Origin of the sequence: Paenibacillus sp. GM2FR (genome assembly GCF_002803325.1) — a bacterium.
Taxonomy (GTDB): domain Bacteria; phylum Bacillota; class Bacilli; order Paenibacillales; family Paenibacillaceae; genus Paenibacillus_AQ; species Paenibacillus_AQ lautus.
Window position 1 is genome coordinate 346,028 of sequence record NZ_MKZM01000008.1, and the last position, 56,847, is coordinate 402,874.

Annotated in this window: 58 protein-coding genes, 3 tRNA genes and 1 pseudogene (2 of these 62 only partly in view); 52 read left to right on the forward strand and 10 right to left on the reverse strand. The window is 48.7% G+C overall.

Translation table 11 applies throughout. The features are described from left to right. Positions 1-370: the 5' portion of a polysaccharide deacetylase family protein gene (locus PAEVO_RS01640; RefSeq protein WP_100535992.1), read on the reverse strand. It extends 395 nt beyond the left edge of the window; only the first 370 of its 765 coding nucleotides appear in the window; its start codon is at positions 368-370; its stop codon lies beyond the left edge, outside the window. Between the two features lie 359 nt (positions 371-729). Here PAEVO_RS01640 and PAEVO_RS01645 point away from each other — a divergent pair. The 3 genes from PAEVO_RS01645 to PAEVO_RS01655 all read left to right on the forward strand — a co-directional run bounded on the left by PAEVO_RS01645 (position 730) and on the right by PAEVO_RS01655 (position 2,124). After that, a tRNA-Leu gene (locus PAEVO_RS01645) sits at positions 730-815 on the forward strand. A gap of 207 nt (positions 816-1,022) precedes the next feature. After that, positions 1,023-1,709, forward strand: coding sequence for a uracil-DNA glycosylase (locus PAEVO_RS01650; RefSeq protein ID WP_100539287.1), 687 nt, complete (start codon positions 1,023-1,025; stop codon positions 1,707-1,709). A 19-nt stretch (positions 1,710-1,728) separates the two neighbouring features. Further along, positions 1,729-2,124, forward strand: a complete 396-nt coding sequence (locus tag PAEVO_RS01655) for a hypothetical protein (protein WP_100535993.1) — start codon at positions 1,729-1,731, stop codon at positions 2,122-2,124. Between the two features lie 101 nt (positions 2,125-2,225). On the opposite strand, the gene PAEVO_RS01660 is transcribed toward PAEVO_RS01655, so the two are convergent. Together PAEVO_RS01660 and PAEVO_RS01665 are read right to left on the reverse strand one after the other, a co-directional pair. Beyond that, a complete protein-coding gene (locus PAEVO_RS01660) occupies positions 2,226-3,302 on the reverse strand; it encodes an AI-2E family transporter (RefSeq protein ID WP_100535994.1) in 1,077 nt (358 codons plus the stop codon). Positions 3,303-3,404: 102 nt separating this feature from the next. Next, a complete protein-coding gene (locus tag PAEVO_RS01665; protein ID WP_100535995.1) occupies positions 3,405-3,743 on the reverse strand; it encodes a L,D-transpeptidase in 339 nt (112 codons plus the stop codon). Between the two features lie 181 nt (positions 3,744-3,924). Between PAEVO_RS01665 and PAEVO_RS01670 the strand changes: the two genes are divergently transcribed. From PAEVO_RS01670 to PAEVO_RS01720, 11 genes are all read left to right on the forward strand, one after another. Further along, the gene (locus PAEVO_RS01670) at positions 3,925-5,748 is read left to right on the forward strand and encodes a sensor histidine kinase (protein ID WP_100535996.1); all 1,824 of its coding nucleotides are present in this window, start codon (positions 3,925-3,927) and stop codon (positions 5,746-5,748) included. Continuing rightward, a complete protein-coding gene (locus tag PAEVO_RS01675; RefSeq protein ID WP_100535997.1) occupies positions 5,741-7,252 on the forward strand; it encodes a response regulator transcription factor in 1,512 nt (503 codons plus the stop codon). Before PAEVO_RS01670 ends, PAEVO_RS01675 begins: the two co-directional genes overlap by 8 nt. A 128-nt stretch (positions 7,253-7,380) precedes the next feature. Next, the gene (locus tag PAEVO_RS01680; RefSeq protein ID WP_100535998.1) at positions 7,381-8,856 is read left to right on the forward strand and encodes an ABC transporter substrate-binding protein; all 1,476 of its coding nucleotides are present in this window, start codon (positions 7,381-7,383) and stop codon (positions 8,854-8,856) included. Positions 8,857-8,995: 139 nt separating this feature from the next. Further along, positions 8,996-9,925 (forward strand): ABC transporter permease, encoded by a 930-nt coding sequence (locus PAEVO_RS01685; protein ID WP_165789694.1) that lies wholly within the window; start codon positions 8,996-8,998, stop codon positions 9,923-9,925. A 53-nt stretch (positions 9,926-9,978) separates the two neighbouring features. Further along, positions 9,979-10,875, forward strand: coding sequence for a carbohydrate ABC transporter permease (locus PAEVO_RS01690; RefSeq protein ID WP_164817402.1), 897 nt, complete (start codon positions 9,979-9,981; stop codon positions 10,873-10,875). A 26-nt stretch (positions 10,876-10,901) separates the two neighbouring features. Then, positions 10,902-13,199 carry a glycoside hydrolase family 3 N-terminal domain-containing protein gene (locus tag PAEVO_RS01695; protein WP_100536000.1) on the forward strand — a complete coding sequence of 766 codons (2,298 nt, stop codon included), beginning with the start codon at positions 10,902-10,904 and terminating at the stop codon, positions 13,197-13,199. Positions 13,200-13,203: 4 nt separating this feature from the next. Further along, positions 13,204-16,317 (forward strand): alpha-mannosidase, encoded by a 3,114-nt coding sequence (locus tag PAEVO_RS01700; RefSeq protein ID WP_100536001.1) that lies wholly within the window; start codon positions 13,204-13,206, stop codon positions 16,315-16,317. 20 nt (positions 16,318-16,337) lie between these two features. Beyond that, a complete protein-coding gene (locus PAEVO_RS01705; RefSeq protein ID WP_100536002.1) occupies positions 16,338-17,657 on the forward strand; it encodes a glycoside hydrolase family 125 protein in 1,320 nt (439 codons plus the stop codon). Continuing rightward, positions 17,654-20,794, forward strand: a complete 3,141-nt coding sequence (locus tag PAEVO_RS01710; RefSeq protein WP_100536003.1) for a beta-galactosidase — start codon at positions 17,654-17,656, stop codon at positions 20,792-20,794. The genes PAEVO_RS01705 and PAEVO_RS01710 overlap by 4 nt, the downstream gene beginning before the upstream one ends. Positions 20,795-20,815: 21 nt before the next feature. Continuing rightward, positions 20,816-23,551, forward strand: a complete 2,736-nt coding sequence (locus PAEVO_RS01715; protein WP_100536004.1) for an alpha-mannosidase — start codon at positions 20,816-20,818, stop codon at positions 23,549-23,551. A gap of 142 nt (positions 23,552-23,693) precedes the next feature. Next, positions 23,694-25,610 carry a beta-N-acetylhexosaminidase gene (locus PAEVO_RS01720; RefSeq protein WP_100536005.1) on the forward strand — a complete coding sequence of 639 codons (1,917 nt, stop codon included), beginning with the start codon at positions 23,694-23,696 and terminating at the stop codon, positions 25,608-25,610. 69 nt (positions 25,611-25,679) lie between these two features. Here the strand turns inward: PAEVO_RS01720 and PAEVO_RS33620 are convergent, their stop codons facing one another. After that, positions 25,680-25,841: a hypothetical protein gene (locus PAEVO_RS33620; protein WP_164817388.1), complete on the reverse strand. Its 162-nt coding sequence runs from the start codon at positions 25,839-25,841 to the stop codon at positions 25,680-25,682. 89 nt (positions 25,842-25,930) lie between these two features. Between PAEVO_RS33620 and PAEVO_RS01725 the strand changes: the two genes are divergently transcribed. Beyond that, a complete protein-coding gene (locus PAEVO_RS01725; RefSeq protein WP_100536006.1) occupies positions 25,931-26,314 on the forward strand; it encodes a VOC family protein in 384 nt (127 codons plus the stop codon). Positions 26,315-26,365: 51 nt separating this feature from the next. Here PAEVO_RS01725 and PAEVO_RS01730 read toward each other — a convergent pair whose 3' ends face one another. Further along, on the reverse strand, positions 26,366-26,719 hold the full coding sequence (locus tag PAEVO_RS01730) for a L,D-transpeptidase (RefSeq protein ID WP_253300999.1): 354 nt from the start codon (positions 26,717-26,719) through the stop codon (positions 26,366-26,368). Between PAEVO_RS01730 and PAEVO_RS34150 the strand changes: the two genes are divergently transcribed. The 8 genes from PAEVO_RS34150 to PAEVO_RS34570 all read left to right on the forward strand — a co-directional run bounded on the left by PAEVO_RS34150 (position 26,624) and on the right by PAEVO_RS34570 (position 32,910). Then, positions 26,624-26,833 carry a hypothetical protein gene (locus PAEVO_RS34150; protein ID WP_243390609.1) on the forward strand — a complete coding sequence of 70 codons (210 nt, stop codon included), beginning with the start codon at positions 26,624-26,626 and terminating at the stop codon, positions 26,831-26,833. The genes PAEVO_RS01730 and PAEVO_RS34150 overlap by 96 nt on opposite strands. A 379-nt stretch (positions 26,834-27,212) precedes the next feature. Beyond that, complete coding sequence (locus PAEVO_RS01740; protein WP_100536009.1) at positions 27,213-27,839, forward strand: TetR/AcrR family transcriptional regulator; 627 nt, start codon at positions 27,213-27,215, stop codon at positions 27,837-27,839. A 22-nt stretch (positions 27,840-27,861) separates the two neighbouring features. Beyond that, positions 27,862-28,401, forward strand: coding sequence for a GNAT family N-acetyltransferase (locus tag PAEVO_RS01745; RefSeq protein WP_100536010.1), 540 nt, complete (start codon positions 27,862-27,864; stop codon positions 28,399-28,401). A 72-nt stretch (positions 28,402-28,473) separates the two neighbouring features. After that, positions 28,474-29,259 (forward strand): ABC transporter ATP-binding protein, encoded by a 786-nt coding sequence (locus PAEVO_RS01750; RefSeq protein ID WP_100536011.1) that lies wholly within the window; start codon positions 28,474-28,476, stop codon positions 29,257-29,259. 1 nt (position 29,260) lies between these two features. After that, positions 29,261-30,892 (forward strand): hypothetical protein, encoded by a 1,632-nt coding sequence (locus tag PAEVO_RS01755; protein ID WP_100536012.1) that lies wholly within the window; start codon positions 29,261-29,263, stop codon positions 30,890-30,892. A gap of 732 nt (positions 30,893-31,624) precedes the next feature. Beyond that, positions 31,625-32,308, forward strand: a complete 684-nt coding sequence (locus PAEVO_RS01760) for a hypothetical protein (RefSeq protein ID WP_100536013.1) — start codon at positions 31,625-31,627, stop codon at positions 32,306-32,308. Continuing rightward, positions 32,244-32,792, forward strand: a complete 549-nt coding sequence (locus tag PAEVO_RS01765; RefSeq protein WP_100536014.1) for an accessory gene regulator ArgB-like protein — start codon at positions 32,244-32,246, stop codon at positions 32,790-32,792. The genes PAEVO_RS01760 and PAEVO_RS01765 overlap by 65 nt, the downstream gene beginning before the upstream one ends. Beyond that, complete coding sequence (locus tag PAEVO_RS34570; RefSeq protein ID WP_098742799.1) at positions 32,770-32,910, forward strand: cyclic lactone autoinducer peptide; 141 nt, start codon at positions 32,770-32,772, stop codon at positions 32,908-32,910. The genes PAEVO_RS01765 and PAEVO_RS34570 overlap by 23 nt, the downstream gene beginning before the upstream one ends. A 418-nt stretch (positions 32,911-33,328) precedes the next feature. Here PAEVO_RS34570 and PAEVO_RS33625 read toward each other — a convergent pair whose 3' ends face one another. Next, on the reverse strand, positions 33,329-33,502 hold the full coding sequence (locus PAEVO_RS33625; RefSeq protein WP_165789600.1) for a hypothetical protein: 174 nt from the start codon (positions 33,500-33,502) through the stop codon (positions 33,329-33,331). Positions 33,503-34,208: 706 nt separating this feature from the next. Between PAEVO_RS33625 and PAEVO_RS01775 the strand changes: the two genes are divergently transcribed. Both PAEVO_RS01775 and PAEVO_RS33630 read left to right on the forward strand, forming a co-directional pair. Continuing rightward, a complete protein-coding gene (locus PAEVO_RS01775; protein ID WP_100536015.1) occupies positions 34,209-35,261 on the forward strand; it encodes an acyltransferase family protein in 1,053 nt (350 codons plus the stop codon). 151 nt (positions 35,262-35,412) lie between these two features. Further along, positions 35,413-35,634, forward strand: coding sequence for a hypothetical protein (locus tag PAEVO_RS33630; RefSeq protein WP_165789588.1), 222 nt, complete (start codon positions 35,413-35,415; stop codon positions 35,632-35,634). Between the two features lie 297 nt (positions 35,635-35,931). On the opposite strand, the gene PAEVO_RS01780 is transcribed toward PAEVO_RS33630, so the two are convergent. The 3 genes from PAEVO_RS01780 to PAEVO_RS01790 are packed head-to-tail and all read right to left on the reverse strand — an operon-like array spanning position 35,932 to position 38,050. Then, positions 35,932-37,227 (reverse strand): tyrosine-type recombinase/integrase, encoded by a 1,296-nt coding sequence (locus PAEVO_RS01780; protein WP_100536016.1) that lies wholly within the window; start codon positions 37,225-37,227, stop codon positions 35,932-35,934. Positions 37,228-37,231: 4 nt separating this feature from the next. Beyond that, positions 37,232-37,648, reverse strand: coding sequence for an ImmA/IrrE family metallo-endopeptidase (locus PAEVO_RS01785; protein ID WP_100536017.1), 417 nt, complete (start codon positions 37,646-37,648; stop codon positions 37,232-37,234). A 21-nt stretch (positions 37,649-37,669) separates the two neighbouring features. After that, positions 37,670-38,050, reverse strand: a complete 381-nt coding sequence (locus PAEVO_RS01790) for a helix-turn-helix domain-containing protein (RefSeq protein WP_100536018.1) — start codon at positions 38,048-38,050, stop codon at positions 37,670-37,672. Positions 38,051-38,152: 102 nt separating this feature from the next. Between PAEVO_RS01790 and PAEVO_RS01795 the strand changes: the two genes are divergently transcribed. The 22 genes and pseudogenes from PAEVO_RS01795 (at position 38,153) to PAEVO_RS01890 (ending at position 52,631) form a co-directional block, all read left to right on the forward strand. Then, positions 38,153-38,374 (forward strand): helix-turn-helix transcriptional regulator, encoded by a 222-nt coding sequence (locus tag PAEVO_RS01795; RefSeq protein ID WP_100536019.1) that lies wholly within the window; start codon positions 38,153-38,155, stop codon positions 38,372-38,374. A gap of 139 nt (positions 38,375-38,513) precedes the next feature. Beyond that, complete coding sequence (locus PAEVO_RS01800; protein WP_100536020.1) at positions 38,514-38,840, forward strand: helix-turn-helix domain-containing protein; 327 nt, start codon at positions 38,514-38,516, stop codon at positions 38,838-38,840. Further along, the gene (locus PAEVO_RS01805) at positions 38,833-39,057 is read left to right on the forward strand and encodes a hypothetical protein (protein WP_100536021.1); all 225 of its coding nucleotides are present in this window, start codon (positions 38,833-38,835) and stop codon (positions 39,055-39,057) included. Before PAEVO_RS01800 ends, PAEVO_RS01805 begins: the two co-directional genes overlap by 8 nt. 190 nt (positions 39,058-39,247) lie before the next feature. Beyond that, positions 39,248-39,505 carry an AbrB/MazE/SpoVT family DNA-binding domain-containing protein gene (locus tag PAEVO_RS01810; protein WP_100536022.1) on the forward strand — a complete coding sequence of 86 codons (258 nt, stop codon included), beginning with the start codon at positions 39,248-39,250 and terminating at the stop codon, positions 39,503-39,505. Between the two features lie 38 nt (positions 39,506-39,543). Continuing rightward, a complete protein-coding gene (locus PAEVO_RS01815; RefSeq protein WP_100536023.1) occupies positions 39,544-39,942 on the forward strand; it encodes a hypothetical protein in 399 nt (132 codons plus the stop codon). Next, positions 39,939-41,144 carry a DUF2800 domain-containing protein gene (locus PAEVO_RS01820; RefSeq protein ID WP_100536024.1) on the forward strand — a complete coding sequence of 402 codons (1,206 nt, stop codon included), beginning with the start codon at positions 39,939-39,941 and terminating at the stop codon, positions 41,142-41,144. Before PAEVO_RS01815 ends, PAEVO_RS01820 begins: the two co-directional genes overlap by 4 nt. A gap of 157 nt (positions 41,145-41,301) precedes the next feature. Next, positions 41,302-41,901: a DUF2815 family protein gene (locus tag PAEVO_RS01825; protein ID WP_100536025.1), complete on the forward strand. Its 600-nt coding sequence runs from the start codon at positions 41,302-41,304 to the stop codon at positions 41,899-41,901. 80 nt (positions 41,902-41,981) lie between these two features. Beyond that, positions 41,982-43,925, forward strand: coding sequence for a DNA polymerase (locus tag PAEVO_RS01830; protein WP_100536026.1), 1,944 nt, complete (start codon positions 41,982-41,984; stop codon positions 43,923-43,925). A 252-nt stretch (positions 43,926-44,177) separates the two neighbouring features. Next, positions 44,178-44,882: a DUF3310 domain-containing protein gene (locus PAEVO_RS34080; RefSeq protein ID WP_207797437.1), complete on the forward strand. Its 705-nt coding sequence runs from the start codon at positions 44,178-44,180 to the stop codon at positions 44,880-44,882. Then, a complete protein-coding gene (locus tag PAEVO_RS33635; RefSeq protein WP_165789602.1) occupies positions 44,879-45,019 on the forward strand; it encodes a hypothetical protein in 141 nt (46 codons plus the stop codon). Before PAEVO_RS34080 ends, PAEVO_RS33635 begins: the two co-directional genes overlap by 4 nt. A 6-nt stretch (positions 45,020-45,025) precedes the next feature. Next, a complete protein-coding gene (locus tag PAEVO_RS33640; RefSeq protein ID WP_165789603.1) occupies positions 45,026-45,178 on the forward strand; it encodes a hypothetical protein in 153 nt (50 codons plus the stop codon). Between the two features lie 6 nt (positions 45,179-45,184). Next, a complete protein-coding gene (locus PAEVO_RS01840) occupies positions 45,185-45,367 on the forward strand; it encodes a DUF6877 family protein (RefSeq protein ID WP_100536027.1) in 183 nt (60 codons plus the stop codon). A 231-nt stretch (positions 45,368-45,598) separates the two neighbouring features. Next, positions 45,599-45,970, forward strand: a complete 372-nt coding sequence (locus PAEVO_RS01850) for a hypothetical protein (RefSeq protein ID WP_100536029.1) — start codon at positions 45,599-45,601, stop codon at positions 45,968-45,970. A gap of 13 nt (positions 45,971-45,983) precedes the next feature. Then, entirely contained in the window at positions 45,984-48,332 is a 2,349-nt protein-coding gene (locus PAEVO_RS01855; protein WP_100536030.1) for a virulence-associated E family protein, read from the forward strand. A 267-nt stretch (positions 48,333-48,599) separates the two neighbouring features. Beyond that, on the forward strand, positions 48,600-48,881 hold the full coding sequence (locus PAEVO_RS01860; RefSeq protein WP_100536031.1) for a VRR-NUC domain-containing protein: 282 nt from the start codon (positions 48,600-48,602) through the stop codon (positions 48,879-48,881). Positions 48,882-49,018: 137 nt separating this feature from the next. Next, positions 49,019-49,303, forward strand: a complete 285-nt coding sequence (locus tag PAEVO_RS01865) for an HNH endonuclease (protein ID WP_207797438.1) — start codon at positions 49,019-49,021, stop codon at positions 49,301-49,303. Further along, a pseudogene (locus PAEVO_RS01870) lies at positions 49,300-50,680 on the forward strand (SNF2-related protein). Before PAEVO_RS01865 ends, PAEVO_RS01870 begins: the two are co-directional and overlap by 4 nt. Continuing rightward, on the forward strand, positions 50,677-51,285 hold the full coding sequence (locus tag PAEVO_RS01875; RefSeq protein ID WP_100536033.1) for a GumC domain-containing protein: 609 nt from the start codon (positions 50,677-50,679) through the stop codon (positions 51,283-51,285). The pseudogene PAEVO_RS01870 and the gene PAEVO_RS01875 overlap by 4 nt, the downstream one beginning before the upstream one ends. A 162-nt stretch (positions 51,286-51,447) precedes the next feature. Beyond that, positions 51,448-51,536 (forward strand) — tRNA-OTHER (locus PAEVO_RS33645). Between the two features lie 4 nt (positions 51,537-51,540). Continuing rightward, positions 51,541-51,613, forward strand: a tRNA-Pro gene (locus PAEVO_RS01880). Positions 51,614-51,754: 141 nt separating this feature from the next. Further along, entirely contained in the window at positions 51,755-52,366 is a 612-nt protein-coding gene (locus PAEVO_RS01885) for an SLATT domain-containing protein (protein ID WP_100536034.1), read from the forward strand. Positions 52,367-52,427: 61 nt separating this feature from the next. After that, positions 52,428-52,631, forward strand: a complete 204-nt coding sequence (locus tag PAEVO_RS01890; protein WP_100536035.1) for an Acb2/Tad1 domain-containing protein — start codon at positions 52,428-52,430, stop codon at positions 52,629-52,631. Positions 52,632-52,656: 25 nt separating this feature from the next. On the opposite strand, the gene PAEVO_RS34850 is transcribed toward PAEVO_RS01890, so the two are convergent. Next, on the reverse strand, positions 52,657-52,791 hold the full coding sequence (locus tag PAEVO_RS34850; protein WP_100536036.1) for a zinc ribbon-containing protein: 135 nt from the start codon (positions 52,789-52,791) through the stop codon (positions 52,657-52,659). 91 nt (positions 52,792-52,882) lie between these two features. On the opposite strand from PAEVO_RS34850, the gene PAEVO_RS01900 reads away from it, so the two are divergent. The 5 genes from PAEVO_RS01900 to PAEVO_RS01920 form a co-directional block, all read left to right on the forward strand. Then, positions 52,883-53,110: a hypothetical protein gene (locus PAEVO_RS01900; RefSeq protein ID WP_100536037.1), complete on the forward strand. Its 228-nt coding sequence runs from the start codon at positions 52,883-52,885 to the stop codon at positions 53,108-53,110. 55 nt (positions 53,111-53,165) lie between these two features. Next, complete coding sequence (locus PAEVO_RS01905) at positions 53,166-53,858, forward strand: terminase small subunit (RefSeq protein WP_100536038.1); 693 nt, start codon at positions 53,166-53,168, stop codon at positions 53,856-53,858. After that, the gene (locus tag PAEVO_RS01910) at positions 53,851-55,296 is read left to right on the forward strand and encodes a terminase large subunit domain-containing protein (RefSeq protein WP_100536039.1); all 1,446 of its coding nucleotides are present in this window, start codon (positions 53,851-53,853) and stop codon (positions 55,294-55,296) included. The genes PAEVO_RS01905 and PAEVO_RS01910 overlap by 8 nt, the downstream gene beginning before the upstream one ends. Positions 55,297-55,521: 225 nt before the next feature. Next, a complete protein-coding gene (locus PAEVO_RS01915; protein WP_100536040.1) occupies positions 55,522-55,767 on the forward strand; it encodes a hypothetical protein in 246 nt (81 codons plus the stop codon). Continuing rightward, positions 55,767-56,847, forward strand: the 5' portion of a protein-coding gene (locus PAEVO_RS01920; RefSeq protein WP_100536041.1) for a portal protein. 944 nt of this gene lie beyond the right edge of the window; 1,081 of the gene's 2,025 nt are visible here — the first part of the coding sequence; the start codon lies at positions 55,767-55,769; the stop codon falls past the right edge of the window. The genes PAEVO_RS01915 and PAEVO_RS01920 overlap by 1 nt, the downstream gene beginning before the upstream one ends.

Sequence of the window (56,847 nt, forward strand, 5' to 3'; positions counted from 1 at the left end):
TGCTGACGTTAATATTGTGAAAGGGAGGATGGGAGTAAGAGTGATTGCCGATCTCATGTCCTTCATGCAGCTCTCGCGCTACGATCTCAGGGTGTTTCTCCACCCGGCTGCCAACAACGAAGAAGGTGGCCTTGGCGTTATATTGCTGTAACAGATCCAGAATTTGAACGGTATTCTGCTCGTCCGGGCCATCGTCAAAGGTAAGGGCAATTACCTTGTTGTGTGTGGGGACTTCCCATACAATCTCGCCGCGTTCTTCATAATAACCCCTGCCTTTGGAAGTGGATGGCGCACGCTCGGCGTTGACAACATTCGGGTAGCAAATGGAGGCGGAGATAGCGAACAATATGATGGTTGAGAGTTTTTTCATGGTGGGCGGTATCCTTTTCTCTGCTGTTCTAGTCTTCGCATATAACAATGCAAGCCTATTTATCATTTGGTGATAACGGTAAAATTATTCTTTATGACAAACTGAAGCATTTGAATCGATGAATTAGAGCGGCGGCTCGAAGCAATCGAGAATGAGGCCTAGATGGGGGTGATGCGAAAAATTATGAGTTTCATATATTGACATCATATGGTTGGACATGGTATTATCAATTTTGTCGCTAAGACGAAATGTGCACACCTAGATATCGGAATGAGATCGCAACCTATTGCGAATTCAACGCGTACCTTAGGCTATGGAAGTGAACGTGAACGACGCTAGGAACATGCGCGGATAAATATGCCGGGGTGGCGGAATTGGCAGACGCACAGGACTTAAAATCCTGCGGTAGGTGACTACCGTACGGGTTCGACCCCCGTCCTCGGCATTATAACAGCGTCTGGTAAGATGCAAAATAAGTCGGCCCCTGTATGGGTGCCGGCTTATTTTTTAAATCGACACAAGGTCAATTCATGATGAGTGTTGTTATTGGATTCAAAATGAACGGAAGTTGTAATGGTGTTCCGATTATAGAAATCGCATTCTTTTATGATTCCATGCTGGCCTGTGTGAGGAGGAGAGAGGAGACATGCGGATGTTTAACAATGATTGGGACCTTATTCTGCAGGGAGAAATGGATAGGCCTTATTTTCAAGATTTGATGGAACGGGTGGACGAGGAATACCGGCGAAGCACGGTGTATCCCCCCAAGGAAGATATATTTCGGGCTCTTCAGCAAACATCGTACCAATCAACCAAAGTCGTTATTTTGGGACAAGACCCGTATCACGGTCGTAGGCAGGCACAGGGACTGAGCTTTTCCGTCTCGCCCGGGGTTGCGATTCCTCCATCTTTACGAAATATACATAAGGAGCTTGCTTCGGATCTGGGAATCTCGATTCCCAATCACGGCTCCTTACAATCGTGGGCGGATCAAGGAGTACTGCTTCTCAATGCAGTGCTTACGGTTCGCGAAGGCGAGCCGAACTCACATAAAGGGATCGGGTGGGAGAAATTCACCGACACGGTCATTACGAAACTGAATGAACGTGATCAGCCAATGGTTTTTATATTATGGGGAAGTTACGCACAGAAGAAAGGTTCCTTCATAGACCGAAGCCGGCACAAGGTGCTTGAGTCCAGTCATCCGAGTCCGTTTGCAGCACATAAAGGATTCTTCGGTAGTCGTCCATTTTCAGCATCGAATGCTTTTTTAATGCAAAAGGGTATGGATCCGGTGAATTGGGACATCCCGAGCGCACCGGGCGATGGAGATGAATAATCCGCGAGAGGTGACCTTCATGAAGCATTGGATTGGTCGTCATGTAGTCATTCAGCGTTTAGACGGGGCGAAAAGCACGGTTGAAGGTGTGTTGAAAGGGTGGGATCCCGTTCAGGAAAAAGTGATTCTAGGCCCGGGTGAGCTTGTAATACCGTTTCGAGCTATTCATAGAATTATGCCGAGAAACGCATACCCGGCCTTGAACTCCATCGGTTATGTCGTGAATCATACCATTCAATTCGATAATGCCGTCTATTTTGGATCTTCTGTGATGATATGGAGGGACAATCGACTGGTGTCATCACAGGCCATCCTGACTTCTCACGACGAGGATACCGTTACCCTGTCAAACGGGATGATTTTGCGCAAGGACGAGCATGATTTTGTGGTTCGATCCCTGCGCGGCAATGCGTGATTCTTTTACATAAAGGATGTCCCCAGCAGCCATCGTGAAGTTGGCGGGGACATCCTTTTTTTTGCAAATGGAATTTGTTTGTCTCCAGTAACTCGAGTTTATTATGCGTCCTCTACTTTTTCGGCAAGGAACAGTTCGTAAATCCGTACCACGATAATTTTGACGATCATGTAGGCTGGAATGGCGAGCAGGATGCCAAGCAGCCCGAAGAAATCGCCGCCTACAAGTATGAGGACAATCGTGGTCAACGGGTGAATATCAAGCTGTTTCCCGTAGATAACCGGTGTCAGAATGTTATCTTGGATCTGCTGCGCGATGACAATAACAACAACGGACCATATCGCGATGGAAGGAGATTCGATAAATCCGATAATGACGGCAGGAATGGTCGCCAGCAGCGCACCGATATACGGAATGAAATTCAAGAAGAAGGAGATCACCGTTAAGAGCAGCGAATAGGGCAGCCCGATGATCAGAAATCCGATATAGATCATGATGCTAAGTATAAGATTCAGGATCACTTTGCCGATAATAAAATTGCTGAGTGCCGTATCGATCTCACCCAGCACTTCGCTGCCGTCACGGCGGTATCGTCTTGGCAGGACACTGAGCAGCCTGGGCGGAAGCTTGCTGCCTTCCTTCAGCATGTAGTACAGAATGATCGGAATCGTAGCAATAATAACGACAACGCTGGATACAACGGTGATCAGGTTATTGATGGAGTTGCTGATCCAGGTAATAATCCGATTCATGTACTCCGTCAGTGAGGTAGACAGCTCGGATTCCGTTGGTATATAGCGTGACCAGAATCGATTCTGCTGCAGCTGGTCGATCTGTTCCTGTACACCCTCTACCAGAAAGGGGGTATTGCTGATAAAATTTTCGATCTGTTCGCGGAGTGTCGGCCACACCACGATACCGAAGATGGCGCAGAGACCGGCAAATACGAAATACAGCATCAGGACGCCAATGGATCGTTTGATTTTCCGCCGCTCCAGGTAGTCGACGATCGGCCTGAGCAGATAATAAAAGAAGCCGGCCATCGCGACGGGAACGATCAGCATATTGAACATGGAGACGATTGGCCGGAACAAAAAGCTGATTTCGGATCCTAGATAAATGATCAAGAGCAGTGCGATTATGCCAAAGCATGTCCTGAAATATTTGCTCTGCATCATGGGCAAATCCCTCCATAACAACGAATAGGTAAAATACATAGATACCATGTAACATTTGTATTTAACCAATTTGGGGGGATTTGAAATCACCAGATTATGTTATCAGTTTCGTATGGTGACCCGGGTATGGATGGGCACGAGGGAGGCCAGCTCCATCACATCCTCGTTGTACATCCGAATGCAGCCATGGGAAACGGAGCGGCCGATGGATGAAGGGTCGTTTGTGCCATGGATGCCGTAATGGGGTTTGGACAACCCTAACCAGTAGGCTCCGAAAGGTCCTCCGGGATTCGGCTGCTTGTTGACGATGGTGTAACTGCCTGGCGGCGTCTGTGTAGCCATTTTTCCAATGGCGACCGGGAACGTACGTACCACGATGTCGCCATCCAGCAGATGCAGCTGAAAATCGGATAAATCGACAATAATGCGGTATTGGGGCATCTTAATCCATCTCCTTCATGATTCATGCTATGAATCAGGGCGAAGACCGGCCCCTAAATTGACCTAAAATAGGCAAATTACACCTTCATGACTTGGTAGAAATTTCACCCATTGATGACGGCCAACCGATGTTATATTTAGGATAAGCATTAACAATGTTTACATCAGGAAGGGGAAACCAATGTCTCCTGCTAGGTTTTATCAAAAATATATTAAAAATAATATGTTTACCAAAATGCTGCTGTTAATCTCTTTGATTGCGGTGGTTACCATTGTCTCCTTGTCGTACATCATGTATTACTTCTTGTTTCAATCGGCCGTTCGCAGCGAACTGGACATTCAGCGAAGAGCGGTAGAGCGGGTGGAGCGGCAATTGAATCAAAAATATGAGAATGCGCAGTCCTATGTAAATGACTTGTACCGCAACAGTTCTCTAGGCCTTGACACTTCCTATTTCCTCATGAACTCGTTTAATGAGTACATGGCCAAGCGAATGGATCGGATCGCGGGCGGCGGGCAGTCCAATTCGGACAGCGTGGTCGCTTATTTCAAGCAGAGGCTGGACGATGACCCGGATATTGAGAATATCATGCTGTACAGCGCGGAGAAACAGTATGTGTATGTATACAAGCAGGGCAGCATGACAAGGCTCTATCAGGCGAATGCCACACATTCATACATCCCCGACGTGATGGCGCTCGAAAGCCAGAGCGTCACATTGCCGAATCTCTGGATTCGCAAGCTGGCCGGAGAAGTGAATTTGCCGTTATTCTCGATCCGGAGCCCGATTAATGATATGACCACATACAAGAATCTGGGGCAGCTGGTTATTTTATATCGAACGGAAGCACTGGATGCCGTCCTGAACAGCGGGGACGATCCCTTGAAGGGATCCGTACTGGTCTTGTCGGGTGACGGCCGCGTGATGTTTGACTCCTCCGGTAAATATTACGGCGAGAAGTATCCTTATGCTGACCGGCTGCTGAATTCCAAAGAAACCGTGACCCTCGATGAAGAATCGTATATTACAACGGCAGCTCACAATCAGGCAGGTTATACGGTGGTTGGAATCACACCTAAGCGTGAGATTGCTGAGTCCTTCCATGGCCTGCAAAACACCATCATCATTGTTGCCCTGCTGTGCATCGTGATTGCGGTATCCATTCCTTCGCTGACGATCGTCAATTACTCCAAGCGTACCGATAACATTATCCGCTTTATGCGCAAGGTAGAGAAGGGGGAATTCGTTGCCCGGATGCAGGATACCAAGGAGGATCAGCTAGGGCAAATCGCAGGCAGCTTTAATGAAATGCTGGATGAGCTTACCCGTTATATCGACAAGGTGTATAAAGCAGAGATTAACCAGAAGAATGCGGAGCTGTCCGCACTGCAGGCAAGAATTAACCCCCATTTTCTATACAACACGCTCGAAGTGATTCGAATGAGAGCACTCTCGCAGGGGGCGCAGGATGTCGGCGATATGATCTACAGCTTGTCGATGCTGTTCAAGAATATCGTACAGCATAAGTCCCATTATACGCTGAAGGATGAGCTGGAGGCGTGCAGGCTCTATCTGGAGCTGTTTCGCATTCGCTATAAGGACAAGTATATATACAAAATGCATTGCGACGATCAAATCAAACATGTGCCGATGATCAAAATGTCGCTGCAGCCGCTGATTGAGAATTATATCGTTCACGGCCTGCGCAGCGATCAGGATGACAATTGGCTGACGATTAACGCGATCCAGCAGGATGATGATGTCGTGATCGAGATTAAGGATAACGGGAAAGGGATCGAGCCGGAGCAGCTGGAAGAGATCAAATCGCGGCTGGACATGGCCGAATCAAGTGAAGAATCGTTTGGTCTGCGGAGTGTGAATGAGCGATTAAAGCTGACGTTTGGAAGTTCGTACGGAATGGACATCCAGAGTGAGCCGGGTAACGGAACGACGGTGACAGTGAAATTTCCGGTGGCAGAAGGGAAGCTGAATAACGATGTATAAGGTATTTATCGTGGACGATGAGCCGTTCATTATCGAGGGATTGGTTGATGTCGTGGATTGGTCGAAATATGGCATTGAGGTGGTCGGTCATGCGGAGAATGGTCGTCAGGCACTTGAGAAGATGGCGGTCATTCCGGTTGACATTCTCATAACGGATATATCGATGCCTGTGATGACGGGACTTGAATTGATCGAAGGCGCACGAAAATTAAACCGTAATCTGAAGGTGATTATCCTGAGCGGATTCGACGACTTTGCCTATTTGAAGGAAGGCATGCGTCTTGGGATCGAGAATTATTTGCTCAAGCCGATCAATCTGAAGGAATTGGAAGAAACGATTGCCAGCACAACGGATAAAATGAACAAATCCAGAAGAGAAATGAGACTGGACGAGTACGACATTAACATATTGCGAAGCAATATCCTATATCGCTGGATCACGGACCGGATTGAGCCGGAGGAGCTGGAGGAGCGGGCGACCCTTCTGGGGCTGAGTCTGAATTTGCCTTACGTCATGGCGTCTATTCTGAGAGCGGATTTCACGCCGCTGGAGAGCTGTCTGTATCAATTAATGGACCAGGAGCCGGGCGTCCTGTATTTCCGGGACAACGACGGCGATCACGTGGTGATTTTTATGATGAAAGATCCGGACACGGAAAAAGCGAGAGCCATCCGGCTCCTACAGCAGGTGCGCGAGTACTGCTATGAAGAGGAGCTGTCCATCTCGCTTGGCAGCGTGGAAAGCCTCGGCGGTAATTATAAGGACAGTTATCTTCACGCCAAGGAGGCACAGGAATACTATCTCGTTCTGGAGCAGCCTTCCTACGTGGATTATGTTGATGTTCAAGCCAAGAAGGGAGAAGCGGCGGAATCCTATTCCGTACAGTGGCCCGAATATGCCAAAGGCATCGCCGGAAGGGACAAGCAGGTGCTGTTTGATTTGATCGACAGTGATTTTGACCGGCTTCGCCATACGCAGGGGATGATACCGACAACACTCAAGAGCATTGCGGTCGAGATGGTCATTCGCCTGAAACTGGAGCTGAACGATATTCAATATACTGCAGCCCCTGATTTTGTGAAAAATACGATTACCGATATTATGGATTCCGTATCGATCGACGATCTGATTACGGCCGTGAAGGACGGGGTCGGCGGGCTGGTCGATTCGCTCAACAATGACGTGAAGAGCCCTGTCATCCAGCAGATTCTGCATCATATCCAGCACCATTATAACGAGGATTTGTCGCTGAAGGTGTTAGGCGCCCAATATCATATTCATCCCGTCTATCTGGGGCATCTGTTCCATAAAGAGACCGGAGAGAACTTTACGGAGTATATTAACCGGTACCGGATTGAAAGAGCCAAGGAGCTGCTCCGAAACTCTTCAACGAAAGTACAAGATATCGCAAAAAAGGTAGGTTATTGGGAAACTGGTTATTTCTATAAACAGTTCAAAAAATTTGTCGGCGTATCGCCGAGGGATTTTCGAGGAATGCTCTGATTGATTTAATCAGAGTTTTTTTTCTTTATTTTCACCATAATACCTTTAATTTTTCGCCTATGTGAAACTGCTTTCATGGGATAACCTTAGAAGTGTAGAGACACAAGGATTCAAAAGGGAGGATAAACATGAGTAAATCGAAAAAGAAATGGCTCCTGCCGCTAACGCTTCTATTGTCCGCATCCATGCTGTTGTCGGCATGTGGGGGTAATAAAGAGAGTGCAGGAGATGGCGGGGGAACTGCCGAGAAACCGGTTGAGCTGATCTGGTACACCATCGGAACACCTCAAAAGGATGTCGACAAGGTTGAAGAAGAAATCAATAAATACACGGCTGAGAAGATTGGTGTAACCGTTGACATGAAAATGATCGACTTCGGTGATTACAACCAGAAGATGCAAGTCATGGCAGCTTCCGGCGAACCGATGGATATCCTGTTCACAAGCTCATGGGCGTTTGACTATGTGCAAAATGCACGTAAAGGCGCATTCATGGAATTGGACGGGCTGATCGAAAGCCATGGACAAGGCATTAAAGACGCGATTGACCCTGCGTTCCTGGAAGGTTCCAAGGTTGACGGTCACAATTATGCGATTCCGGCAAACAAAGAGCTTCCTGCTCAAGAAGCATGGCGCTTTAATAAAACATTGCTTGATAAATACAACCTCGATATTTCGAACGTGAAATCGATGGAAAGCTTGGAGCCACTGCTGAAAACGATCAAGGAAAAAGAACCAAACGTTGTTCCTTTGGCGATCAGCAAAGACTTCGGTCCATTGCTTCCGTTTGACTACATCATCGAAAAAATGCCAATGGCCGTATACCTGGATGACAAGGAAGAGCTGAAAGTCGTGAACTTCCTCGAAATGCCGGAAACGATGGACATGCTGAAATTGATGAACAAGTACTACAAAGCGGGATACATTTCCCCAGAAGCAGCTACAACAACTTCGACGCAAGATCTGATGACTTCCGGAAACTGGTTCACGGATCGTGCGGCAACGCAGCCGTTCGCAGACAATCTGTGGAGCCAAAGCTACGGCTATCCGGTCGTATCCACTCCGGCTGGCGACGCAACAATCTTTAACTGGTCGGTAATGGGTTCGATGCAAGCGATTTCCGCTAACTCGAAATACCCTGAGAAAGCCATGGAGTTCCTGAACCTGCTGAACACAGACGTATATCTTCGCAACCTGGTTGATTCCGGTATCGAAGGCGTGCACTACAAAAAGCTTAGCGAGAACGTAATGGAAAACTTGCCAGAATCGAAAAACTACGACATGCCTACCTTCGCGCTTGGTAATGTCATGCTGACTTACTTGAATCCTGAGGATCCTGAGAACAAATGGGAAGAGTTCAAGAAGTTTAACGAGTCCGGTCAGGCTGCTCCGCTTCTCGGTTTCAACTTCGATCCAACCAAAGTATCCACAGAGCTCGCAGCTGTCAACAACGTAAAAGAAGAGTTCTGGGCGCCGCTGATGACAGGTACCGTGAATCCTGAAGAGTTCCTGCCAAAAGCGAATGAAAAGCTGAAAGCTGCTGGTCTGGATAAGATCATCGCTGAAGCACAAAGCCAAATTGATGCTTGGAAAGCAAGCAAGTAATAACAATGCATGAAGCGGTTCTCTAGTCCCAAGGACAGCAGATACCGCTGCAGCATGAACAAGGACGGGGCGGCGGATGTTCACCGCCCTTCTTTTGTTCATTTCATGCACATCACGAGGAGGGGTAAGCGTGAGAGCGATCGGACAGTTTTTCAAAAATATTATGACGAATAAGGCCATGCTGTTCATGGTTTTGCCGGGGACCCTGTGGTTTCTCTTATTCTCATATTTGCCTATGTTCGGGACTATTATTGCATTTAAGGAATACCGCTTTAGCCGTGACGGGTTCTGGGCAAGTATCGTTAATAGTGAATGGGTAGGGTTCCAAAACTTTAAATTCCTGTTCAGTACCAACGATGCTTACATCATTACGCGCAACACCGTTCTTTATAATTTCGTGTTCATCATTTTGGGTCTCATTCTATCCGTAGCGCTGGCTATCGTATTGTCTGAAATCGTGAATAAGAAATTGGCGAAAGTCTATCAAACCGGTATGTTTCTGCCGTATTTCTTGTCTTGGGTTATCGTAGGTTATTTTGCATTCAGTTTCCTGAGCATGGATAAAGGGATGCTCAATCAGATTTTGGGCTGGTTTGGCATGGAGCCGGTTCAGTGGTATTCCGAAGCCAAGTATTGGCCGATATTCCTGACGTTAATCAGTTTGTGGAAATCCGTTGGTTATAACAGTGTCGTTTATCTGGCGGCGATTATGGGGATCGACAAATCCCTGTACGAAGCGGCCATGATTGACGGAGCGAACAAATGGCAGCAGATTAAAGCCATCACGCTTCCGATGCTGAAACCGCTGATGACCATTTTGACTCTTCTTGCGATCGGTAAAATCTTCTACGCAGACTTTGGTCTCTTCTATCAAGTGCCAAGGGATTCGGGAACCTTGTATTCCGTAACGAACGTCATTGATACCTATGTATATCGTGGTCTGAAAACAACAGGCGAGATCGGAATGAGTACTGCTGCGGGTCTGTACCAGTCGGTAGTCGGATTTATTCTGGTTATGGTATCGAACTATGTCGTTCGTAAATATGACAAGGATAACGCATTGTTCTAATCGATCAATCTACCAAGAAGGGGGTATGTGATGTGTTCAAATCTAAAAGCAAGATGAAGGATTTCCATCAGCTTTCATCCGGGTGGAATGTCGTATTCAACCTGATTGCCGGTATTTTCGCGTTCCTGTGTGTATTTCCGTTCCTATTCGTTATGATCATTTCATTTACAGATGAAGGCTCACTGGCCCGTAACGGATACCAAATCTGGCCGGAGAAATGGAGTCTTGAGGCTTACAAATATGTATTCCAGACAGGCGATACGCTTCTTCGTTCCTACGGCGTTACGATTTTTGTCACGGTAGTGGGTACGCTGATCAGTTTGTTTATTATTTCGCTGTATGCCTATGCTGTCTCCCGTAAAGGGTTCAGATACCGGAACTTCTTCTCGTTCTTTGCATTTTTCACGATGCTGTTTAACGGGGGTCTGGTACCGACTTATATCGTTGCAACGCAATTGCTCGGCCTAAAAGATTCGATCTGGGCTTTGATCCTGCCATTGGCGGTCAATGCTTTCTATATTATGATTCTTCGAACCTTCTACAGCACCAGCGTTCCGGATGCCATCATTGAATCCGGTAAAATCGACGGTGCGAGCGAGTTTAAAATTTTCTACAAGCTGGTATTGCCGCTATCCCTGCCGGGTCTGGCAACCATCGGGTTGTTCAGCACCTTGGGGTATTGGAACGACTGGTTCAACGCATTGCTCTACATTGATGATCCGAACCTGGTTCCGCTGCAATCCATGCTCATGCGGATTGAGACCAGCATGCAGTTCATCCTGCAGAACTCTCAGAATTCATCACTTAGCATGGCCGCTTTGCAGAGCATGCCGCAGGATACTTCGCGGATGGCGATGGTCGTTCTGGCAACCGGACCGATTATTCTGGCCTATCCGTTCTTCCAGCGCTATTTCATTCAAGGTCTGACCATCGGCGCGGTTAAAGAATAAATTCTTCATGTACCGGAGGGTATGAGATGACATATAAAGATTCCAGTAAAACCATTACGGAAAGAGTGGAACATCTTCTTGGCCTGATGAACCTGGAGGAAAAGGTTGGGCAGCTGATCCAGCCGTTCGGCTGGAAGACCTATGAAGTGAATGAAGGCCGGATTACCTTAACGGATTCATTTAAAGAGCAAGTGAAAAATGGCGGCGTCGGATCCCTTTACGGGACCCTACGCGCCGATCCATGGACCGGTGTAACACTTGAGACCGGTCTTTCTCCGCGTGAAGGAGCGGAAGCCGTCAATCACATCCAGCGCTACGCTATTGAGCAATCGCGTCTGGGTATTCCGATCCTGATCGGGGAGGAATGCTCGCATGGGCATATGGCCATCGGCGGCACGGTCTTCCCGGTGCCGCTGTCTATCGGGAGCACATGGAACGTGGATTTATACCGCGATATGTGCCGTGCCGTCGCGCTGGAAACACGCAGCCAGGGCGGAGCGGTCACCTATTCGCCGGTGCTCGACGTCGTGCGCGATCCAAGATGGGGACGTACCGAGGAGTGTTTCGGTGAAGATCCATACCTGATCAGCGAATATGCGGTCGCATCGGTCGAAGGCCTTCAAGGCGAGTCCCTGGACAGCCCGAGCAGCGTTGCGGCGACGTTGAAGCATTTTGTGGGCTATGGCAGCTCCGAAGGCGGAAGAAATGCCGGACCCGTGCATATGGGCACGCGCGAGCTGATGGAAGTGGACATGCTGCCGTTCAAGAAAGCCGTGGAAGCGGGAGCTGCATCCATTATGCCGGCCTATAACGAGATTGACGGCGTGCCGTGCACCGTCAATACCGAGCTCCTTGACGGCATTCTCCGCAAGGAGTGGGGCTTTGACGGCATGGTAATCACCGACTGCGGTGCCATCGATATGCTGGCGAGCGGCCATGATACCGCTGAAGACGGAATGGATGCCGCCGTTCAGGCCATTCGTGCCGGCATCGATATGGAGATGTCGGGCGAGATGTTTGGCAAGCACCTTCTGAAGGCAGTCGAGTCAAATAAGCTGGAAGTCTCCGTATTGGACGAGGCTGTACGCCGTGTATTGACGTTAAAATTCAAACTTGGATTGTTCGAGAATCCTTATGTGGATCCGCAGGTAGCCGAGGAAGTGATCGGCAGCGAGCAGCATGTCGGACTTGCCAGGCAGCTTGCGGCGGAAGGCATCGTTCTCCTTAAGAACGAAGCAAAGGCCCTGCCGTTATCCAAGGAAGGCGGCGTGATTGCCGTCATTGGACCTAATGCCGATCAAGGATACAATCAGCTTGGGGACTATACTTCTCCTCAGCCGCCGGCAAGCGTGACCACCGTACTGGACGGAATTCGTGCGAAACTGGGGGATGAAGCGAAGCGTGTATTATATGCTCCGGGCTGCCGCATTAAGGACGATTCCAGGGAGGGCTTTGAATTGGCATTAGCTTGTGCGGATCAGGCCGATACCGTGGTCATGGTACTGGGCGGTTCCAGCGCACGCGACTTTGGCGAAGGCACGATCGATTTGCGCACAGGGGCATCAAAGGTTACGGATGACGCTTTAAGTGACATGGATTGCGGCGAAGGCATCGACCGGATGACGCTCCAGTTATCTGGCGTTCAATTGGAATTGGCCCAAGAGATTCATAAGCTTGGAAAGCGGATGATCGTTGTGTATATCAACGGCCGGCCAATTGCGGAGCCGTGGATCGACGAGCATGCCGATGCCATCCTTGAAGCGTGGTATCCGGGTCAGGAGGGCGGCCATGCGGTAGCGGACATTTTGTTCGGCGATGTGAATCCGTCCGGCAAACTGACGATGTCGATACCGAAGCATGTCGGACAGCTGCCGGTTTACTATAACGGCAAGCGGTCGCGCGGTAAGCGTTACCTCGAAGAGGATTCTCAGCCGCGTTATCCGTTCGGATACGGGCTTAGCTATACCGAATTCAGTTATTCGGATATTCAGATTACTCCTGAAGTGATCGGAACAGACGGTACGGCCGTTGTTTCTGTGAACGTTACAAATAGCGGTGACCGCGAAGGCTCCGAAGTTGTACAATTATACGTAAGCGATGCTGCCAGCAAATATACGAGACCGGCGCGTGAGCTGAAGGGCTTCCAGAAAATTTTCCTGCAGCCTGGAGAGCGCTGCAAAGTGGAATTTACCGTCGGTCCGGAACAGCTTCAATATATCGGTCAAGATTACCAGCAGGTGGTTGAGCCTGGGCTGTTCCGTATGATGATAGGCAGACACGTGAACGATACGCTGAGTGCAGATCTGACCGTACAGGAGGGTTAAATGAATGGAACGGATTCGACGCTTTATACGCGAACTGTCGGAGCGGCAGTGGCTCGAGTCGACGGAGCTTCGAGATTGGAACATTACCCGGACCACTTACATGGTTCCGGGCGTGTACGAAGATACGGCCCCTTATGCTGAAGGACAAGTTTTCAACAGGTTCCCGAGTACGCAAGGGACAACCTACTTTTTTCGGAGAAACCTTGAATTGCCCACGCACTGGGTGGACGGTGCGATCGGACTTGTGTTCCACTCCGGGGGCGAGGGCTTACTGCGCATTAATGGCGCATCTTATCAGGGATTAGACCGGAATCATACTTTCGTCAAGCTCGATCCGAAACGCACCGGCATGAATATGGAGCTTGAGATCGAGTTGTACGATCCGATTCCGGAGCCGGTGGACCCGCTGAATCAGCAGGCTGTCATACAGCCTCCGATTACTAGGGTGCAAAGCATGCTCGTCAACGTAAATGTTCCGGTTCAGAGCCTGATGTACACCGCAACCGTGATTCGGGATTCGCTTATCCTGCTGCCGGATAGCGATATGCGGCGCATCCGTTTATTGGAGGCGCTGTATCAGGCGATGGACCGCTTTGTCAGCCTGGATGACGCCGCCATCCGGGATGGCGCTCAGGTAACCGGGATTGAGCAAGATCTGAAACAGGCGGTTACTGCCATTGGCGGCCATGCCGAAGGCACCGAGCATATGGTGGGTCAGTCGCATATCGACATCGCCTGGCTGTGGCCCGTCCGGGAAACCGTGCGGAAAACCAGCCGGACCTTCTCCAGCATGGATGCGCTGATGAATGAGTATCCCGAATTTAAGTACGCGCAGAGCCAGCCTTTGCTGTACCAATTCCTGAAGGATCACGATCCCGAGCTGTACGAGAGAGTGAAGGCCAGAATCAAGGAGGGACGCTGGGAGCTTGTCGGCGGGATGTGGGTCGAACCGGACCTGAACATTCCGAGCGGGGAGTCCCTCATGCGTCAAATGCTGTATGGGCAACGCTTCTATCAAGAAGAGTTTGGCTTGACATCTCATATTGAATGGCTGCCGGATACGTTCGGATACTGTGCATCCCTGCCTCAGATCTTGAAGCATGGCGGCATTCGTTATTTCATGACAACCAAGCTTGGCTGGAACGATACGAATGTGTTTCCTTACGACCTGTTCCATTGGGTTGGGATCGATGGAACACCGATGTTATCCTATCTCAATCACGGCGTGAACGAAAACACGCTGCCAAAAGATGTTCACGAGCATTGGCAGTCCTACCGCCAAAGAGCCGTTCATCCGGAGCAGATGCTGCTTTATGGACATGGTGACGGCGGAGGCGGCGTAACCCGCGAAATGTTGGAATATATCGACCGTGCCGAGCTTATGGTGGGTCAACCGGCCAGCAAGTACAGCACGGCTGCCGAGTTTTTCGGCGGGATCGAGGAAACACAGCCGAAGCTGCCGAAATGGCGCGGGGACTTATACCTTGAGCTTCATCGCGGTACCTATACAACGCATGCGCGGAACAAGCGTCATAACCGGAAAGCAGAAATCCTGTACCGCGAGGCGGAGCTATGGAATTCGGTGGCATTTCCGTCGATGGACAATGAGAAGCGGCAGGCAATTATGAGCGAGCTGCATGACGGCTGGAAGTTGATTTTGCTGAATCAATTTCATGATATTATTCCGGGCTCTGCCATTACGGAGTCTTACGTCACCTCTGAGAAGGAATACGCAGAGGTGTTCCAAAAAGGAAACCACAGCCTCCATGTTGGGCTTCAGGTATTGGCGGATCAGGTCGATACAGAAGGGGAAGGCATTCCGTATGTCATCTTCAACGGACTTGGATGGAGCAGAGATGCCGTCATTTCGATTGAAGGAGAGCAGGGACTCGCCCCGTATGATTCAGATGGAGCGCTGCTGCAGTACGATGCCCAAACCGAAGAGAACGGTAAAGTCTCTCACCGCTTGAATGTTCATGTTCAAGGCATCTCGGCTTTGGGATACAAGACCATTTGGTTAAAGCAGCCGGCAGGAAACAAAGCGGTGGCGGAGAATTCTACTACAGTATTCGCAGATTCCTGGGAAACGGATTTTTATAAGGTCAGCTTCAATGAGCGCGGCGAAATCACGAGCCTGTGGGATAAAGAGGCTCATCGGGAAGTGGTCAAGCCGGGCGAAGCCGCGAACCGCTTCCACTTCTTCCATGACCGTCCGACGCTGTGGGACGCATGGGATATCGATACCCGTTACGAGGAGCAATTGGCCGGAGAGGCGGAGCTGATCGAGAAGAAGCTGGTGCATGCGGGTGAGGTACAGGATGTGCTGCGTTTCCGATGGCGCATCCATAACTCGGAGATCATGCAGGACATGATTTTTTATCATCATGACCGGCGGATCGACTTCAAGACGTTTGTCAGTTGGAATGAATCACATAAACTGCTGAAAGTCGGCTTCCCGATCGGGGTCGTTGCCGATAAGGCTACTTATGAGATTCCGTTCGGAACCATCGAGAGACCGACCCATCGCAATACAAGCTGGGAGCAGGCGCAATATGAAGTCTGCGGCCACCGTTTCGCGGATGTGTCGGAGCATGGATACGGCGTCAGCCTTATCAACGACTGCAAGTACGGGTATGACATTCAGGATAGCACCATCCGGTTGTCGCTGCTGCGCGCGCCGAAATGGCCGGATGTCACGGCGGATTTGGGAGAGCATGAGTTCACGTATTCCCTGTATCCGCATAACGGAGACTGGAGAAGCGCCGGAATCGTCCGTAAAGCAGCCGAGCTTAATCATGAGCTTCCATGCGTAAGAACAAGCTCGAATAAAGGTTCTCGGCCTGCTGTTCAATCGTTTATTCCGTTCGAGAGCCACCATGTCATTCTGGATACGGTTAAACCGGCAGAAGACGGTTCAGGGTATATCCTTCGGATGTATGAATCCGCCGGGGGCAGAGGCGAAGCTGCACTGAGCTGGCCTTATCCTTATGAGAGCATCCATTTATCCAACGCCTTGGAAGAAGAACTCGAACAACTGGATATCGCGGAAGGAAGGTTAACCCTTCCATTCTTGCCGTATGAGATCAAAACCATCAAATTGACTACACATCATACTTAATCAAAGGAGCCAGAACAACCATGGAACAATTCAGACTCCCCAAAATACCAATGCCGGAGCTTGAGCTGCCGCAATCGATTCAGGCGGTTCTGCAAGAGGCTGAAGAAAAGCTTGCGCACCGTCCGAAGCTGCTTCAGCTGTTCAAGAACTGTTTCCCGAACACGCTGGAGACAACAACCAAACTGATGGAGGATGGCACGACATTTGTGATTACCGGTGATATTCCGGCCATGTGGCTGCGCGATTCGGTAGAACAGGTGATCCATTACATTCCGTTTGCAAAAAATGATCCGCAGCTGCAGCGGATTTTAAGCGGATTGATCAAACGCCATTTTCAATATATTCATATCGATCCTTATGCCAATGCCTTTAATGAATCGGCGAATGACTGGCATTGGAACACAACCGACGAAACCGAAATGTCCCCATGGGTATGGGAGCGCAAGTTTGAGATTGATTCGCTATGCTTCTCCGTTCGCCTGGCTTACCTGTACTGGAAGGAAACCGGCCTGACGGATGTGTTTGACGCCAACTTCAAGTCGGCTATGATCAAGATCATCGAGCTGTTTAAAACCGAGCAGCACCATCTCGAGAAATCGCCTTACCGTTTCACGCGGGATAACGGAATTCCAACGGATTCCTTGCGCAATAACGGGCTCGGCATGCCGGTGAATTATACGGGCATGATTTGGTCCGGCTTCCGTTCAAGCGATGACGCTTGCGATTTCCACTACAATATTCCAGGCAACATGTTTGCCGTTGTCGCTCTTCGTCAAATGCAGGAATTCGCGGAATGGGTATTCCGGGATATGAAGCTGCTGGATGAACTGAAGCGTCTCGAAGCCGACGTGGATCATGGGATTCAGTTGTACGGCATTTACCGCCATCCGGAGTTTGGACCGATCTACGCCTATGAAACGGACGGATACGGAAATTACTGTTTGATGGATGATGCGGGAACACCTGGTTTGATGTCCATTCCTTATCTGGGGTACTGCTCTGCCGATGATCCGATCTACCAAAACACCAGACGGTTTGCACTCAGTAAAGAAAATCCTTTCTATTACGAGGGCGCTGTTGCCAAAGGCATCGGCAGTCCGCATACGCCGCCGGATTATATTTGGCATATGGCCTTGTCCATGCAGGGAATTACGGCACAGACGGCAGAAGAGAAGCTGGAGATGATTGCATTGCTGGAAGCGACCGATGCGGATACCGGATTTATGCATGAAGGTTTCCATGCCGACGATCCGAAAGTCTTCACCAGATCTTGGTTTGCCTGGTCCAACAGCCTCTTCTCGCAATTGGTGTACCAGGCGATGAAAGCAGGGATTCTATGAGCGGGCGCCTGATTGTATTCTATGATCCGTCCTTTCCGGCAGCAGAAGCTGCCGGTTTGCCGGCTAGCGTCGCGGCTCTGAATGCATTCGATGCGGTGTACGGCGCCGAGGACCTCGCTGAAGCGCTGGCATCGTCAGGCGGACAAGGTGCAACCTTTGTCAATTTGCACGCGCCTTATTTTCCGAAATCCGCCTGGAGAGCGATTCTGGACTTTCTGAGAAACGGCGGCGGCTTGGTCAGCGTTGGCGGCGCACCCTTCAAGCGTCCTGTCCGTAAGGAGGACGGCGCTTGGGTGGTGGAGCACGAACAGACGGCGTACCACCAGCAGCTTCATATTCATGAGGTGCTGCCCGTGGACAGCGGGCGCGTCGACCATTTGATAGCAAGCGACGTGATACCGCTGATGGAGAGCAGCCGGGAGCGATTATCCATCAGCGATACGTGGAACCTGGTTCCGCATGTTACCAAAAGCAGTGACCTGCCGCATCAGATGGGATCGGCAGGACCGATGGATACCCGGATTTATCCGCTTCTTAAGGGGAGCACGGCGAAGGGGAGAGAAGTCGCCGCTCCGGTTGTTCTATGGGAAAACGTCGGCGGACCTTTCTTGGGCGGACGCTGGCTGTTTGTGAATCAGCCTCTCTCGACCTCTTTCTGGGAACAGGGTGGCGGAGAAGAGGTCCGCAGCTGGGCGGCATTCTGCGCGAAGGGGATTACCGAGCTGTGGATCAAGCCGAATTATGCGGCCTACGAGTCCGGTGAGCGTGCGATCCTGACCCTGCAGGCACAACGGCTTGGCCGGAATCTGCCCGTACAAGAGCCGCAGAGCTGGACGTTCCGCATCTCCGTCAAGCACGACCAAGATGACTCCTTATCATGGCATCATTCCGTGACGGTCGATGTGACCGGACAATTTCATGTAGAGCGTATTCCGGTTATGCTGGATATCAAGCCGGGATCCTATCGCGTGGTGTGCGAGGCCGAAGGACCGGATGGGGAAATCCGCAGACTGAGACAAGGGTTCTGGGGAGCAGATCCCGAGCTTTTGCAGGCGGGTACGCCCGTAACCTGCAATCGGGATTACTTCATCAAGGACGGTCGCCCGCTGCCTGTTGTCGGGATGACTTACATGACGTCGGATGTCGCGCGTAAGTTCCTGTTCCTTCCGAATACGGATGTATGGGATCGCGATATGGCGCAAATGCGTAATGCCGGCATCAACTGGATCCGTACCGGTATCTGGACCGCATACCGCAATATCATGCAGGTGGACGGGCATGCATCCGAAGAGGTTTTGCGTTCGATCGACGCCTTCCTGTTAACCGCGAAAAAGCATGATTTGCAGGTAACATTCACCTTCTTCTCCTTCACGCCGGAGACTTGGGAAGGCCAAAATCCTTACCTCGACCCTCGAAGCGTGGAAGCGCAGAAGCGTTTCATACGTTCCATCATTACTAGACATAAAGATACGAAGAATGTGGACTGGGATCTGATTAACGAACCATCCATGTTCGATCCGCCGCAGATTTTCTCGGACGGTCCGCGCTCCGCGAAGGATCCATTTGAGAGACAAGCTTATATCGACTGGCTGAAAAAGCGTCATGGTTCGATTGAACGTTTGCAGGAACGCTGGAATATGACAGCGGATCAGCTGCCGGGTTTTGACTCCGTGGTTCCTCCGGAGCCTCAAGTCATTAATTTTGACGTTCAAGACATGCATCAAGGGAAAAAAGGCGCGCAATGGCTCGATTATGTCCTGTTCTCCATGGACATGCATAACCGTTGGGCCAAGGAATTATATGATGATATCAAAGAGGTATGCCCGGATCATATGGTTACAGTCGGACAGGACGAGGCGCTTGGCGCACAGCGTCCATCTCCGTTCTTCTATGCCGAAGCCGTAGATTATACGACGGTCCATTCCTGGTGGTTCAACGACTATTTGATCTGGGACGGCATCTTTGCCAAAACGCCGGATAAACCGAACCTGATTCAGGAAACGGGCATCATGTACGTGGAAACGCCGGACGGCCGGGCGAAGCGGAGCGAAGCCGAGCTTCGGAACCTGCTGGAGCGCAAGTATGCTTACGCTTTCTCCACAGGGGGCGCAGGAGCCATTCATTGGATCTGGAACACGAATTTCTACATGGATAATGCCAATGAATCGCATATCGGAGCCGTCCGCGCTGACGGCACGGAGAAGCCGGAAGCGGATGTGTCGTATGATTTCGGCGCCTTCATGGAAGGCATCCGGGACATGTTTAAAGGCCGGAAGCTGGAAGAGACCGCGGTCATTTTCCCTTATTCCAACGATTTCTCTAACCGGAAGCTTGCTTTTGAAGCAACGACGAAGGCGACGCGGGCGCTTGCTTACGAGCTGAACGTGCCATTCCGTGCTGTCGGAGAGTATGATTTAAGCTCGCTGCGTAACCAACCGGTGAAGTTCATTATTTTGCCGAGCGCGCACAATGTAGATGACCAGGCTTTTGCTGAGCTGATGGATATCGTGAAGGAAACGGGAGCTACGCTCCTCCTGACAGGTCCTATTGGTCTGGATGCATATTGGCATCCGGTCGATCGAATGACGGAGGAACTGGGCGAGCGGAAGCTGGCGAATGTGCGCCGGGAAGAAAGCTTGCGCATTGGGGAACGCGCTTGGTCTGCATCGTATGGTCATCGGAAGATTGCCGAGCTGAGCAAAGAAATTCCGGCAGGCAGCGGGGCGAAACCGGCCGATGCAGCCGGCGACTCCATCGTGGACGTGAAGCTTGGGGCAGGACGTCTTCTCTGGAGCCCGCTTCCTGTAGAATTAAATGATCGAATCGACACCATCGCGGCTTTATATCGGTATGCTTTGGAGCTATCTGCTGCCGATACAGGGCTGATCTGGAATCAAGGCGGAGAACATTCCGGCGTTTATGGACGCAAGGTAACGTTTGAAGAAGGAGCTCTCTTCGTATTCGGCTCGGAGCAATCATGGGATACGAACGTTGAGGTGAAGGATCCTTCAACAGGCCTCATCTATTCATTCGTTCTGGAAGCGGATCGTTCAGTCTTGTTCGCAGTAGATGCGAGCGGTGACCTGTTATCGGTGTACCGTCCGGATGAGGTCGAAATCACGGTATCGAAGGGCTAACATAAGGGGGACTTAGCAGAGATGGATCAATCCAGAAAAGCACATATTATTTCGCATACTCACTGGGACCGCGAGTGGTATTTACCGTATGAAAAGCACCATGTGCGGCTGATCGAGCTCATGGACAGCTTGCTTGAGACGATGGAGAAGGACTCGGAATACCGCAGCTTTTTCCTTGATGGCCAGACGATTATTATCGAAGATTACTTGCAGGTGAGACCGGAGAAGAAAGAGCAGCTTGAGAAGCTGATCTCGGATGGACGCATCATTATCGGTCCGTGGTACATTCTGCAGGATGCCTATCTGACAAGCAGTGAAGCCAACGTGAGAAATATGCAGATCGGGCACCAGGATGCCGAGCGTTATGGCACGGTTGCCAAAATCGGTTATTTCCCGGACACATTTGGACTTACGGGCCAAATTCCGCAGTTGATGCTGCAGTCCGGCATTGATAATGCCTTCTTTGGCCGGGGCGTGAAGCCAACGGGCTTTAACAATACCGTCTCCGACAGCGGCTATGAGTCCTCATTCTCAGAGCTGATGTGGGAAGGTCCGGACGGCTCCAAGGTGCTGGGCATCCTGTTTGCCAACTGGTACAGTAACGGTAACGAGGTTCCCGTTGATGAAGCGGAAGCGAAGGCATTCTGGGACCGCAAGCTGGCGGATGCCGAGAAGTATGCTTCCACGCCTGAGCTGCTCTATATGAACGGGTGTGACCATCAGCCGATACAGACCGATCTTCCGGAAGGCATCCGTACAGCGAAGAAGCTGTATCCGGATACGGAGTTTATTCATTCCAATTTTGACGATTACCTGAAAGCCGTTCGCGAGAAGCTGCCGCAGGATCTTTCCTCCGTAAAAGGAGAGCTGCGCAGCCAGCGTACCGATGGATGGGGAACGCTCGTGAATACCGCTTCGGCACGCGTATACCTGAAGCAGATGAACCAGCGCGGTCAGACCATACTGGAAAAAGTGGCCGAGCCGCTTGCATCCTACGCCAGTCTGCTGGGCAAAGAGTATCCGCATCATCTGTTCACCTATGCGTGGAAGACGCTGATGCAGAATCATCCGCATGACAGCATTTGCGGCTGCAGCGTGGACGAAGTTCACCGCGAGATGGTTACCCGCTTTGAGAAAAGCGCACACGTGGCCGAAAATATCGTGGACGACAGCGTTCGCGTCATTGCAGATGCAGTTGACACGACCGCCTTCGATCAGTGGGGATCCGATCCGCTGCCGCTTGTTGTATTCAATACGACAGGATGGAGCCGCAGCGGTACGGTCAGCATCGAGCTGGACGCGAAACGGCTTTATTTCCGGGAAGGTTACTCTTTGGAGGAAACCAGCCGCCGAATGAAGGAAATCGATTTGTCCGGCCGTGTGCTGGTTAACGCTCAAGGTCAAGCTGTACCTTGCACCGTTGAGGATCTGGGTCTTCAGTTCGGGTACGATCTGCCGGACGACCGTTTCCGCCAGCCGTATATGTGCCGCCGTGTGAGACTTACCTTCGAGGCAAGCGCGATTCCTGCAATGGGCTTGACCACGTATGCTTGGGTGAAGAGCGATGTGAAGCCTGCCGAGGTAGAATCCTTAATCAGCAAGGCCAATGTGATGGAGAATGAGCTGATCAAGGTCGAGATCCAAGGAGACGGCTCCTTCTCCTTGACGGATAAAAAGAACGGACAAGTATACCGCGATCTGGGCGTCTATGAAAATACCGGAGATATCGGTAACGAATATATGTACAAACAGCCGGATGGCGAAGCTGCATTGACTACGAAAGGCCAAACCGCCCAAATTTCGGTTCTGGAAGATACGCCTTACCGCGCGTCCATTGAAATCGTTCATAACTGGTCCATTCCGGCTATGGCGGACAGCAAGCTGGATGAAGAGCAGCATGAGCTCGTATATTATCCGAACCGCAAAGCGCAAAGATCGAGCGAGATGGTGCCAATGCGCATTCGTACCGTGGTCAGTCTGAACCGCAGCGGCAAAGGAGTGGAGATCGAAGCCACGATGGATAATCAGGCGAAGGATCATCGGGTGCGCGCATTGTTCCCAACGGATCTGCAGGCATCGTCCCATAACGTGGATTCCATGTTTGAAGTGGCGACACGGGATAACGAACCTGCTGCCGAATGGGAGAACCCGAGCTATACGGCTCACCAACAGGCTTTCGTTGACGTTACGACAGCTACTGCAGGATTGACGGTGGCTAACCAGGGCTTGAATGAATATGAAGTCCTGCGTGACGGCCGGAATACCATCGCTGTTACATTGCTTCGTTCCGTAGGCGAGCTCGGGGATTGGGGGTACTTCCCTACGCCTGAAGCTCAGTGCATCGGCGTTCATACGGTACGTATGGAGGTCATTCCGCATCAAGGCGACGGCATGAAGTCAGGCGCATACGCGGAGGCTTACCAGTTCCAGATCCCATGGACGGTTGCACAGACCGGAGTCCATGCCGGGGCTGTCGCATCGACATCTGCACCGCTTGAATGGAGCCATGAAGAACTTGCGTTCTCTTCCCTGAAGGTGAATCCGAAGACCGGTGATCTGATGCTGCGCTGGTTCAATATGGCAGGCACGGATACAGAGCTGAAGCTGAAATCTTCTCTACCTTCCCAGGGCGTTTATAAGAGCTCTATTCTGGAAGTAGAGGGAGCGGTTCAAAGCTTTGATGATCAAGAAAGCTTCACGCTGGCGGTTAAGCCTCACGAAATCGTGACACTGGGCGTTAAAGTTTCGGTCAAGTAAGCATTTATTATCTAGCACTGGGAATGATGAACGTCCCAGCCCAGTAAAGCCCGATTCCGAGATTACAGGGATCGGGCTTTGCTGTCTTGCATAATGATAGGCAGCATCTCAAAAATGGGATAGTGGATAATGGAGGAATGACATGAAGATTCATTTTGATAACCTGCCGGGGAAATTGCTTGAAGGGATCAGCGAACTCTCGGAAATATTGGACATCCGAATCACAGAGGGAGAGGGCTTACAAATTCGGGCCATTCAAGCGAAAGGACCGATTCAGGTGTCATTGAAGGATGGGCAGGGGACGATCCGTTACCAAGAAACCATACACTTTTTCCGTGCCATGGGTGTGTTTCTGGAGCAGGCCAGGGAGCGAGCGCAATTCGAACTAACGGAGGAACCGAAGTTCGACTTTAACGGCACGATGCTCGACGTTTCGCGCAATGGCGTTCTCAAGGTCCCGGTGATCAAGCAGTTTATCCGTTACATGGCCCTGATGGGGCTGAACGGGCTGATGATGTATACGGAGGATACCTATGAGGTGGAAGAGCAGCCCTACTTTGGATACATGCGCGGCCGGTACACGGCTTCGGAAATGAAGGAATGTGACGATTACGCAGAGCTGTTCGGCATCGAGATGATTCCGTGCATTCAGACACTGGGGCATTTGCAGCAAGCGCTGAAATGGGGGTATGCCGCGGATATCAAGGATCATCCCGATATTTTGCTTGCAGGCGAGCCGAAGACGTATGCTTTTATCGAGCAGATGATCACCGCTGCATCCGGCATGTTCCGTTCCAAACGAATTCATATCGGAATGGACGAGGCGTTTCAGGTCGGCCTTGGGAAGTATTTAAAGCTGAATGGAAATCAGGACCGGTTTCAGATCATGAATGATCATGTCAGTCGAGTGCTGGCCATCACCGAGCGTCTCGGACTCCAGCCGATGATCTGGAGCGACATGTACTTTAATTTGCTGGCCAACGATTATCAGGGGGCGCTGTACAACGTGGACGCGGATTTCTCGGACGATAACATGAGCCGCATTCCCAAAGGCGTTCAATTCGTGTACTGGGATTACGGACGTAGGGATGAACAGGGTTATGAGCGGCTGTATGAGAAGCATATGAAGCTGGGCTCCAAGCCGATTTTTGCAGGCGGCATTCATATGTGGAACAGCATCAGTCCGAACAACGGCAAGACGTGGATGACCAGCCATCCTGCCCTGCGCGCCGCCAAAACGAAAGGAATCCGCGAAGTCATCGCCACCGCCTGGGGGGATAACGGCAACGAAACCAACCACCTGGTCGTTCTTGCGGGCCTGCAGCTGTTTGCCGAGCATGGGTACGGAGACGATATCAGTGACGAGCTTCTGGGAAGACGGCTTGCGGCTTGCACGGGCATCGATCTGTTCGGATCGCTGAACACGCTGAAATATATGGATGAGGTTCCCGGCGTATCGGAGGGAAACCAATGGATGGCCAATCCCTCGAAGTATTTGCTGTGGCAGGATCCTTTGCTGGGACTGCTGGACAAGCATGTTGAAGGTGAAGCGGAATCTGTGCTGCCTGGACATTATGCCGAGCTGGAGAAGCAATGGAGGCACTGTAAGGAGCAGTTTCCGGCACCGTTTAGCCGCTTGTATGATTTTTATGAAAAATTGGCGTCGGCACTCATTATCAAAAGCACGTTGGGCGTTACACTCAGAAGGCTGTACCAGTCAGGAGAAAAGGAGTTGCTGGCCGAACTTGCTAACGCCGCAGCTTCCCCGTTGTCCGCATTAAAGCAGCGCATCGAGACATTGCGCATTTCGCACCGGGCGCTTTGGATGGACACGTACAAGCCATTTGGCTGGGAAGTGCTGGATCTCCGCTACGGAGGACTGTTAGCACGAATCTCCTCCACGAGGGACCGGCTTGCGGATTATGTGGAGGGACGTATCGAAGAGATTGAGGAGCTTGAGGTGGACCGGCTGCTGTTCGATCAGAATGGTCTTACCGACAAGCCGCTGGAGGTTAACGTGACCTATCAAGCTGCCGTGACCGCATCCTGTTTTCTATAATGAAGAAGCTGCTCTTCCTAGGTCTTTAGCGGACGGTTGGAGGGCAGCTCTTTATTTTACTCGGCTTAATTATTGATTCTTCTCTTGGATCTGGTCTTTCTCGTAAGCAATCAGGGTGATGTCTTTGCCTGTAAGCTCGGCAATCTTGGTCTCAGCGTCTTCAATCGCCTTCAAGGTACCTTCATTCCCATTGAGTGAGGCGATTTTATATTCCTCCGAATGGATGTCCATGGTAAACTCCCCCCTTAGATGGTTAATTCATGTTATATAATGTATAAGGTATCCTTTAGAATAAAGTTACATACCTGGGGGTGTGATTCATGATTCAATTTGAAGGGCTGCACCATGTTAGCTTGGCGGTTCGCGATCTGAAGAAAGCAAAGGTGTTTTATTCGGAGGTGCTGAAGTTTCAGGAGCTGCCGCGCCCACCGTTTGCCTCCAAGGGTGTCTGGTACGCTGTCGGAGACCAGCAGCTCCATCTGCTGGAGCATCCGATCAGTGATACGCTGCGGGAGCGTGGGATCGATACGACGGACGGGCATTTCTCGATCTGGGTGAAAAGTTACCGCGAAACGAAGGAATGGCTGGACCGAATGGACGTTGAGTATGTAGCTAATCCCGACAGCGTTGCTGGCTTTGCGCAAATTTTCGTGCTGGATCCAGACCGCAATATTATTGAATTCGGAGCGGAGTATGGATCGTAAACGTCAAATTTTAAAAAAGCCAGACACATAAACGTGTTTGGCTTTTTGCTCTTATTTTTGGATGAGGACGGGGGTGTTCATTTTCACCTTGTCGTAGAGCCAGCGAACGTCTTTATTATGCATCCGTATACAACCTGCCGACACGTACTTGCCGATCGAATTCGCGTTGTTGTTTCCATGAATGGCGTACGCGTAGCTAACTCTGCCGTTCACTTTCACATTAATGCCGAGCCAGCGGTCCCCAAGCGGATTACGCGGGTCTCCTCCCTTGATGCCTTCCTTGTAGTAAGGTCTGTTCTTCACTTTTTCGTGGATTTTGAACAGGCCTTCCGGCGTATAGGAGGGCTTTTTGCCTGTGGCGACGGGAAACGTTTTTATGACCTTGCCTTTTTCGTAATACGTCAGTTTGTTGGTGGATTTATCAATGACGATAAACTGTGCGTACTTGGTGTACTTACTGTCCAGCTTCTGTCCGGTAGCGCCTTGGGATACGGCGGGGAAAAAGAAAACCAGCAGTAAGGTGAAGATCAGTATGCGGCTAATGCCCTTAATGATGTCCGATCACCTCTTTTCGTTCTCCCCCATATATATGCAGCTATTCGCGAATGTTGACGGAAATGTGCATAAGCCGAAAAATAGAACAAGTTGTTTTCAAAGAGAAATATAAGGAGGGGGAAGGAACATTCTATCTAACATGGATCGTGGCTTGGCTGTACACAAATACCTCCTGAAGGGATTTCTTCAAGAGGCTTTTCGTGTTTACTACGGATGTCTCTTGAAAACGACATTAATGTCGTTTATGATGAAATGAGTTAAAAAAACGACACTGATGTCGTTTATGATGAGGTGAAGTTCGTGGAATCGATATTCATGATAAAGGTCGGGGGAGGAATGACTTATGTGTCCACGGGTTAGTGAGGAATACAAACGGGAGAAGAAACTTGAAATATTGACGGCAGCCAGACGGGTCTTTATCAGAAAGGGCTATACCCGCACGGTGATGCAGGACATTATGGATGAAGCGGGTATGTCCCGGGGGGCCGTTTATGCGTATTTTGATAATGTGGAGCATGTTTTTATAGAGGTCCTGCGTTTTGATGACCAAGAGACGCTCCGTTTTTTTGAACCGGATCCGCAGTATCCGATATGGAATCAGTTGATGGACTGGGTTCGGAAACAGCAGGGTGATATTTCGCTAATCCAGCATTCGCTTGTATTGGCCAGGGCTGAATTTTTCCTGTCTTCCTCTTATGTTCATGCCAAGAAGGATTATCCCTATTTAACCGAACGTTATCAGCTGACCGTTGAGGCCATGGGCCGGGTCATTCGGAAGGGGCGGGAGCAAGGGGAGTTTCGGCCCCGATTGGAACCGGAAGCCATAGCGCGGTATATGATCTCGTTTCTGAACGGGCTCATGCTGGATACCTTCCAGCTCGGACCGACGGTGACTTGCGTGCCGGAGCAGCTGGAAACGTTTATTCAATCTCTCTGCGCAATGTTAAATCCTATAACAATAGAATTATGATTATAGAAAGGGTGCTTTTTGAATGCTATTTGATTCTGCTAGATTGACTTGTCGAAAAATGACGTTGAATGACGCGGAGCTGTATCATACTTGGCGGAATGATCTCGAAGTGATGCAATCCACCAGTCCCTGCCTGGATGCTTATCAACTGGAGGAAACAAAGGACTTCGTTCAGCATGTGATCCTGGGCTCTTCCTCCTCGAAGAGCTATCTGATCCTGTTGAAGGAAACGGGCAGACCGATCGGCATTATGTCATTGATTCATATCGATACCAAGAACCGGAATGCGGAGTGTATCATCGACATTGGCGAAAAGACCTATTGGGGCAAAGGGTATGGTTTTGAAGCGATGACGCTTTTGCTCGATTATGCTTTTTTGGAGCTGAATCTGCACAGGGTGAACTTACGGGTATTTTCCTTCAACCATAAAGCAATTAAGCTGTATGAAAAAATCGGATTTGTCCACGAAGGCAGCTCCAGACAAAGTTTGTATCGGAATGGCGTCTGGCATGACATCGTGCATATGGGGATACTGCAGAGCGAGTATGCGTCAAAAGGTTGATTTTCCTTCACTTCCATAATAAGGTAGGTATGTGAAGACAATGAGAGAATGGGAGAATGGGAGAATAATATCATGTCCGAAAATGAAGTGTTATTGATTCAAGACCTGCGCATGAAATATGATAACCGATATGTATTGAACGGGATTGATCTGAAGGTCAACCGCGGTGAGATGATAGGATATATCGGTCCGAACGGGGCGGGGAAGAGCACGACGGTAAAAATTATGCTCGGGCTGGTTGAGGGGTACACGGGGACCGTCCGCATATTCGGTCAGGATATTTCCGACGGGAATATCGATTATAAACGGAGAATCGGATATGTCCCCGAGGTGGCGGAATTGTACGATCAGTTAACCGCTGCCGAGTATTTGACTTTTATAGGCGAGTTGTACGGACTTACATATGATGCAGCGGATTATAAGGCGAAGCAATTGATGGACTGTTTTGACATGGAAAAGGCCTATCACTCACGGATCGCTACCTTTTCAAAAGGAATGCGGCAAAAGGTGCTCCTGATCTCGAGCCTGCTGCATGACCCTGATCTATTGTTTTTGGATGAGCCCTTAAGCGGGCTGGATGCGAACAGCGTGATGGTGGTCAAGGAAGTATTGGCCCAGCTCTCGGCCCAGGGAAAGACGATTTTTTATTCCTCACATATCATGGACGTTGTTGAGAAAATCAGCAGCCGGATCATCCTGCTCGCTGACAGCCGGGTGGTGGCGGACGGAACATTCAAAGAACTGCAGCAGCATTCCCATGAGGGGTCGCTGGAAGAGGTGTTCAATCAGCTGACGGGCTTCAATGACCATGCCAGCATCGCTGAACGGTTCGTATCGATCGTTCGGGAGGGAAGTTGACATGGCCGGATCGGAATCATCATTTCGAATGCTGAAGCTGTTGGATCGATTTCAAGGGGTAATCTCGAGAATGGGCGTTGACTATGAAACGCTGCGTCGGATCCTGCATGTCAAGCTGCTCATGGACTCGAGGCGGGCACCCGTCATATTATCTTCAAACAGCCGGAAGGCGGAAGAACAGGACAAGAATCTGTTTGTCAGCTCCCTCTGGTTGTATGGCTTAATCGGGCTTGTCCTGACTCCGTTTGTGTTCTGGAGCGATCCGGAATATCTGATGCCGATGAGCATCCTGTCCGCCATCCTCATGTTCCTGATCATGACCTCCATGATTTCGGATTTCTCATCCGTGCTGCTGGATGTGCGCGATCGCAGCATTTTGATGACGAAACCGGTCGACGGCCGCACGGTCGGATTGGCTAGATCGATTCATGCCGGCATTTATTTGCTGCTGCTGACCGGGGCGCTATTAGCAGGTTCGCTGGTCGTTGGATTGATCAAGCATGGCGTGCTGTTTTTACTGATATATATTCTGGAGTTAATTTTGATGAATATGCTCATTCTGGTGAGCACCTCCTTGGTTTATCTGTTGCTGCTCAAGTATTGGGATGGAGAGAAGCTGAAGGATCTGATTAATTATGTACAGATTGGACTTTCGGCCATGCTTGCCATCGGCTATCAGTTCGTGATCCGTTCGTTTGATCTGATCGATTTCAATTTGGTATTTACGCCGGCCTGGTGGCAGGTTCTGCTTCCGCCCGTCTGGTTTGCGGCTCCATTTGAATGGATGTTCGGCGAGGGGAGCGGGTGGCTGATGGTTCTCTCCTTACTGGCCATGTTCGTTCCGATTCTGCTCATGATGGTGTACCTCCGTTATATTCCATCCTTCGAGCAGTATCTGGAAAAGCTGGCTCACAGCGAAGCGGGAAAAGGGCGAGAGCGCGGACGGTTTGACAGGTTATTGGCCAAAATCGTAAGCCGTTCGCGTACAGAGCAGGCATGTTTTCGGTTATCTGCCAGCATGTTGAAGAACGAGAGAGAATTCAAGCTGAAGGTGTATCCTACACTCGGATTGTCCGTACTGCTGCCCTATTTGTTCTTTTTCTCCACGATCCGCAACTCCTCTCTGACGGAAATCGGCAGGGGATCGTCGTACTATGTGCTGCAGGTCATGCTCATCATGATTGTAACGGTCGTGATGATGCTGAAATTCTCAGGGAAGCCCAAGGCTTTCTGGTTGTTTGGGGCAGCCCCGATGTCAAACATGAGTCCCTTATACCAAGGTGCTTTAAAGGCTTTTGCTATAAAAATGTTCCTACCGTTGTTCGCTGTGAATGCGATTCTATTCCTGATCCTGTTCGGTATCCGGATTTTCCCGGATGTTCTCATCATATTCCTTACCGGCTTGGTGTTGATTCCTCTAACAGCCAAGGCAGTTCTGCGCAATCCGCCGTTCTCTCAAGCGTTTCATATGGCTCAGCAGAAAGACGGCTGGTGGGTGCTGCTATTCATGATTGTAGTGGGTGGATTATGCGGTTTGCATTATGTAAGCAGCACGTTTCCCTATGGTATGTTGGCATATATCCTACTGCTGCTCGTTGCCAATGGCTTGGCATGGACCAAGCTGTATAGGTAAGTTGGGGAATGGCAGGAAGAGCAGAGGGAAGATGAGGGGGTGCTAACAAGAAGGGGCACCAACCTCTTTAGATGGTCGTGGATGGAGAAGGGAAGGGGCAGTTGATGGCGATGCCTCTTCTTTGATTTTTTTAGATAATTGTATTTTTGCATGTTATAGCAGTTGAATAAGAATGTATGTTCGTATATAATGGAATTATAGCAAATTAACTTCCTATTTCACTCTTCACCTCATAGATCCATGATGGATTCCCCCACTTATGTATTTTATTACCTGTTGTTATGCCTTCCAGGCCTTATATAATCGAATTAGATGATGTCAGGATGTTAAATGGTAGAAACTGAGTTTATTCTGGCTTAGTCATATTCACAAGGTCGTGGATTCTTGATAACTAAAGCTTGGTTTTCGTTTGGTATATGGAACGTTGCAAGTGGTTGGTGTATAAGTTCTAAGCTGTTCTGTTTTAGAATTTTTGAGCCAAGCCGGAGCTATAAACGACGTTTAAAGTTTGGCATTTTCCATCACAGTTTCCAGACATATAAGAAGTGGCAGGCGCCATCGGAATTGACCTCAAGAATATGCATCATTTAGAACGACTCGATAGAAAACTGAGGGTCTGTCGGTATACCGTTTCTTTATGGACGATATACACACCAGTGTAATCAGGATAAATCGGGAAGTGGCGTAGTACACATTTAACCATTTCTTAGGGTGTAGGGAGGAAAGCTTTGAATGGAAGTTATTTGGTTTATGGTGTTTTCAACATTTGAAACACTGGCGATTTATTCACTAATCATGTCATTGCTTAGATTTAAGACAACAGAATACATATGGCAGGCGTTGATTGTCATGATACTTGCCAACTTACAAAGCTTCATTATGCGCAACGAGCTGCAATTGGATTTTCTCGCCCCTCTCATTACCGTGCTGATCTTCGTTTTCTTATTTTCTGCCATTATTAAGATTCCAGTTATCTGGTCGGCGATATGTACCATTATTGGATACATGCTTTATGCGTTGGTACAGACGGCCTATTTGACAACGATATTCGGATCGATTGACTCCATTCAGACCGATCATGCCAATGGTTATATTCTTCAAATCCTGTCAGGAGCGACAGGACTTTTGATATCCTGGATTATGTACAGATTTGGTATTGGGTTTAAGTATGATCTGGAAAAGCTGCGCATTAAATTTGAACATGTTCTACTGATCGCTTTGATTATCGTGGTGCTGATATTAATTGCGATTCTATTTTACCTCAACCGTTTATGGCTGCATCTTCTCTTCTTTGGAATAACATTTGGAATCTTCTTGTATTATGCCATCAATACAGAGGAGCGAGATTCTTATGATCATAGAAGGAATATCAAAGCGGATAGCGGAGGGGATCAAACGCCAGGTACCCGACCATAAGTCCTCTGTTCCTGTTTTAAGCCATGCCATCGCCATCATTTTAAACGTATTGTTTATTGTGGTCTTCACGCTAGTTATCTCTATATTAACGGGTAACGTGAAGCAGGCTGTTTTAGCCTTGATGGGTTTCGCGATATTAAGGCAATTTTCAGGAGGGTATCACCTTAAGACGGGGGCCGGCTGCATTGCATTCACGACAGCATTATTCACCCTGGTATCTTTTGTAGATTTTGATACCGAAGGTGTGCTCATCCTTAATGCTCTCAGTCTGTTGCTGGTGATGGTGTTCGCTCCCAGCCGAATCGAGAGGCAGTCCCGAATACCGAAGAAGCATTACGCAAAACTCCGCATGATTAGCAGTCTCATTGTTATGTTTAATTTTGGACTTCAGTCCCCAACATTGGCTGTCATATATTTGGTCCAGGCTATTAGTTTATTACGCTGGAAAGGAGGACAAGCTCATGTTATGGATCCACAGGATTAGACATCGGTTGTTTTCTTTTATCGCATCTGCTCTGACGATGGTAGCCGTATTCGTAGTGAATACAGCAAGTCCCGTATTTGTGTACAGCGGAGAGACACCGGAAGAACTTTTGAAATAAGCCATGATCCTATCCGTAAGGGGACTGAGGTACGTTTTAGTTATGATATAGATAAACGATGTATGAATAAGTCGGTTATGGTTTCCGGTACCTTTCTAGGTACCGTTTTTTTATATGGATAAGTGGAAGTTTGGTGTCGTTTGATCTTTCGATGCGTACGTCACTTATGAAAACAAACAAAAGGGGCATTATTTAACACGTTTTTTATATCTACAAGCATTGTGATGTCGTGGGATAGTATCTACTGTTGATGATTTTAGAATTACTGATGCAAGATATTGTTTTTAAGAATGATAACATATTAAATTTACTCACCGATAGCTATTTTAAATTGTGTGTCAGTATTCGACAATTCAGTAATGATATAAAGAAGCAGAAGTAGAGGAACCCTGTCAGCAAAACGCCAGCAGAGGCTTTTCTATGTTTTTGTAAACTGGATTGTATAAGGTTCATTGAAATTATTAAAGCCGTTATCAAGTACTCTAAAATAAATTTTCTCCCCAGGTTTGGCGTTCCAACTAATAGATTCAGGATATCCTCTTCCGTTGCCATTGAGCATATCTATATGGGTCCCTTCACCGTCTGCTTTCATCTTAATAACTCCACGCACTATATCGAAATTGGCAGGTGGCGTTACCATAACAGTGTATGTTAGCGTGTGTGAAATATCAAGATGTAAAAGAATATCAGTTATCAGTTGGCCAACCTTGATCTAACCGTAACATACACCTAACACCGAGTATATAGTGATTTTGGATTACATTGGGATATTATGAACAATAATGGATGTTTCGATTTGTTGATCTACAGATCTATATGTCGAAGTGTGTTAGATTTTGTAAGATCAATCGAGATTTGATCTTTATAATATAGAACAAGCAAAACCCTACCAGCATAATGCTGGCAGGGTGCCATTTTTGTTGATCCAAAATAAAGAATTTTTATACTTGTATTTCAAACCGATTATCGTTGTGATACTGAGCACAGTGTTTCCAATTAGGTTATCACGGCGGTTGGAATTTTTTACCCTGGTCAGGAGGTGAAATTGTTAGAGATTATTCAGGATGGAAAATCGAGGAAAATAGAAGTTTGTTCGTGCTGATAAACAAACCCAGGAGTAGAAGAGATAGGTGGAAAATAGAAACCAGAAACATAAAAAAATATATGGTATTTTTAGCCTCCTTAGCTGATAATTATGATTGTGAACAAACATCAGCTAGGGGGCAATTACTATCAGTAAAGAACAAACGGTAGGAAGTCAGATACAGTTATCGCATAAAAGCAATAACTACAACATCATGCGGTTTTTGGCAGCTGTCTTAGTGATTTTTTCTCATGCTTATCCTCTGACTGCTCATAACGGCGAGTTGTTTTCAAAATTATCGAATGGACAGTGGGATTTAGGATCAATGGCTGTAGCCATATTTTTTACTATCAGCGGCTTTCTAGTAACTCAAAGCTTCGACAAGTCAAATAACTTTTGGACCTTTACTAAATCTAGAGTATTGCGTATTTACCCTGGGTTAATTGCAGCTACGTTTTTTTGTGTTTTTGTTGTTGGTCCCATAGTAACTACTCTGTCTATGAAAGATTATTTAGGCGACGAAAGAACATATGAATACTTAAAAGTGGTTTTCATGTTTCCGATGCATTGGACATTGCCAGGTGTTTTTGAAGATACATTCTCATTTAATAACTCTATTAATGGGTCGTTATGGACAATCCCTTACGAAATTTTGTGTTATGCAATTGTCGCAGTAATCGGAATATTTGGCGCCTTAAAAAGAAAAGAAATTCTTCTGTTTTTATTTGTCTTTTCAATTTACGGTAGACTTTTTTTTAGATCGTATGTCCCAGAAAACATAAGTTGGGTTTATCTCCCATCACTCATTGACTTGTTTCCCTTTTTTGCAAGCGGTATGTTGGTATATTCATATAGGGATAAGATACCATTAAATAAATGGTATGCACTCATATCGTTGGTGTTAATTATCACTAGCATTAAGTTTGGTGGTTTGATCGATGTGTTTACTGTTTGTGGTGGATATCTGATATTTTATCTTTCATACCATAATAAAATTAGATTCCATAATTTTGGGAAGCGCGGTGATTTATCTTATGGTATATACATTTACGCATTTCCTGTACAACAAACAGTAACTTATCTTTGGGGTGCTGGGATACCAGTGATTGCAAACATATTAATTAGTATCCCTGTTGTCCTCGGGCTTGCATTCTTGTCGTGGCATTTTATTGAAAAGCCAGCGATGAAGTTAAAGAATTGGAGTTTTAAAAGCAAGGTAACAAAAGAGGGTTCTGTAGTTGTTTCAAAAGCAAAAACTTTACAGTGAGATTAACCTAAACGTAAGCAGGTCATATGTGGCCTGCTTTTTTTATATGCGTAATAATTTGTTCTATTTAGAGAGAATGGGGGAAAGGGTATGGACGGTGTACAGTCCGAAATGCTAAAAAATCACCAGAGTAGAAACGAAGGTGGACAACATGGATGGAAAATTAGGCAGAGCGATTAATGCTAACGAAACATCAGCAGAAGCACTGGCCTCTGCTAGGTCAGCTCACCATAGATTGAACAAAATTGAGGATGGTAAAAATGGTCTGGCGTACAATGCTCGGTCTACAGCTAATTTTATTGTATCGACATATGTTCAGGTGTTTTCAGATTCGCTTCTATATAACAACAATCGCGTTCATATGCAGCTATAACCAACTGCAATAATATATCGTTCGACATACATACAATCTTCAGCCGATATAGCTTCTAAAAAACTCATTTTACCTACCCTCACTTAATTTTTAGAGCTAATAGTTGCGAATGAAAAAGAAAAGAGCCCTTGCTACGCAAGGGCTCTAGGCTATGATCTGTAGTGGGCTCGAACCACTGACCCCTACCCTGTCAAGGAAGCTTGCTTGTTTGTTTTGAATCGCTTAAAGACCGGGAAAGCCTGTCACACAAGGGTTTTTACAAATCTTATTTTGTTTTTAATAGTCTCGATTTATGTCCTATTGTCTCATGTTGGACCCCAAAGGGACCCCAACGGACCCCAGATTAGATTCTGTCTTCCGTGAAAATTTATCGAATTTACCGGCAGTTCTTTGTTTTACTTTTTTCGTTACATGTACGTAAATATCTGATGTGGTGGAAAGACGTGCATGCCCAATTCGTCTTTGTATGGCGATTAATATTGAGTCGAAGTTACTTTCATCTTCATCTTCTAATAACAATGTCCCCATGCTATGTCTTAAACCATGGAATTTAATATATCGTATATCATGGCGTTTACAAAATCGTTCCCACCAACGAGATGGATGTTTATAGTAATAGGGCTGCCCCTTTCCATTGTGGAAAACAAACTGGCGATCTTCTCCTAACCATTTTGTGCCCAGATGTTTTTTCTCTAAGAGCCACTCCCGATAGTATGTTTTCAATTCGTCTATATACCAATCTGGCATATCAATAGTCCTATATGATGCCGTTGACTTTGGTGCCTTCTCAACAGCTTTCCCATCTTTGGTTAACGGGATATTGTTATCGATTTCAATGTATCCATCTTCAAAATTAACAAACTGCCATTCAAGAGCTATCAGTTCTCCGCGCCGGCATCCGCCAATCATTGATCCGAGAATCAGCAACCTCCATTTTCTGCTTTCTTTATATAACGCATCAACAACTAACTGTGCTTCTTTTTCATCATAGAATTGAGGATTTTTACGCTGTTCTAACATTTTTGTTTTAGCATCTTTTTCTTTTGGTTTAGATAGTCCGTTCATAGGATTTTCTTTTATTACGTTCCACTCATCCGCCCGTGCAAAGATGTTTTTAAGAACTCTATAAATATAACCTATAGTGCTGGCGTCGAGAGGATCCTCACGTCCATCTAAGCGAGATCCGGGTTTTTCTAAATTATTGAGGAAAGTCACGATTTTCATTGCATTGATTTGATCAATACGCATATGCCCGAATGCCGGAATGATTCTTGACTTAATGTGTACTTCGTAAATTTCTAATGTTGTCGGGGAAAGATTTTTAGGATTAGAAGCGTACTTCTCTCTCCATTCGTTTACAAAATCAGAAAATTTCATTTTGCTTGCGTCAATATATGCCCCGGCTTCAACTTCAATTTTGAATTTTAACCACTCTTCATTAAGGTATTGATCAAGCTTTTTTTTCGATTTTAAAATAGCAGGATCCTCAACGGTCACTGTTTTTCTTTTTCTTATTTTTTTTCCGTTCGGCCCTTTGCCAAGGCTTATAGTAAGCCGCCACGAGTTTTCCCCTCTAGGTTCATAGTCTGCCATTTTATCAGCGTCCCCCTATATAATCTTTCATCTCGTAAGGTATGCCAGTTCTGGCGAGTAATGATGCGACAGTGTCGTTCTCATCAAAAGTGACTCCATGAAGTAGAAGATTTACTGCGAATTGGTTGGCCTGTCGTTCTAGTTTTCCTGGTAGGAAAAATGAATGTTCGTCCACAAAAAATTGACTTACACCTTTGTGGAGTCTATCGTGACCTAATTCATGCGCACACACGAACCTTTTCCATTCATCTGATAAATCTTTATGTATACAAATGTAGCGGCGCCTAAGTACTCTGTAGTAAAAACCTCTGGTGTCATCGCCTAAATCTTCAAAGGAAATGGATATATTTAATTCACGTGCTATGGCAAATGGGCAGTTTGTTTTATGCCTTTTTACTAGTTTAGTTGTAATATCTTTCATAGCTGATAACCTCCAGAGGCTTTACTCAGTCGGCTTCCTTTTATTTTTCTTTTTAGCGTCCCAAAACATGGCCTCCATAACTCTCTTTATTTTTTCCTTGTCATCATCAGAAATTGGCACACCGTCAAACATCACCTCAGCATTATCTTCCAGCATATTTTTAAAGTCGCGTTTATCTTTGTAAGTCGCCCACTCAGGGGCGGGGGTGTCAACGCCTATAATGTAGTCCGATGATACTTTGTGTAACGCAGCAAGCTTAGCGATCATTTCAATATCTGGTTTAGCGATATTGTTTTCCCATGAATTGTATCTGGCTCTTTTCACGCCTAGAGCTTCCGCTAATTGATCTTGGGTTAGACCTTTCTTATTTCTTAGTTGTGTTAATCTGTCTCCGATTTTCATGGTTTAGCCTCCTGAAAAATTAATGATAAAAAAATTATCAAAACGGGTTGACGATAATTAAATTATCAAATATAATCAGAAGTACACAAAGGAGGTGTGCATGTGAAGAGAGCAAAAAGAGAACTTTTAAAAAAATGTCGTAAGTCTAAAGGCTCTCAGTCTTTAGTTGCTTCTGAACTTGGAATTTCAACGGTTTACGTTCGTATGATCGAGAATGGAACCTATACTCCTGGCAGGGATTTGATGTTCAAGTTCTCAAATTACTTCGGTGAACCAGTTGAAGAATTATTCCCAGATTTCTTTGATAATCTTAGTCTTGTTTAAGTGTGCCCAAAGCGATAATTTTATTATCTGTTTTGTATTATAATTGATAATAATATTATCGTCAACTAGCGATAGGATTATTCTGGAAATATTTTTTTAACATGAATGATAATTTATTTATCAAAAGTAGGTGAGCGAAATGATCGGTGAGAAAGCTGCTACAGATTTCTTGGAAGCCATTGCTGAAAGAGTAGCGGAGAAGCTTCTCCCTACTATTATTGAACAACTGAAAACTGAGTCAATTGGCAGACCAGATGTAACTATGGACGTGAACGAAGCGGCTCCTTATATCGGGATTTCTCCTGAGATGCTTTATAAACTTTGCGCTAATAAGCTTATACCACACATACCGCTCAGCTCTACTGGTAGGGGTAGACCGAAACTACTGTTTAGCTCAGCCTCGATAGATCATTGGAAGAAAGAACAAGAAAAGATGCATTACAGAAAGGAGAGCCAATATGAGTAAGGTTTTGGACCTAGCAGTGGAAGATGAAGTCATTGATTATTGCGCTAATGAGATATGCGGCAAGGAGATCTTCTTCGGACAGCCGGTGACAAAGATCGGCCATGGACTGGTTTGTTCGGGGAAATGTCTGGTCGAGAAGATCGGCGCCGTAACCATTATCGCAGGAAGGGAGGTGAAACAGGAGAGTGAACAAGAGGTTACGGATCCGCAGCTGTAAGAACCTGATGGAGCTGATCGAGACAACCAAGTCTACGCTGCTTCGGGAAGTGTACCGTCGGCAATACATTAACCTAGCTTCAAGGCTTAAAAAGAAAAATGCAGCTTGAACGGCTTAGGACCCGTCAAACTGCAAAACAAACAATCAGCATATTAAAGCCAGTTTATCACTGGCTGGAAGGAGAAGCAATATGAAAGCTACTGGAATTGTTCGTTATCTTGATTCTCTCGGCCGCGTCGTTGTTTCAAAGGAGCTGCGTCGGGTGCTGGACATCGCCGATGGGAGCCCTATGGAGATCTATAGCGAGGGTGACAAGATCATCCTCAAGAAATATGCTCCGGGCTGCTTCATCTGTGGGGAGACAGAACCCGAAAAATTAAAGCCTTTCCAATCCAAGTTGGTCTGCACAGACTGTATCAAGTCGGTTGTTGAACACTTTGAGCGTTAAGCAAGAACAACTAATTCAATTATCAGGAGGACTTATACATGCCCGTTCAAATTACGATTAACGGCGATAACGCCGCACAAGCAATAGAGGAATTTGCTACATTGTCCGCTGCATTCGGCGGGGCAGCTGCTCCGTCTGCTACCGTTTCGGAAGAGCCTAGACAGCGACCTCGTAAAACCAACGAGGTGAAGAAAGAACAGCCGAAGGAAGAGCCGGTTAAGACAGCCCCCAAAGACGAAGTAGAGACGGACGGCGACACCGAGGAAGTGGATATTCCAACTGTAGTTGAGCTCCGGGCCAAAGCGCAGGAAGTCGGCAAAGATGCTAAGAAGAAGCCGGCCATCAAAGAACTGCTGGGCAAGTTTGAAAGCGCGTCGATATCGGATGTCCCAGAAGAGAAACGGATCGCCTTCATGGCTGAGCTGGAGGCGCTATGACCCAGCCAGCACATGCTGAACGCGCTCACGCCTTATTGGGTGCATCTAAGGCGGATCAGTGGATAAACTGTCCGCCCAGCGCCCGGCTGCAGGAGAGCATCCCAGACAAGCGTAGCGAGTTTGCCGATGAAGGGACCGCGGCCCATGAGCTGTCCGAGTTGATCCTACGCCGGAGGCTAACACCTTGTAATGCGGCTGAGCGAAAACGACTTGATAAGGCCGTGGAAGATTTTAAGAAGAACAACTCCTATTACGGACCGGAAATGGAGGACGCTGTGGCTGCCTATGTGGAGGTCGTAGAGGAGCATTTCATGGCAGCCAAGGCCCGTTCATCTGATGCGGTTATTCTGCTGGAGGAGCGCCTGGACTTTACGGAGTGGGTGCCTGATGGATACGGTACCGGTGACGTTGTGCTCATTTCGGACGGCGTCCTGGAGGTCATAGATCTCAAATACGGAAAGGGCGTACCGGTCAGTGCGATCGGTAACCCTCAGCTCCGGTTGTACGGTCTAGGTGCCTGGTCGAATTGGAATTATCTTTATTCGATCCATGAGGTCAGCATTACGATCGTTCAGCCGCGCCTGGATAGCGTCAGCACCGATACGCTGCCGCTTGGTGAGCTCCTGGATTGGGCTGAGACAGTCGTCAAGCCTGCGGCCGCCCTGGCTGATGCTGGCGAAGGTGAATACAAGGCAGGCGGCCATTGCCGCTGGTGCAAAGTGAAGGGGAACTGTCGTGCTCGGGCCGAGGAGAACATGAAAGCCTTAGCGTATGAATTCCAGGATCCGGCGCTTCTTTCCTTGGATGAGATCGGTTCGGTTCTGGTGGTGGCTGAGCAGCTGAAGGCCTGGGCGAAGGATGTTGAGGATTACGCTTTCGAGCAGGCTAAAACCGGCGTAAAGATTCCATCCTGGAAGCTCGTGGAGGGTCGTAGTAACCGGTCGATCACAGATAAGGACGCCGCGAAGGCTGCGTTGGAGGCCGCTGAGATCGATCCTGATAAGTACCTCAAACCCCAAGAGTTATTTGGTATCGGCGATCTGGAGAAGAAGATCGGTAAGAAGGAGCTGGCAGAAATATTGGACGGCCTGATCGTAAAGCCGCCAGGCAAACCGGTTCTTGTTCCGGAAACCGACAAGCGGCCCGAGCTGAACAGCGTTGAAAATGATTTCGCTAGCGAAGATTTTTCAGATGCTGTGTAAAAGTTGCAAGCATTTACGGTCGAAGAGTGTTGGATATATTTCATCTGTTTACTACTGCGGGCTTGGAAAGGGACAAATCGGGGTGCATCCCTGGAAGGAAAAACCCCATCCAAGTTGCCCGCTCAAAAATAAAACCAATAAAGGAGCTCAAACAAATATGGCAATCGATAATCAATCAACCAAAGTAATTACTGGTAAGGTACGTCTCTCTTACACTCACGTTTTTGAACCGCAAGAGAACGATAGTGGGGATATGAAGTACAGTACGGCGATCTTGATCCCGAAGTCCGATAAGGAGACGCTTCGCAAGATCAAGGCTGCAGTTGACGCTGCTAAGGAGCTCGGAAAGAGTAAATGGGGTGGCAAGATCCCAGCAAACTGCAAGACGCCGCTGCGTGACGGTGACGAGGAACGGCCAGATGATGAAGCGTATGCAGGCCATTACTTCTTGAACGCCTCGAGCAAAAACAAACCGGGGATCGCTAAGCCGATCGGTAAGGATGGAAACGGCAAAACCAAGTTCCAGGAGATCACGGACAGCACTGAAGTGTATTCCGGCTGCTACGCAAAGGTCAGCCTCAACTTCTACCCGTTTGACGCGAAAGGAAACCGTGGCGTCGCTGCAGGGCTTAACAACATCGTGAAGGTGCAGGACGGTGACTTCCTTGGCGGTCGTAGCAGTGTGAATGATGACTTCGCGAATGAGGATTTTGACGACATTGTTGATATTAGCGACGATGACGATTTCTTGAACTAATCATTTTACTTCTTTGGGAGGGGCTTGGATAACAGGCCCCTTTTTATAACCGCAAATACTCTCGATGGTGGGAAAGTGATATGAAACTACTGCAGATTGACCTTGAAACATACAGCAGCGTAGACATTAAAAAATCAGGCGTCTATCCCTACGTTGAGGCTCCTGACTTTGAAATTCTCTTATTTGCTTACGCTTGGGACGACGATCCAGTAACGGTAATCGACTTTACGGATTTCGAAGAACTGCCTGGCGATGTGCTGAAAGCCCTCACCGATCCAGGGATTATCAAGACGGCCTTTAATGCCAACTTCGAACGGACAGCTTTGGCTAAGCATCTAGGTGTGCCGATGCCGCCGGAACAATGGCGATGCTCAAGCGTTCACGCCCTGACCATGGGGCTTCCTGGGGATCTGGACGGCGTGGCCAAGGTCTTGAAGGTTGACCAGCAGAAGGACAGTGCTGGGAAAGCTTTGATCAAGTACTTCTCAACGCCGTGTAAGCCTACGAAGGCGAACGGTGGGAGGACGCGTAACCTTCCGTATCATGCTCCCGAGAAGTGGCAGCAGTACAAGGATTATAACCGCCAAGACGTAGAGGCCGAGCGAGCTGTTCGCAAAGCAATCGAAAAATACGAGATTTCGGACTTTGAACATCAGCTTTGGGCTTTGGACCAGAGAATCAATGATAACGGGATTTATCTTCATCCGGATTTGCCGGCACGGGCTATTGAATGCGATAACGCCTTTAAGGAGAGGACGATCGAGGAGGCCAAGGAGCTCACGGGTCTGGATAATCCGAATAGTCCGGCGCAGCTGAAAGCCTGGCTGGAGGAAGAGGAAGGGATCCAGATCGATGGCCTGACCAAAGACACGATTCCGACTTTGATAAAGGAAGTTAAGAGCGACCGAGCCCGTGACATGCTCAAGCTGCGGCAGCAGCTGGCCAAGACCTCGGTCAAGAAGTACGAAGCCATGGAGCGCGCACGATGCCAGGACGGCCGCGTTAGGGGACTGCTTCAATTCTACGGAGCAAACCGGACGGGGCGCTGGGCGGGCCGACTGGTGCAGGTGCAGAACCTTCCGCAGAACAAGATCCCCGATTTGGAGCTTGCAAGGGACCTTCTGCTGTCCGGGGATTATGGGCTGCTGGAAATGCTGTTTGGGGCACCGCCGTTCGTTTTGTCTCAGCTGATCCGAACGGCCTTCATTCCTTCGCCCGGATCCAGATTCATTATATCGGACTTCTCAGCGATCGAAGCCCGGGTAATAGCCTGGCTTGCCGGCGAGCACTGGCGGCTTGAGGTATTCAAGACTCACGGCAAGATCTACGAGGCTTCTGCGGCGCAGATGTTTAACCTTTCTCTCGAGGAGATCACGAAGGAGTTGCGGCAAAAAGGGAAGATCGCGGAGCTCGCCCTTGGTTACGGCGGCGGTGTGGGCGCATTGGAATCGATGGGCGCACTCAAAATGGGGCTGACGGAAGATGAGCTCCCGCCTCTTGTTAAGACCTGGCGCGCCGCGAATCCGAAAATCACGAAGCTGTGGTGGGATGTAGACCGGGCAGCCATGACGGCAGTCGAGGAACGTCGAGCGGTAAAGCTGCAGTATGGCCTTACGTTCTACTATGAGCCAGGATATCTTTTCATACGGCTGCCGTCCGGACGCCGGCTATCCTACGTAAATCCGCGGATCGTTGACGGGAAATTCGATAAGCCGGCTCTAGTGTATGACGGCGTGGACCAAACAAAGAAGACCTGGGGGAGAATCGATACCTACGGCCCGAAACTTGTGGAGAACATCGTCCAGGCGATCAGCCGGGATTGCTTGGCAGTCAGCATGCTCCGTTTGGATGCTGCCGGGTTCCGGATCCGGATGCACGTCCACGATGAGGTAATCGTGGATGAGTCGAAAGAATTTGATTCCCTGCAGGAGATTACGCAGATTATGGGACAGCCGATTGATTGGGCGCCGGGGCTTCCGCTCCGAGCCGAAGCGTTCGAGGCGGATTTTTATAAAAAGGATTGATGGGGTGATCAAGTGGCGCCAAGAGTAGGCGAGAAATATAACACATCAATACCAAAGCGAGAAAACGAACTTAAGTCCTTGGGACACGGTGAGGTTATCCGGTACCAACTATCAGAAGAGGAATTAGCAAAGTATCGAGCATTGCCTGTACCTGATAAAAAGGGAAAATTACCAGTCGGTGTCATGATTTCTAAAACGGATTCGGAACAGCGACGCCGGGCTAAAATGCGATATTCAAAGGAGACGATTGCTATGCCTGCAGTAAAGGACGGCCCGGGAAGTGGGCTCACGAAGGAAATTCTGATCGAGGAAGTCGCAAAGGGTGAAACACTGTCAAGTATCGAAAAGGCCTGGGGCCTCAAATATAACAGCATCCATTATTGGGTGAAAAAGTGGGACCTTAAGGGGATCACTCAGGCAAAGGCCCAGGATATGTTGTCGGAATCGAAGGAGCCTGTCATGAAAGAGAAGGATATGCAGCAAAACGATGCCGTTAAGCCGGAAGTCTACCAACAAACCACGGAAATGCTCAAGAAAGAGAAAAGCGCTCTTGAAGAGGATTTGACCAAGGTTCGTTCGGAGCTGGAACAAGCAGTGAGCAAAATTTACGATCTCAAGCGGCAGCTGTCACTGTCCCGGGAGGCAAACTGCAATCTCAAAGACAAATATGACCTGTTGCTGCAAGAACGCGAAGAATACAAACGTAACTTGGAGGAGTTTAAGAAATTACCTGCAGTTCTGCTGGAGCCATCTGATCCGGTGAACCATCCTCTCCATTACACTCGCGGTGATATTGAGTGCATCGATGCGATCGAGGCGGCGACGGCCGGGTTATCCGGTCCGGAAGCATACAGCACTGGAGCTGCTATTAAGTACCTTTGGCGCTGGAAATACAAGAACGGCCGGGAGGACCTGCAGAAGGCGGCATGGTATGTTAACCGGCTAATTGGTGAGTGACTATGTTTGATCCTTATTCTGAAGGTATCCCGTGGGAGTTCATTTACGACGAGAACGGTGAGCTGATCGGCGAGGTCTATCTGACCTTGCCGGAGCCACCACCAAGAAAGCGAAAGCACAAACGTTTTGAGGAGTGAAGCGCCATGAAATGGGAAGCTTTTGAGTGCGACGATTGCAAACAGCGATTTGCGCTTGAACAGAAGAAGGATGATGAGATCGAAGAACCTTTGTGCCCGGGCTGTGGTGGCTTTTATTGCGGGCCGGTAGAAGTGGAGATCTGGGAGAAAAGAGGATAAGCCGCTATGGAGAATCCATTGGACGAGATTTTAAAGATATCGAATCAGTTACCTATGGTAGTGCTTCAGGACATTAACCAGCGAATAGGTGATTGGTTGGCCATGGGCGGAAAGTCAACGGACTCATATATCGAACAGCAGTTACAGTTTGCGAGACGATTTGTAAAGGATGATGTATCCCATGAATAACAAAGACAAGCAATGCCCTCATTGCGGTAACGATGAATCGTACTATGTTAAGCAGCAAGTAAGTGGAAACATTCATTACCGAATTAATTTTGATGGATCAGAAGGCGAGAATAGCGAAATGTACGACTCTCTACAGCACAAAAGCGGTAAATATGCGTACTGTGATAGCTGCCATAAAAGACTCTTTAGGATTAACGAGAGTATGCGGCCTTTGCTGAAGGAGGTGCCAGAATGAGACCTCTTACAGCTGAAGAGAAATCACTGAGCAAAGCAGCCAAGCAAAGGGCTAATAAACAGCTGCAGGCTCAGCGTCGTAAAGTCGGCGTGCGGATCCGAGACGTGAAGGGCGATCCGGTTATTCTGGAGATCAATGGCAGCTCAATCACGCTTAACTATGAAATGCTTCGCCGGTTCATTCACTCGCTGAAGAACAGGCGCTGGAACATTAGTATGGATACCTGGTCGGGCCCCCAGCCCGTTCTCATTATTCTTCATTATGTCAATTCAAGGAGCAAAGACCGGGGCTTTATCGAGCTCTACGAGTTACCGCCTTATCAAAAGGAATTGCTAACGGATTTACCGGTTATCGAAATAGAAACGTAATTGAGGTGGCAGCATGCAGGAACTGGACATTAGCTTCGGCAAGCACCGGGCCGATACGAACTGGAAAACTGAATATTTGACCTGGGAAGAGTTCGTGGACCGGCTGCGGAAGGTCCGGCGGACAGCAGAGACGATGGCCCAATACGACAAGATGAACAACAACACCCGCGGCAAGGTCAAGGACGGGCCGGCTTTTGTCGGCGGGCTCGTCCGGACGGGGCGGCGAAAGAAAGAGAACGTGGATAGCCGCAGCATGATTACCTTGGACGTCGATCGGGGAGACGACGACTTCCTCTTCTGCACGGAGCTCGTGCTGGGCGGAACTGCCTATGCCGTCTACTCTACGCATAGCCACAGGCCGGAGAAGCCGAAATACCGCCTTATTGTTCCGGCTGATCGCAACATGAGCCCGGACGAATATGCAGCCGTCAGCCGAAAGCTAGCCGAGCAGATCGGCATGAGCTACTTCGACAAGACCACCTTTGATGTGCACCGGCTCATGTACCTTCCCAGCTGCAGCAAGGACGCGGATCCAGTACTCGAGGTGTATGAAGGGGATCCGCTCATCGTAGACCGGCTGCTGAACGAATATGAGGATTGGCGAGACGTTATGGCTTGGCCGCGGCATCCAGAGGATAAGGCACCGGCTCAGCTGGCCGCCAAGAGAGCACAGGATCCGCGGGAGAAATTTGGCACCATCGGCCTGTTCTGCCGGGCGTTCACGATCGAGGAGGGGATTGACACATTCCTCTCGGATGTGTACGTCAAGGGCTCGATGCCGAACCGATACACTTATACCCGGGGCTCGAGCGGTAACGGTTTGGAGATTTATCCAGATCAGGATCTCGCCTTCTCGCACCAGGATAGCGACCCCGTGGCAGATGGTCGGACCTATAACCTGTTTGATCTCGTCCGGGTGCACAAATTCGGTCATCTGGATGAGCATGTCAAGGACCATACGCCAGATGCGAAGAAGCCGAGTCACCTGGCCATGGAGCAGTGGGCGGCGCAACGGCCGGAGGTCAAGAAGCTGGCCCTTGCTGAGCGCCAGGCCGATTTCGCCGAAATGGCGGATGACTTCCCCGATGACGAAGAGGATCCTGACGAGGAAGAATGGGAGACGAAGCTTGAGCTCCATCACAAGACGGGGCAGCCGCTGCCGACGGCGGGAAATATTGAGATCATGTTGACGCATGGGCCGTGGAAGAACGTCCTGGCTTACGATGCTTTTGGCAATTCCGAGGTAATCCGGCGCCCGCTGCCATGGCGGGATCCTGAACGCCCGGGCCGATCCTATGAGCCTTGGCTAGGAGCTGACGACAAACGGCTTCAGCACTGGTTTGCGAAGGTTTACGGGATCAACTCGGCCAAGACCATTCAGAATGCATTTACCGAGGTTGTGCATCGGAATACGTTTCATCCGATCAAGGCGTACCTGGAGAGTGCAACTTGGGACGGCGTGCCGCGTGCTGAGAGGCTATTCATCGACTACCTGGGTGCAGCTGATACGCATTACACCCGGCAGGCTACGCGGAAGATGCTGCTTGCGGCCGTTGCACGACTCTATCGCCCTGGGTGCAAGTTTGACCAGATGCTAGTTCTGGTAGGGCCGCAGGGGGCAGGTAAGAGCTCGCTGCTGGCAAAGCTGGGCCGGGAATGGTTTAGCGACAGCTTACGGACATTTGAAAACAAGGAAGCCGGCGAGCACCTGCAGAGCGGATGGATCTTCGAGATCGGCGAGCTGTCTGCCATGAAGAAGACCGAGGTCGAAGAGGTCAAGGCGTTTTTGTCCAAGACCGAAGACCGTTACCGGGTGGCGTATGACCGGCAGGTGTCAGAGTTCCCACGGAAGTGCGTATTTTTTGGAACAACGAATACCCGTGATTTTCTCCGGGATGCAACCGGGAACCGGCGCTTTTGGCCCGTAGAGGTGTTTCCGGATCGAGCGATTAAAAGCCATTGGGACGAATTGACCGAAGATGAGGTAAGCCAAATCTGGGCGGAGGTTTTGAGCTGGTTTAAGGCGGGGGAAACCTTGGAGCTTGATCACGAGGCCCGCATGGAGGCGGAGCGCCAACAAGCTTCGCATATGGAGACGGATCCGCGGGAAGGACTTATCCAGGAATGGCTTGATACACCATTAGAGGATGAAATGGGACGGCCTACCGAGGACCTTCGGGATCGAGTCTGTGCAGCCCAGATCTGGACGGAATGCCTTGGTAAAAAGCGCGGTGATCTCCGTACCTGGGAGGCAAAAGAAATAATGGATATCATGCGAAATATTCCGGGTTGGGTTGAACGAAAGGGTAAAGCAAAACTTCGTGGTTATGGTGTTCAAAGGGTATTTGAACGGTTGCCTTAAATGGTTTCCGAGAGGGTTGCCGAGTTGCCGTGACCCGTTTCCGAGGTTGCCGAAGATTTGCCGAAAAGTGAATTTTACAGCAACCACGGAAACCCCAATCGTACCAAGGGTTGAAGGGCTATCGTTGCCATGGTTGCCGTAAATTCTACTATTTTAATAATAATATTAATTAACCCATATAGGGGATACGGAAATATAACTTAAACGCGTAAAAACGCAGTACGTGCGTGTAGGGGGCAATTTGGCAACCTGACGAAAGGAGCAAATATGAGAGAATCTGCACTGGAACGCCGACTGGTCCGAGAAGTCAAACGGATCGGCGGGGAAGCGCCAAAGTGGGTAAGCCCAGGAAACCGAGGAGTACCGGATCGATTGGTACTGCTACCCAATGGTCAAACGATATACGTCGAGATGAAAGCGCCGGGCAAGCAACTGGAGCCCTTACAGGAGCGTTGGAAGAAAAAGCTACTTAGCCTGGGCCACAGACATTATAAAATTGATTCGAACGAGGACATTGACCGGTTTATAGACGAGGTGAGAGGGTTTTGAAAATTGAGAAAAGAGGACGGCGAACTATCTTAATAACCGAATGTGCGTATTGTGGAACTGAGTTAGAGAGACCAGCGTACGCCCGAACCCTTGAAGCTAAGCGTCATTTTTGCAACCGTAGCTGTAATCTGAAAATGATGAATGAGGAATTAAACCCTACCCGAATGACCTATGAGACAAGGTTGAAGATACGAAAGGCGCATCTGGGAAAAGGCGAAGGTAAAACATATCCGAAACTATTTGGCAGGCATCTTCACAGGATAGTAGCGGAATTGAAAATTGGCCGCAAGTTGAAGCAGGGCGAGGTAGTTCACCATGAAAATGAAAACAGGCGTAATCCAAGCCCGGATAATCTAAGAGTATTTTCATCACAAAGTGAGCATGCAGCATGGCATGCAAAGAAGAGAGGTGATGCCAAATGAAGTTCATCCCACACCAATATCAGGAGTACGCAACCCAGCGGATCCTGGACACGCCGTTTATAGCTCTACTGCTGGAGATGGGCTTGGGTTAGCAAAACCGTTAGCACCCTGACCGCTATGGATTTATTGCTGAATGATTATTTCGAAGCTGGTCGTGTCTTGGTTATTGCACCCTTGCGGGTAGCAGATGACACTTGGGCCCGAGAGATTGAGAAGTGGGACCATCTGAGACATCTCCGGATCAGTAAGGTTTTAGGGAGCGCCGCGGTTCGGCGCAAAGCCTTGAAGGCAGAGGCGGACATCTACGTGATCAACCGGGAGAATGTAGAGTGGCTTGTCAGCGAGTACGGCAGTCAGTGGCCGTTTGATACTGTGGTGATCGATGAACTGTCCAGCTTCAAAAACCCACAGGCCAAACGGTTCAAGGCCCTTCGTCGGGTCCGGCCAATGATGAAGCGTGTGATCGGCCTGACAGGTACGCCGGCACCGAACAGCCTTATGGATCTTTGGGCGCCGATGTACCTGATCGATCAAGGGGAACGACTAGGTAAGACGATAACAGGTTATCGTGATCGTTACTTTACACCCGGCAGCCGCAACGGCCATGTGGTCTACGAATGGAAGGCCAAGCAGGAAGCAGAGGAACGGGTATATGAGGCCATTTCTGATATTGCCGTCAGCATGAAAGCCGAAGATTGGCTGGAGCTTCCTGAACGGATTGATCGGACGATCCAGATCTCGTTAAGTCCGAAAGCGCAGGAGATGTACAAGAAACTGGAGAAGGAGCTGCTGCTTCCGTTTTTAGATGCTGATGTCGTGGCGAACACCGCGGCCGTTTTGTCGAATAAGCTGCTGCAGATGGCTAGCGGCGCGGTGTACGACGAGGAAAGAGGCGTTAAGTTAATTCATGAAGCCAAGCTGGACGCCCTGGAGGACGTGATCGAGGCAGCCAACGGCAAGCCGGTTATGGTGTTTTACAATTTCAAGCATAGCCTGTCGCGGATCCAAGAGCGATTCCCGCAAGCGAGAATCCTTCGGAAAGGTAAAGACGGGAATGAGGATATTCGGGCTTGGAATAATGACGAGATCCCGTTGTTGCTTCTGCATCCGAAGTCAGCCGGTCACGGTCTGAATCTCCAAGAGTCAAGCTGCCGGACGGTTGTCTGGTTTGATCAGATATGGAGCCTGGAAGAAGACCAGCAGGCTACTGCAAGGGTTCACCGTCAAGGTGTGCGGCACAACATCGTAGTTATCCGCTTGGTAGCCGAGGGGACAATGGATGAGGACGCCGTGGCAGCGCTTGAACGTAAGGCTGCCGGGCAAGATGCCTTGATGGAAGCCGTTAAAGCCAGAATAGAAAGGATGAAGGCATCATGACAATAGAACAACAGGTGATAGAGCAGCTTTCCCAATACCGTCAAAAGAAAGCCCGCATACAGGCACTATCGACGTATAGCGTTGGTGCTGGAATCACCGTATCCCGACTGAATGAAGATGATCAGCTGCAGGAGCTTCACCGCAAATTGAGAGGGCTGCCGTCATACATGTATCTGTCCGGATACGAGCAGAAATTAGAGAATGTAGCGCATGCTTATATGACCCGATATCCTGCCGGCGTCAAGGCACAGAAGCAAGCCGTGCCAGTGCAAGTGCTGGATCCAGAAGACACCGAGCTCCTGCAGGATCTGCGGCGGAAGATTCAAAAGGTGATCGAGGCGAGAGGATACGATATCCGGAATGGGATCGAGGAGATCATGGAGCGCCTGACGGAGCTCCAAGATTTACAGGCCGAAGTGAACCGGATTGACACAGTGCTGGATGCCCTTGAACAATATAAGCCAGATTATGCGAAACTGCTTCGAATGAGATTCGTGGATGGAGTTGATCCGGGCGAAGCCGCAAGAGAGTTTAATATCGTTCGACAAACGTTCTACAAATGGCAGCAGAAAGCCATAGAGGAGTTCTGCAGATTAGCATCATAGGGCAAGAAGACAAACAAGTTACAAAAGAGCGACAAATCATATATATCAAGTTAACCACAGGGCCAAATATACCGTGTTAATATGATATTGTGCCCTACATGTAAGGAGGCGGTCGGCAATGGACCAAACGAGCCGTTAGGCGGCCGTCTCTTTTTAAATTTCACCGACATAGCTCGACGGTAAGAGCGCTGCGGGGCCCCTGTCAAAACAGAGAGCAGAGGATCCAGGTTCAAATCCTGGGGTTGGTGCCAATTTCCGGATGTAGTGTAGCTGGGTAGCACGCTTGCCTTGGGAGTAAGTAGTGTGGGTTCAAATCCTGCCGTTCGGATTTTTCAAATCTTTATCTTCTCCCCTTTTTTGCCGTCTCGGAACGAGGCGGTATTTTGTTTTTACTAAGAGAGAGGATTTCCCCGATTCTTGTCGTAAAGTAAAGATGTACAAGATATATAACCTGGGGGTATAGATCTCAATGAGTGAATTAACAAAAGACGTTGGCACAGCTTCAGATACAACGGTGTTTCTGGATCTAAAAAGAAGAGTGAAGATTACAAGAAAGGCACGTATTATGGCATCAAGAAGGTTAAGAAAAAAATATGAGCTCTATGAGAAAATTACTCATGTGTATTCACTAATTGTATTAATACTGTCTATATGGTTTATTACTGAGGATGGTCCTGGCGCTTTGGTAGCCACTAAGGCATTGTTGATATTGTCACTCTCCTTAACGTTTTTCACTATGTATATAAACATCAGAAATTATAAGGAACGAGCAAGTAATTTTGAAGCTAACTATCAAAGTTTGGACATACTTCTAAATAAGATAGAACGATTAGAGGCTCATCAAGAAAACTTAAATGCTGAAATTATAAAAGGGTTGCATAGGGATTACGAGAAGCTGCTGATAGAAAAAGAAAATCACTTAGACATCGACTACATGATGAGCGACCCAAAAACCTTTAATATTGAAATCAAGAGGTATAATAAAACGCAGTTGCTTATAAATATTGTCATTGCAGTTTACCCACTGATTTTATTTCTTGTAATAGTTTTAGCTAGTAAGTTGCTGGAATGGGGATCATAGTGTTTTATAGGTCGCTGAGATATCAGCGACCCTTTTTATTTCAAAGAGAGGAATGAGTGACATGAACGAACAAATTGAGAACAATTTCAGTTATCACGCCCCGACGCCAGGACAACCGGAGATCTATCAGGCGATCCGAGAGAAGGCCAAAGAGCTTGCCTATCTGATCGATGAATTGGCTCCTGGCAGCCGTGAGAAGTCGCTTGCTATGACGAATCTGGAACAGTCGGTATTCTGGGCGAATGCGGCTGTTGCTAGAAATTAAAAAGCAGCCTTGTGGCTGCTTTGGTTTACGGTCTGAAATCAGTGTTGTGACACTTTGGACATGGTGGCAACGTGTCTGTGTGGTCATCAAGTGTTACGCGAGTGCTGCACTTCGTGCAGGTATAGGTCCCTTTTCCTGGCTTTTCACCTGTTGTTGACATATTAAACACCTCCTTTTATCCTAGTTCTTTCGACACTGAAAGAAGGAAATCCTTCCTAAGTGTCGAAATTCGTAAACATAGGAGGTGAACCATGGAATCATTAAGCTTTATTAGCCAATCACAGCTATGGGATACAATAGGGCCATTTATAATAGCCGCAATATGCACGATTTTGGCCGGTGGGATTTGTTTTATTGCTGTCAAAGCAGTCCCTACATATGCTGTATCTGAAGGGATAAGGAAAAGTTCCCCGTTTATCATTGTATTAGTATTCGCAATATCGATTTATATGGCGAGTGGATTATGGGGATGGAGATAAGAGAGCGCCCATTAAGAGTGCTTTTTTTTATATTCTGTAAAAGGAGCTGATAGAGATGGCATTGACGGCCAAGCAAGAGCGTTTTGTCCAGGAATACCTGATTGACCTCAATGCCACTCGTGCATATAAGTCAGCAGGCTATAGCGTGAAGAGCGATAATGCCGCAGGCGTGGAGGGACATCGGTTACTAAGGAACCCTAAGATTGCCGCTGCGGTTAAAGAAGCCATGGATAAACGGTCTGATCGAACGAAGATTACGGCTGATATGGTCCTGGAACGATGGTGGACGATTGCCAACGCGGATCCGAATGATCTTATCTATCATCGCCGGGTTTGCTGCCGATATTGTTTTGGCCGTGACCATGCGTATCAGTGGGTCGATGAGGATGAGTATCTAAACGCTGTACAGATCGCCCAGGCGATGGAGAAGCCAATTCCCTCGGATGATGGAGGCTATGGTTTTGATTCAACATTACGTCCGCACCCTAAATGCCCTCGCTGCCATGGTGAAGGCTTTGGAGAGATCCACGCCACGGATACTCGGGATCTAAGCCCTCAGGCCCGTATGCTGTACGCTGGCGTTAAGCAGACGCAGTCAGGTTTTGAAATCAAGATGAGGGATCAGGATAAGGCCTTGGAGAATGTGGCGCGGCACCTTGGTATGTTTAACGACAAGATGGAGCTTACAGGTAAAGATGGCGGAGCCCTGCAGGTGATATTCGATAAGGGGATGACGAACGATGAGTAACCGTATCGTAATCCCCTACAAGCCACAGCCCAGACAGCAGGTCTATCACCAGACAAACGATATCGATGAGCTGCTTTATGGCGGAGCTGCCGGCGGCGGCAAGTCAGAAGCCACGATATGGGACGCCTTGAAATATGCCCTGCAGTATCCAGGCAGCCGTCAGATTATCTTTCGGCGGACATTTCCTGATCTCCAGCGTTCCATTATCGCTAGGACGATTGTGGTCTACCCCAAGGAGCTCGGGAAGTACAACCAATCAAAACATGAATGGCTATTCACCAATGGGTCAGTTATCGAACTGGCCTATTTTGATTCCGATATGCATAAAGCCAATTATGCTGGTGCTGAGTATGACGTCATTCGCTGGGAAGAGCTGACGCACTTTGAAGAAGGCTGGTACACCTTCATGCTATCCCGGCTTCGTGGATCCACGCCGTACCCGAGGTATGTTAAGTCAACGACCAACCCCGGGAGCATAGGACATGCGTGGGTGAAGAAGCGATTCATCGATATCGGTGAATGGGAAAAGGTACATGAGGTTCAGGAAACAGATGATCAAGGAGATCCGCTGGTTCACCCGGATACCGGGGAGCCGGTTATCTCTCGACGTATTTTCATTCCGGCCAAGGTACAAGATAACCCGGCGCTGCTGGAAGCTGATCCAAACTATATCGTGCGACTCATGCAGCTGCCTGAACAGGAACGAAAGCAACTCCTCGACGGGGATTGGGACACGTTTGCAGGTCAGTACTTCGGTGAGTTTAGCCGGCCTATCCATGTTGTGGAGCCTTTCGACATTCCCCAGGAATGGGAGAAGTTCCGAGCATTGGACGAAGGCTATACGGATCCCTTTGTATGTTTATGGATCGCCTTGGCTCCAGACGGGACAGCGTACCTTTATCGGGAGTTGGCTAAAACGAAGCTGCTTACATCTGAGCAGGTGGAGCTTGTCCGGTTAAATAGCCCGGTCACAGAAGAGTACGAATATAATGTGGCGGATACGAGCTTCTGGAATAAATCCAAAACGGAGCGCATCACGCCAGCAGAGATATTCGCACAGAAGAATGTACCTTTGATCCAGGCTAAGAAGGAACGCGTAAACGGCTGGAAACGCATGAGGGAATGGCTGCACGTCTATGATGCTATCGATCATGTCACGGGCAACCGATACAAAGATACCAAACTCAAGATTTTCAGTACTTGTATTAAGGCGATCGAGGCGATCCCCGCCATGGTTCATGACGATCGTCATGTAGAAGACGTTGCCGCGCACCCATTGGATCACATACCTGATGCATTGCGTTATTGGTGCATGAGCAGGCACACTCCAAGCAAAGCGACCGGAGCCTGGTCAGCTAATCCGGATGAACTGAAAGATCGCCGGCAGGACTTTGATGACGATGACGACGATATGTCAGAAGTTGAAGGATTCTGGTAAGGTCGATTATTCAATGTTTATGCAAGACATGTGTACAAAACACAAGGTTTTGTGAAATAGTCTGTTACCGCAAACCCTTGATACATAAGGGTTTATTTGTTTTGTACTGAAAAGTGTTTATGCATATTGTATGCAGAAAGCCGAAAAGCCGCATGGTTGAGGGATTTCAGTTTATTCGTATTCCTTACGATATACAGCATTTATACATGAGAGGAAGTGAGCTTTATGGAGACCTGGGCCGTCCTGGTTATAGCATTAATTGCCTTTGCTCCGCCGGTTATTTTGCTCTTCAAGGAGCTTCAATACAAGAATGACAGGATAAAAGAGCTGACGGATCGGCTGATGTTCAGGGATAACGAAACCTACCTGGCTCACCGAGAACGCATCGAACGGCCTCCAGAACCAGTACTGCAAGAAGGACGTAAGCTGAAGAGCTGGTATGATGTTCCGGATTTGGAGGATGAGGCCTGATGAGTTCCCTTCTTGAGAAATTCAGGGGCGTGTTTACGGAGTCAACGGCCAAGACGGAAACGGTCGCCCCCAACACACCCGAGCAGCAGCATATGTACGACACGGTCATGGAGGATTACAACGTTTATAAGGCAGCCCGGCAGCCTATCGAGAAGTACTGGCAAGAAGAGCAGCGGTTTTACATGGGAGATCATTGGTACGGGCTTCGAAGCGAAGCAGCCAGCCGGCTACGGCCCAATGCGGTTGAGAATATCACCTTCTCGCAGATCGAGGCGATTGTCGGAAAGCTTACGGGTTGGATGCCTTATCCTGACTTTGCTCCTGTTGAAGAGTCGGACAAAGAAAAGGCCCGTGACTTAAACGACTATATGCCGAATGAGTTACGAGCCATCAAGTTTAAATCCAAACATGTCCGGGCGATCCGGCGTATGGTCATCCATGGCCCACTGATCTATAAGACGGTATTTGATCCGACGGTCGAGGGCGGCAGAGGCATGAACCGCTACAAAGGCCGTAACGATATCCTGCCAGTGGACCTCGGCAGCTTCTTCCCAGATCCGCGTATTCGGGATTTCATCTATCTGCAGGATATGGGGGCTATCATCGTCAAGACAACCTGCACCATGGAGTATTTCAATGAGCGCTGGCCAGAGCAAGGGGCCAAGGTTGAGCCGGACAACAATCCGGATGACGATGTATTCGCCAATGATTATGGCGAGGGGGATTACAAGCGGACTTCCGATCAACGCCAGACCGCAGGTCTTATTGAATACTGGTACCGGGGTCTTCCCAAAACGGTGAGCCAGGAAGATAACGATCTGTTCACGGAGATGGCTGCAGAGAAGTTGGCAGAAGGGATTGATCCAGCAGAATACATTGCCAAGGCTGAGGGGCGCATGGACGGCGTGCATTGCATCTACGTTAGTACGTCAGGTGTGTTCCTGGAGCACAAAGCCTATGTATACGACCATGGTAAATATCCATTCGTGGCACGCACGCTGTATCCCGATGAGAGCAGCGCGTGGGGCAAAGGTTTCATGCGTGACATGATCAAGCCGCAGATCATGAAGAACAAATATG

Excerpts from the sequence above, each read along its gene's own strand:
- PAEVO_RS01650 (WP_100539287.1), top strand. The coding sequence starts at position 1,023 with ATGTTTAACAATGATTGGGACCTTATTCTGCAGGGAGAAATGGATAGG.
- PAEVO_RS01655 (WP_100535993.1), top strand. The coding sequence starts at position 1,729 with ATGAAGCATTGGATTGGTCGTCATGTAGTCATTCAGCGTTTAGACGGG.
- PAEVO_RS01660 (WP_100535994.1), bottom strand. The coding sequence starts at position 3,302 with ATGATGCAGAGCAAATATTTCAGGACATGCTTTGGCATAATCGCACTG.
- PAEVO_RS01665 (WP_100535995.1), bottom strand. The coding sequence starts at position 3,743 with ATGCCCCAATACCGCATTATTGTCGATTTATCCGATTTTCAGCTGCAT.
- PAEVO_RS01670 (WP_100535996.1), top strand. The coding sequence starts at position 3,925 with ATGTCTCCTGCTAGGTTTTATCAAAAATATATTAAAAATAATATGTTT.
- PAEVO_RS01675 (WP_100535997.1), top strand. The coding sequence starts at position 5,741 with ATGTATAAGGTATTTATCGTGGACGATGAGCCGTTCATTATCGAGGGA.
- PAEVO_RS01680 (WP_100535998.1), top strand. The coding sequence starts at position 7,381 with ATGAGTAAATCGAAAAAGAAATGGCTCCTGCCGCTAACGCTTCTATTG.
- PAEVO_RS01690 (WP_164817402.1), top strand. The coding sequence starts at position 9,979 with ATGAAGGATTTCCATCAGCTTTCATCCGGGTGGAATGTCGTATTCAAC.
- PAEVO_RS01695 (WP_100536000.1), top strand. The coding sequence starts at position 10,902 with ATGACATATAAAGATTCCAGTAAAACCATTACGGAAAGAGTGGAACAT.
- PAEVO_RS01700 (WP_100536001.1), top strand. The coding sequence starts at position 13,204 with ATGGAACGGATTCGACGCTTTATACGCGAACTGTCGGAGCGGCAGTGG.
- PAEVO_RS01705 (WP_100536002.1), top strand. The coding sequence starts at position 16,338 with ATGGAACAATTCAGACTCCCCAAAATACCAATGCCGGAGCTTGAGCTG.
- PAEVO_RS01710 (WP_100536003.1), top strand. The coding sequence starts at position 17,654 with ATGAGCGGGCGCCTGATTGTATTCTATGATCCGTCCTTTCCGGCAGCA.
- PAEVO_RS01715 (WP_100536004.1), top strand. The coding sequence starts at position 20,816 with ATGGATCAATCCAGAAAAGCACATATTATTTCGCATACTCACTGGGAC.
- PAEVO_RS01720 (WP_100536005.1), top strand. The coding sequence starts at position 23,694 with ATGAAGATTCATTTTGATAACCTGCCGGGGAAATTGCTTGAAGGGATC.
- PAEVO_RS33620 (WP_164817388.1), bottom strand. The coding sequence starts at position 25,841 with ATGGACATCCATTCGGAGGAATATAAAATCGCCTCACTCAATGGGAAT.
- PAEVO_RS01725 (WP_100536006.1), top strand. The coding sequence starts at position 25,931 with ATGATTCAATTTGAAGGGCTGCACCATGTTAGCTTGGCGGTTCGCGAT.
- PAEVO_RS01740 (WP_100536009.1), top strand. The coding sequence starts at position 27,213 with ATGTGTCCACGGGTTAGTGAGGAATACAAACGGGAGAAGAAACTTGAA.
- PAEVO_RS01745 (WP_100536010.1), top strand. The coding sequence starts at position 27,862 with ATGCTATTTGATTCTGCTAGATTGACTTGTCGAAAAATGACGTTGAAT.
- PAEVO_RS01750 (WP_100536011.1), top strand. The coding sequence starts at position 28,474 with ATGTCCGAAAATGAAGTGTTATTGATTCAAGACCTGCGCATGAAATAT.
- PAEVO_RS01755 (WP_100536012.1), top strand. The coding sequence starts at position 29,261 with ATGGCCGGATCGGAATCATCATTTCGAATGCTGAAGCTGTTGGATCGA.
- PAEVO_RS01760 (WP_100536013.1), top strand. The coding sequence starts at position 31,625 with ATGGAAGTTATTTGGTTTATGGTGTTTTCAACATTTGAAACACTGGCG.
- PAEVO_RS01765 (WP_100536014.1), top strand. The coding sequence starts at position 32,244 with ATGATCATAGAAGGAATATCAAAGCGGATAGCGGAGGGGATCAAACGC.
- PAEVO_RS34570 (WP_098742799.1), top strand. The coding sequence starts at position 32,770 with ATGTTATGGATCCACAGGATTAGACATCGGTTGTTTTCTTTTATCGCA.
- PAEVO_RS33625 (WP_165789600.1), bottom strand. The coding sequence starts at position 33,502 with ATGAAAGCAGACGGTGAAGGGACCCATATAGATATGCTCAATGGCAAC.
- PAEVO_RS01775 (WP_100536015.1), top strand. The coding sequence starts at position 34,209 with ATGCGGTTTTTGGCAGCTGTCTTAGTGATTTTTTCTCATGCTTATCCT.
- PAEVO_RS33630 (WP_165789588.1), top strand. The coding sequence starts at position 35,413 with ATGGATGGAAAATTAGGCAGAGCGATTAATGCTAACGAAACATCAGCA.
- PAEVO_RS01780 (WP_100536016.1), bottom strand. The coding sequence starts at position 37,227 with ATGGCAGACTATGAACCTAGAGGGGAAAACTCGTGGCGGCTTACTATA.
- PAEVO_RS01785 (WP_100536017.1), bottom strand. The coding sequence starts at position 37,648 with ATGAAAGATATTACAACTAAACTAGTAAAAAGGCATAAAACAAACTGC.
- PAEVO_RS01790 (WP_100536018.1), bottom strand. The coding sequence starts at position 38,050 with ATGAAAATCGGAGACAGATTAACACAACTAAGAAATAAGAAAGGTCTA.
- PAEVO_RS01800 (WP_100536020.1), top strand. The coding sequence starts at position 38,514 with ATGATCGGTGAGAAAGCTGCTACAGATTTCTTGGAAGCCATTGCTGAA.
- PAEVO_RS01805 (WP_100536021.1), top strand. The coding sequence starts at position 38,833 with ATGAGTAAGGTTTTGGACCTAGCAGTGGAAGATGAAGTCATTGATTAT.
- PAEVO_RS01810 (WP_100536022.1), top strand. The coding sequence starts at position 39,248 with ATGAAAGCTACTGGAATTGTTCGTTATCTTGATTCTCTCGGCCGCGTC.
- PAEVO_RS01815 (WP_100536023.1), top strand. The coding sequence starts at position 39,544 with ATGCCCGTTCAAATTACGATTAACGGCGATAACGCCGCACAAGCAATA.
- PAEVO_RS01820 (WP_100536024.1), top strand. The coding sequence starts at position 39,939 with ATGACCCAGCCAGCACATGCTGAACGCGCTCACGCCTTATTGGGTGCA.
- PAEVO_RS01825 (WP_100536025.1), top strand. The coding sequence starts at position 41,302 with ATGGCAATCGATAATCAATCAACCAAAGTAATTACTGGTAAGGTACGT.
- PAEVO_RS01830 (WP_100536026.1), top strand. The coding sequence starts at position 41,982 with ATGAAACTACTGCAGATTGACCTTGAAACATACAGCAGCGTAGACATT.
- PAEVO_RS34080 (WP_207797437.1), top strand. The coding sequence starts at position 44,178 with ATGCCTGCAGTAAAGGACGGCCCGGGAAGTGGGCTCACGAAGGAAATT.
- PAEVO_RS33640 (WP_165789603.1), top strand. The coding sequence starts at position 45,026 with ATGAAATGGGAAGCTTTTGAGTGCGACGATTGCAAACAGCGATTTGCG.
- PAEVO_RS01840 (WP_100536027.1), top strand. The coding sequence starts at position 45,185 with ATGGAGAATCCATTGGACGAGATTTTAAAGATATCGAATCAGTTACCT.
- PAEVO_RS01850 (WP_100536029.1), top strand. The coding sequence starts at position 45,599 with ATGAGACCTCTTACAGCTGAAGAGAAATCACTGAGCAAAGCAGCCAAG.
- PAEVO_RS01855 (WP_100536030.1), top strand. The coding sequence starts at position 45,984 with ATGCAGGAACTGGACATTAGCTTCGGCAAGCACCGGGCCGATACGAAC.
- PAEVO_RS01860 (WP_100536031.1), top strand. The coding sequence starts at position 48,600 with ATGAGAGAATCTGCACTGGAACGCCGACTGGTCCGAGAAGTCAAACGG.
- PAEVO_RS01865 (WP_207797438.1), top strand. The coding sequence starts at position 49,019 with ATGAATGAGGAATTAAACCCTACCCGAATGACCTATGAGACAAGGTTG.
- PAEVO_RS01875 (WP_100536033.1), top strand. The coding sequence starts at position 50,677 with ATGACAATAGAACAACAGGTGATAGAGCAGCTTTCCCAATACCGTCAA.
- PAEVO_RS01885 (WP_100536034.1), top strand. The coding sequence starts at position 51,755 with ATGAGTGAATTAACAAAAGACGTTGGCACAGCTTCAGATACAACGGTG.
- PAEVO_RS01890 (WP_100536035.1), top strand. The coding sequence starts at position 52,428 with ATGAACGAACAAATTGAGAACAATTTCAGTTATCACGCCCCGACGCCA.
- PAEVO_RS34850 (WP_100536036.1), bottom strand. The coding sequence starts at position 52,791 with ATGTCAACAACAGGTGAAAAGCCAGGAAAAGGGACCTATACCTGCACG.
- PAEVO_RS01900 (WP_100536037.1), top strand. The coding sequence starts at position 52,883 with ATGGAATCATTAAGCTTTATTAGCCAATCACAGCTATGGGATACAATA.
- PAEVO_RS01905 (WP_100536038.1), top strand. The coding sequence starts at position 53,166 with ATGGCATTGACGGCCAAGCAAGAGCGTTTTGTCCAGGAATACCTGATT.
- PAEVO_RS01910 (WP_100536039.1), top strand. The coding sequence starts at position 53,851 with ATGAGTAACCGTATCGTAATCCCCTACAAGCCACAGCCCAGACAGCAG.
- PAEVO_RS01915 (WP_100536040.1), top strand. The coding sequence starts at position 55,522 with ATGGAGACCTGGGCCGTCCTGGTTATAGCATTAATTGCCTTTGCTCCG.